The organism is Falsiroseomonas selenitidurans (assembly GCF_012103215.1).
In the GTDB taxonomy this organism is placed as follows: domain Bacteria; phylum Pseudomonadota; class Alphaproteobacteria; order Acetobacterales; family Acetobacteraceae; genus Falsiroseomonas; species Falsiroseomonas selenitidurans.
This window is the reverse complement of sequence record NZ_JAAVNE010000040.1, coordinates 1-49,200: the sequence shown is the minus strand read 5'-3', so window position 1 is coordinate 49,200 and position 49,200 is coordinate 1. Positions and strand designations below refer to the sequence as shown.

The window sequence follows — 49,200 nt, the reverse complement described above, 5'->3', positions numbered from 1 at the left end:
CCACGGGCTTCGCCGCGCGCCTCGCCACGCCCGTCGCGCCGCGGGCCGCGCGGGCCGGGGCCGCGGTCCTGGCGCACCGCGCTGATCCGCGCCGGGGCTGGCGGGCCGAACTGGCCTTCCTCGAGCGGCGTGGAGGGGATCAGCCGGAAGCCCATGGCCTCCAGCGCCATGGACAGCGTGTCGCCCTTGACCCCGAGGCGGGAGGCCAGGCCATCCGGGACCGGGGCGGGGGCGCGGCGCGTCAGGTAGCCCAGTTCGCCGGCGATGCGCTCGGCGACGTCGAGGCGCAGCAGCACGCGGCCGGCCGGCAGCCAGCCGGCCATGATGGCGAAGCCCGGCGGCCAGGCTTCCGGCCCGCGCGGCGCGGCCGTCTCGGCCGGCGCCTCTGCCGCGCCCTCGGCCCGGATGTCCGCGGCGGCGGGCGCCGCGCTCCCCGGGGCGGGGTCCGGCAGGGTGACGGAGACCAGGCCCGGATTCGGCAGCAGCGGCGTCGGCAGGTTGCGGCGCAGCGCCCAGAGCTGGGCGCGCAGCGCCATGGCGCGCGGCTTCAGCACGTCCGGCAGGTACATGGCGTAGCGCCCGGCGCGGATGCCGATGCCCTTCAGCCGGGCCCGCAGCTCGGCCGGAATCTCGCGCTCCGTCGCGCCAGGGGCGAGGCCCATCGCCTCCCGCAGCCGGAAGGCCGGGCCGCGCAGCGTGTTGTCTTCCGCCGCCTTGGCCTCGATCGCCTCCAGCCCGCCCAATTCGCGCTTCACCAGGCTGTCGATCCAGGCGGCCAGGCGCAGGCGCACGCGCTCGCGCTGGGCGTTGTCCAGGAATTCGGTGGCGATCACGTCCACATGCGGCTTCAGCGGTTCCGGCCCCGGCCGCAGCCGCGCCACCTCCGCCTCGTCCCACACCACGCGGTGCTGCGGCGTCAGGCGGAAGGCTTCGTCCTTCGCCGTCTCCAGCGCCGCCAGGCGGCGCGGGATTTCCTCCCGCAATGCGCGGCGGGCGGCGCGCAGCACCAGGCGCTTGTCTTCCTCCTTCGTCGCATCCGGGTCCGGATGGAAGTGGAAGCCGCTGACCTTGCCGACCGTGTGGCCCTCCACCACCACCTCGCCCTGCCGCGTCACGGCGGAGAGCAGCGTCTCCTCCGTGTCGTCCAGCCGGCGGATCAGGTGGGCGGCGCGGCGGTCGACGAAGCGGGCGATCAGGCGTTCATGCAGCGCGTCGGACACCGAGTCCTCCGCCTTGCGGGCTTCCGCCTGCTGCGTCTCCGCGTCGCTGAGCCAATCGGCGCGGGCGGCGATGTAGGACCAGATGCGGATATTCGCCAGCCGCGCCATCAGCGTGTCGAGGTCGCCCTCGACATTGCCGAGCGCCGCGATGTTGCCGGCGACCCAATCCGTCGGCAGCCTTCCGTCGGTCGCCAGATGACCGAAGATCTTGGCGCAGAGCCGGGTATGGCTGTCATCGGCGATCTTGCGGAAATCCGGCACCTGGCAGGCTTCCCACAGCAGGCGCACGCGGGCGCGGCCCTGCGCCAGGCCGCGCACCTCCGCCTCCCGCGCCAGGGCGTTCAGCGTGATGTGGTCGACCGCGTCATTGCCCTTGGACAGGCCAGGCGTCGGCGGGGCGGTGGCCAGGCTGTCCAGCAGCCCGTCGATGCTGGTGAAGTCGAGGTCCGAATTGCGCCAGGCGATCTGGCCCAGCGGCTCGAAGACATGGCCTTCGATCTGGCGGGCCAGTTCCTCGGGCAGGGGCGGGCAGTCCGCCGTGGTGCCGAAGGTGCCGTCGCGCATGCCGCGGCCGGCGCGGCCGGCAATCTGCGCCGCCTCCTGGGCGTTCAGCGTGCGGATCTGGTGCCCGTCGAATTTCTGCAGGTCGGCGAAGGCGATATGGTCCACATCCATGTTCAGCCCCATGCCGATGGCATCGGTGGCGACCAGGAAATCGACCTCGCGGTTCTGGTAAAGCGCCACCTGGGCGTTGCGGGTGCGCGGGCTCAGCCGGCCCATCACCACGGCGCAGCCACCGCGGCGGCGGCGGATGGCTTCGGCGATGGCGTAGACCTCCGCCGCGCTGAAGGCCACCACGGCGCTGCGCGGCGGCAGCTTCGTCAGCTTGGCCGGCCCGGCGTGGCTCAGCTGCGACAGGCGCGGGCGCGTCTCGATCTCGGCCTGCGGCACCAGGCGCTGCAGCAGGGGACGGATGGTCTCCGCGCCCAGGAACATCGTCTCCACCATGCCGCGCGCATGCAGCAGCCGGTCGGTGAAGATGTGCCCGCGATCGGCATCGGCGCAGAGCTGGATCTCGTCCACCGCGACGAATTCGGCGCGACGGTCCAGCGGCATGGCTTCCACCGTGCAGGCGAACCAGCGCGCCTCGGGGGGGATGATCTTTTCCTCACCGGTGATCAGCGCGACATGCTTTTCCCCCTTCGCGGCGACCATGCGGTCGTAGTTCTCGCGCGCCAGGAGGCGCAGCGGGAAGCCGATGATGCCGGAGGCATGCGCCAGCAGCCGCGTGATCGCGAGGTGGGTCTTGCCGGTATTGGTCGGCCCGAGCACGGCGCGGACCCGCGGCGCGAACATCTGGCCATGTGGCTTCTGGAAATCGGACATTTGGGTATTCGACATGGTCCGTGGGGGCGGTGGGTTGCGTGGCACGGCGCCGCGCCCTTGGCAACAGCGGCAGGCCCGCGGAGGCGATGTTCGGCCCGCGGGCAACGAACCATCAACCTCCCTCCGGCAGCCTGTGGTGGTGGCCCACCCCCCGGGTCGACACAAGGGCAGGAGGCCCGGATGTGCCCAACCTTCCGCCATGGGCTGGACCGGTTCCAGAGGCGCGCCGACCTGGGCGGGGCCGCCCCCGCCGCGCCGGCCGATGCCGGGTCGGGCCGGCTGGCCTGGTGCGCCGGGCTGGGCGCGCTGGGCGCGCTGTGCCTCGCCGCCGCCCTGCTGCTGCCGCCGATGCCGGCGCCGGAGCGGGATTCGGTGTCCCCGAAGGAGGCCCTGTCGCGGCTGGCACCGCCGCCGCCGGCAGAACCGGCGACGCTGGCCGGCATGGACCGCGCCCTGCGCGCGCTGGAAGGCGACCCTGGCCGCTGGCAGCTCCTGATGGCGCCGGACGGGCCGGCCCATCCGGTCGCGCCGCCGCAGCGGGCGGGGCGGTTCGCCCTGGGCCAGGCGGCCGAGTCCCCCCGGCCCGAGCCCCGCGCCGAGCCGCTGGGCGATCCCGGCCAGGTGGCGCTGATTGCCCTGGCGCTGACGCTGGCCGCCGCCACCCTGCTGGCCGGCATCGCCGCGCTGCTGCTGGAACGCCTGTTGCTGGCCCCCTACCGGGCGCTGCGCCAGGTCGCCCTGGCGATGGCCGAGGGCGACCTCCACATCGCAGTGCCCGGCACCGCCCGCCACGACGAGGCCGGTGCCCTGGCCAGGGCGCTGGAACGGCTGCGGCAGGCCAGCCTGGCGGAGGGGGACCCGGCGCGGCTTGACACCGTGACGCCGGAACAGGCCGCCGCGCGCATCCTCGCCGCCGCCGACAGTATCGAGCGCGTCGCCGCCGCGGCTGTCCTGCGCGGGCTGGAAGCCGGCATGGCGGCAGGTCCGGGCACGCCGGACCAGGTGGCCCTGGCGCAGGGCGCACGCCGGCTGGCCGAACAGGTGGTGACGATCCGTGGCGCGGCGGAGACCGCCGGCCTGGTGCTGGCGCGCATGGACCAGGGCGCGGCGAGCTCGGGAACCGGCACGGCCGGCCCGGTGCGGGCGATGGAACCGGCGGGCTGACCGGCCCCGTCGGCGCCGCGCCCCGGCGCCCGCCGATTGTCTGCCGCCGGCCCCTTGGCGGCGGCCGCCGCAGCGGCCAGCCTGCGCCCGTGAACGCCGCGACCCGCTTCGTCCTGCTCTACAGCGCGCAATTCGTGGTGGTGGGCATCACCTTGCCGTTCCTGCCCTCGATCCTGGCCGCGCGCGGCCTCTCGCCGGCCGAGGTCGGGGTGCTGTTGGCGGTTGCCGCCGGCGTGCGGCTGCTGGCGGGGCCGGCGGGCGGGCGGCTGGCGGATGCGTTGGGCGATGCGCGGGCGCTGCTGGTGTCCGGCGCCGCGCTCGCGGCGCTGGCCGCCTGCGGCTTCCTGCTGCCGGCAGGCTTCTTCCTGTTGCTGCTGGTGATGGCGCTGCACAGCGCCGCCTTCGCCCCGGTGGTGCCGCTGACCGATGCGCTGGCGCTGGCTGCCGCCCGCGCGCCGGGCGGCTTCGACTATGCCCGGGTGCGCGCGGCCGGCAGCATCGCCTTCATGCTGGCGGCCATCGCCACCGGCCAGGCGGTGGCCTGGGCCGGCATCGAGGCGGCCGCCTGGCTGCTGGTGGCGGGTCTGGCGGCGACGGCCCTGGCCGCGCTCGCCCTGCCGGGCCGGGCGCCGCGCGCCAGCCGGGCGGCCGCCGGCGGCTGGGCCGGCTTCCTGGCGCCACTGCGGATTGCCGCGGTGCGGCGGCTGATGCTGGTCTCGGCGCTGATCCAGGGCAGCCATGCGCTGTATTATGGCTTCGGCACGCTGCACTGGCAGGCGGCCGGGCTCGGCGCCGGGCTGATCGGCGGGCTCTGGGCGGTGGGGGTGCTGGCGGAGGTGGCGCTGTTCCTGTGGGGGCGGGGGCTGGTCGGGCGGCTGGGCCCGGTCGGACTTTCCCTGGTGGCGGCCGCGGCGGGGGTGCTGCGCTGGGGGGTCACGGCGCTGACGGTCGATCCCTGGCTGCTGGTTCCGGCGCAGGCGCTGCACGCGGCGACCTTCGGCATGCAGCACCTGGCGACGATGGCGGTGCTGGCCCGGGTGGTGCCGCCGGCCGAAGCCGGCACGGCGCAGACCCTGCACGCGGCCTTCGGCGTCGGGTTGTGGATGGGGCTGCTGGCCCTGGCCTGCGGGCCGCTCTATGCCGCCGCCGGCGGGGCCGGCTTCTGGGCCATGGCGGTGCTCTGCGCCCTGGCGCTGCCGGCCAGCCTGGCGCTGGGCCGGGCGCTGCGGCCATGAAAGACCGCGCCTTCCGGCGGTGACCTATTTCGCCGGGGCCAGGTCTTCCCAGCCCGTGCCATGCCAGACCCGCGGCGTGACGCGCGCGCGGCCCTCCTCCACCACAATGCGGTTGTAGGCATTGGGCGTGCCGCGCAGCCGGATGGAGGTGGCGCTGCCCGCCTGGGCCACCACCAGCCCGCCCTCCCGCACCGGGCGGACGTCACCCAGATGCAGGTGGCCGGTCAGTACCAGCCGCACATCGTGCCGCGCGAAGGCGGCCAGCGCCGGTTCGGCATTGCCGACCAGCCTGGCGCCCGGCTTCAGCTCCGGCGCCAGGAAGGGGTGATGCGCCACGACGATGCGGAACAGGCCGGGCGGCAGCGCCGCCAGCCTACCTTCCGCCGCCGCCAGCCGGGTGCCGGAGACGCGGCCGCGCGCCCAGTTCAGGTACAGCCCGGCACGGCGGGCGGTGTTCATGCCGACCACGGCGATCTCCGCATCCGCGAAGACCGGCTCCGTCGCCGCATGGACATGGCGGCGCCAGCGGCGATAGGGGTCGGTGAAGCGCTCCATCAGGTTGTAGGGCGATATGTCGTGGTTGCCGGGCACGATCAGCCGCGGTGCCGGCAGCCCGTCGAGGAACGCCATGGCGGCAATGAATTCCTCATGCCGCGCGCCCTGGGTCAGGTCGCCGGAGACGGCGATGAGGTCGGGCGGCCAATCCGCCAGCTCCTGCGCGAAGCTGGCCACCACCCTGGGGTCCTCGGCGCCGAAATGCAGATCCGAGAGATGGGCGACACGGCGCGTCATGCGACCGGCGGCGCGGAAGCGCGGGGCAGGGGATCGGTCCCGGCGGGCGGGTCCTCCGCGGGTGGGCCGGGCACGATGACGCGCAGCGCGCCGGGGTGGATCCGGTAGACCAGCGGCGGCGGGATCAGCAGCGCCTCTCCGTCATTCATCACGCGGATCGCGGTGCGCGCGGAGCCGATGGTCACCTGCTGCGCCGTGCGTTCCTGCACGAGGCGGGAGCCGCGCCAGGTGCCGAGGAACATGCCCGCGATCATCTTCACCCACCACCATGTCCCGTAGCGACGCGCGACATAGAGGGCAAGTTCCCCCGCATCCAGCCGCGGCCGGGTCATCATCAGGCCGAAACCCTCCGCATAGCGGTTGTTGGCCACCGCCAGCGCCCGGGTCCACAGCCGCACGGTGCGGCCTTCGCCCAGCCGCACGCTGAGCCGCATCGGCCGGTGCCGCCATTCGGAGCGCAGCGCGGCGAGGATGAAGACCAGCCGCGGCCGCAGGCCCCGCTTGCCGCGCCCGCGTTCCCGGTGCCGGCCGAGCCAGGAGGGGCTGCCGAGCACGGAGGAACACAGGAAGACATGCTCGTTCACATCCGCCACGTCGATGGCGCGGATGGTGCCCTGCGCCAGCGCCGCGGCCGCCGCCTCCAGCGGCAGCGGGATGCCGAGATCCTTGGCCAGCAGGTTCATGGTGCCGAGCGGCAGGATGCCGAGCGCCGCCTCCCCGCCCATCAGCCGCGCCGCGGCGGCGGCGATGGACCCATCGCCACCGCCGACCACCACGGCCTGCGCACCCATCGCCACCGCTTCGTCCAGCCGCGCCAGCAGCCCTTCGGCATGGTCCGGCACCAGCACCGCCTCCACCCCGGCAGCTGCCAGGTGGCGCATGACCTCGGCCTCGATGGTGTCGCGGCCGAGGGCGGTGCCGGAGGCGGCATTGATGACGACGGCGACCCGATGGGGGCTGGGACCGGCAGGGGGCGAGGGCGTCAGGATCGGCCTCCTTGGCGTGTGGCGCGATGAAAGCGGCGGCCGCGGGCGAAGGTTCCGCGACCGCGATGTTGCCGCGCCGCGCAGCAAAAAGGGCGCGGCCCCTGCGGACCGCGCCCCGTCTCCCGCCGGCCCGGCCGGATCCGGTTCAGGCCGCCTTGGCCATGCCGCGCAGCACGTAGTTCAGGATGCCGCCATTCTTGTAGTATTCCACCTCATCCGCCGTATCGACGCGGCAGGTCAGCGTCGTGCGGTGGGTGGTGCCGTCCGGGCGATGGATCACCAGGCCCACATCCATGCGCGGGCTCAGCGTCTCCAGCCCTTCCAGGTCGATGATCTCGGCGCCGGTGATGCCCAGCGACTGGCGGGTCTCGCCATTCTGGAACACCAGCGGCAGCACGCCCATGCCGACCAGGTTCGAGCGGTGGATGCGCTCGAAGCTCTCGGTGATGACGGCCTTCACGCCGAGCAGGAAGGTGCCCTTGGCCGCCCAGTCGCGGGAGGAGCCGGTGCCGTATTCCTTGCCGCCGAAGATCACCAGCGGCACGCCCTCGGCCTTGTACTTCATGGCCGCGTCATAGATCGGCAGCACCTCGCCCGAGGGGTGGTGCTTGGTCATGCCGCCTTCGATCCCCGGCACCAGCTCGTTGCGGATGCGGGTATTCGCGAAGGTGCCGCGCATCATGACTTCGTGGTTGCCGCGGCGGGCGCCGTAGCTGTTGAAGTCATGCTGGCGCACCTGGTGTTCCAGCAGGTAGTCGCCGGCCGGGGATGCCTTCTTGATGGCACCGGCCGGGGAGATGTGGTCGGTGGTGATGCTGTCGCCCAGCTCGGCCAGGATGCGCGCCCCGGCGATCGGCGGGATCGCCGGGATCTCCATCGTCATGCCGGTGAAGTAGGGCGGGTTCTGCACGTAGGTGGAGCCGCCATTCCAGCGATAGGTATCGCTGTCCGTGTCGACGCGGATCGCCTGCCACTGCGCCGGGCCCTTGAACACGTCGCCGTAGCGCTGCATGAACATCTCGCGCGACACGGCGGCGTGAACCGTGTCGTTCACTTCCTTCTGGCTCGGCCAGATGTCCTTCAGGAACACCGGCTGGCCGTTGCTGCCCGTGCCGATCGGGTCGGTGGTGATGTTCAGCTTCACCGTGCCGGCCAGCGCATAGGCGACCACCAGCGGCGGCGACGCCAGGTAGTTGGCGCGGACATTGGCGTGGACGCGGCCCTCGAAGTTGCGGTTGCCCGACAGCACGGAGGAGACGACCAGCTTGTTGTCCTCGATCGCCTCCAGGATCGGGTCTTCCAGCGGGCCGGAATTGCCGATGCAGGTGGTGCAGCCATAGCCGACGGTCTGGAAGCCGAGCGCATCCAGATCCGCCGTCAGCCCGGCCTTGTCGAGGTATTCGGTGACCACCTGGGACCCGGGGGCCAGCGATGTCTTCACCCAGGCCTTCGGCGTCAGCCCCAGCGCCCGCGCCTTGCGCGCCACCAGGCCGGCCGCGACCATGACATAGGGGTTGGAGGTGTTGGTGCACGACGTGATCGCCGCGATCACCACGTCGCCATGCCCGAGGTCGTAGTTCTTGCCGGAAACCGGCACCCGCAGATCGGCCTTGTCGCCCGGCACGCCCATGGTGCCGGCGGCCAGGTCCTTGCCGAAGCTGGTGGAGACCTGGGTCAGCGGCACGCGGTCCTGCGGCCGCTTCGGCCCGGCCATGGAGGGCTCGACCGTCGACAGGTCAAGCTCCATCGTGTCCGTGAACACCGGGTCCGGCGTGGAGGCATCGCGCCACAGGCCCTGCGCCTTGGCATAGGCCTCGGTCAGCTTGATGCGGTGCTCGTCGCGGCCGGACAGGCGCAGGTAGTCGATGGTGGTCTGGTCCACCGGGAAGAAGCCGCAGGTCGCGCCGTATTCCGGGGCCATGTTGCCGATGGTGGCACGGTCGGCGAGCGCCATGTCCTCCAGGCCCGGGCCGTAGAATTCGACGAACTTGCCGACCACGCCCTTCTTGCGGAGCATCTGCGTGACCGTCAGCACCATGTCGGTGGCCGTCACGCCCTCGCGCACCTTGCCGACCAGGCGGAAGCCGATGACGTCCGGGATCAGCATGGCGATGGGCTGGCCGAGCATCGCGGCCTCGGCCTCGATCCCGCCGACGCCCCAGCCGAGCACGCCCAGGCCGTTCACCATGGTGGTGTGGCTGTCCGTGCCGTAGCAGCTGTCCGGGAACACGTAGGTGTCCGGCCCGTCCTGCGCGGTCCAGGCGACCTGCGCCAGGTATTCCAGGTTCACTTGGTGGCAGATGCCGGTGCCCGGCGGCACGACGCGGAAATTGGCGAAGGCGGACTGGCCCCAGCGCAGGAATTCATAGCGCTCGCCATTGCGCTCGAACTCCACATCGACGTTCTTCTGCAGCGCATTCGCGGTGCCGGAGAAGTCCACCATCACGGAGTGGTCGATCACGAGATCGACCGGCACCAGCGGGTTCACCTTCTTCGGATCGCCGCCGAGGTTGGACAGCGCATCGCGCATCGCGGCGAGGTCCACCACGGCGGGCACGCCCGTGAAGTCCTGCAGCAGGATGCGGGCGGGGCGGAACGGCACTTCCTTGGTGGAGGAGCCCTTCTCGAGCCAGCCGGTCACGGCCTTGGCGTCGTCCACCGTGTAGCTGCGGCCATCCTCGAAGCGCAGCACGTTCTCCAGCAGCACCTTCAGGCTGACCGGCAGGCGCGCCGGGTCGCCGATGGCCGCCGCAGCCTCGGGCAGGCTGAAATAATGATAGTCCTTGCCGTCCACCGTGAGGGTTCGGCGGGTCTTCAGGCTGTCCTGCCCGATCATCCGCATGGTCCGGGGTCCCCGTTCGCGTGGCGCCGGGTTGGGTGCCACCCCGGAAGCGGGGCGCCTTCCGCCAAGCCTGGCGCGGTTCAAGCCGTGCCGCTTTCGCGACCGCAGCTTGCGGCTTAAACCACAGGGTTCCGGCACGGTCCATCCGGCTGGCGGGGATATGCGGGGGACGAATGCTGGAAGCGCAGGATCTGGCCTGCTGGCGGGGCGACCGCGCGATCTTCGCCGGGCTGTCCTTCCACCTGCCGGCGGGCGGCGCACTGCTGCTGACCGGCCCGAACGGCGCCGGCAAATCCAGCCTGCTGCGCCTGCTGGCCGGGTTGATCCCGGCGGCGGAGGGCCTGCTGCTGTGGGACGGCGCGGATGCGCTGGCGGATCTGGCGGGCCATGCCCGCCGCACCCGCTACCTCAGCCACCAGGACGCGCTGAAGCCGAGCCTGACGGCGGCGGAGAACCTGGCCTTCTACGCGCGGCTGTGGGGTGGGCAGGTGGCGCCGGCGCTGGTGGCGCTGGGGCTGGCAGAGTTGGCCGACCTGCCGGCGCGGATGCTCTCGGCGGGGCAGAAGCGGCGCCTGGCGCTGGCGCGGCTGGCCCTGGCGCCGGCGCCGCTTTGGCTGCTGGACGAGCCGACGGTGGGGCTGGACACCGCCTCCGTCGCGCGGCTGGGGGCGCTCCTGGCGGCGCACCGGGCGGGCGGCGGCGCCGTGGTCGCGGCCACCCACCTGCCGCTGCCGCTGCCGGATGCGAAGGAACTGGCCCTGTGAGACGTGGCGCACGAAGGCCCGACCGGCGGCCCGAAGGGCCGAGCGCGCGAATGCGCGCCGCGGCCAGTGCCGCAAAGCCGAGGGCCGCGGACGCGGCCCGCCCGGCGTTCGAGGGGCACGAAGGTGAAACCTTCGTGCGCCGGGTATGAGGGGCTTTGCCGCGGTGCTGGGGCGGGAGGTGCGGCTGGCGCTGCGCCACCCCGGGGACAGCCTGGCCGCCATGCTGTTCTTCGTGCTGGTCTGCGCGCTGTTTCCCTTCGGCATTGGCCCGGCGCCGGAGATCCTGGCGCGAATCGCCCCTGGCGCCCTGCTGGCCGCCGCCCTGCTGGCGGCGCTGCTGCCGCTGGACCGGCTGTTCGGCGCCGAGGCGGAGGACGGCTCCCTGGACCAGCTGCTGCTGTCCGGCCTGGCGCCCGCGGCGCTGGCCGCGGCCAAGGCGCTCGGCCATTGGATCGTCACCGGCCTGCCGCTGCTGGCGGCCAGCCCCGTGGCCTGCGCCATGCTGAACCTGCCGGTGGAAGCCTGGGGGGTGGCGGCGCTGGCGCTGGGGCTGGCCACCGCGGTGCTGTCCCTGTTCGGCACGGCGGGGGCGGCGCTGACGCTGGGGGCGCGGCGTGGCGGGGTGCTGCTGCCGCTGCTGGTGCTGCCGCTGTCCATCCCCGCGGTGATCTTCGGCGCCGCCGCCATCGAGGCCGCGGCCGCCGGGCTGGGGGCGCGCCCCTATCTGCTGCTGCTGGCCGCGCTGCTGGCCCTGGCCGCACCGCTGGCGCCACTGGCCGCCGGCGCCGCGCTGCGCGGCGATTGACGCCGCTCGCGCATGCTCACGTCAGGCGGGATCGCCTGACGGCTCGGAACAGGCGCGGGAATGAACAGGGGGCGCGCTTCCGGTGAAGCGGCTTCAGCGCCGCGGCAAGCCGAAGAAGGGCCGCAGGCGGATGCCGATCCAGCTTCCCGGCAGCACCGCCAGCAGCCAGACGAAGCCGTGCAGGCTGCCGGAGGCGGTGCCGCCGATGAAGGCGCCGATGTTGCAGCCGAAGGACAGCCGGGCGCCGAAGCCCAGCAGCAGCCCGCCCAGCACCGCCCCGGCCGTACCCCTGGCGCCCAGTTTCACGGCATGGCGCAGCTGCCCGCTGGCCGCCGCCGCCACCAGGGCCCCCAGCAGCAGCCCGAAATCCGAGAGCGAGGTGTGGTTCGCCAGCAGCGGCCCGGCCAGCGCCGCCCGCGCCCAGCCTTCCGACCAGAAGGGCAGGCCGGCCATGTCGAGACCAAGGGCCTGCATCACCTGCGCCGCCCACAGCGTCAGCCCGGTGGTGATGCCCCAGGGCAGGCCGGAGGCGAGGAACAGCAGCCCGGCCAGCAGGCCGACCACCGCGGCGGCGCGAATCTGGCGGCGCTCCGGCCGCCGGCCGCGCAGCAGCAGGGCCGCGCCCAGGCCGAGCAGCGCCAGCGTGGCCGGCAAGGCGCCCCAGGGGCCGAGCCAGGCGACCAGATCGGCATGGCCCAGATCTGGCAGCGCCAGGCCCATCGGCAGCGCCAGGCTGCCCAGCACCCCGCCCAGGCAGAAGCAGGGCAGCGCCACCCACATGCGGCGCGAGCCCTGCCCGGCCGCCACCAGCACGCCGGAGCCGCAGCCATTGGCGATCTGCATGCCGATGCCGAACAGCAGCGCGCCGAGCAGCAGGGGGGCGCCGATCGGCGCGACGAATCGGCCATAACCCTCCGCCAGGCTGCCCAGCGGCAGGATCACCAGGGCGGCAATGGCGGGGATCAGGAAGCTGGCGGCCATGGCGCGGCCATCGCCCTCCAGTTGCAGCGCGCGGAAGCCGCCGGCGAAGCCGAAATCGAACAGCACGAAGGCCGCGCCAAGCAGCAGGGCCACGAGGAAGACCGGCCCCAGCGCCGGGTCCGGCAGCAGCAGCACCCCGGCCAGCACCAGCGTGATGCCGGCAAACCCCAGCGCCAGCCCGAGGACATGCGGCCGGACCGGCGGCTGGGTGGGCAGGTCCGGTGTGGGTCGGCCGGCATGGGGTGGTGCAGGGGCGAGCATCATCGGCGACCTCCTGCGGCGGCTTCGCCGCCCGGGCACGCCGGGTTACACGCCCAAAAAAAAGGCCGCCAACCCGTGAGGGCAGCGGCCTAAGTCAAACAGGGAGGCTTCACGTCTGGGAGACGAAGGGGTTCAGAGAAACTCTGAATGACCCTGATCCAACGTCACCGTCGGAACACCGCCAAGATAGTGTGCGCTGCGGCATTGCCGCTGGGTGAATTGGCGGTAGCGGACATGCGCTGGCTGCATGGATCGCCGATACAACCTCGTTAATCACGTAGCTCAAGCGACCGATCGAAAAACGCGATCGCGCCGCTTCTCAGCCGGTCGCCTGCAGCCGCGAGGGCATGGCCAACTCCGCCACCAGGAAGTCGCGGAACACGGCGACGCGCTTGGAATGCCGCAGCTCCTCCGGATAGACGAAATAGGCCTCGATCCGCGGCGACTTCAGCTCCGGCAGCAGGTGCACCAGGCCTTCCAGCTCCTCCCCCATGTAGTCCGGCAGGGCGGCCAGGCCGAGCCCGCTGCGCACGGCGGCCAGAATCCCGGGAAGGCTGTTCATTTCAAGCACCGCGCGGCGCGTGGAGCCCGGGCGACGCCCGGCTTCCTGCAGCCAGTTCACGCTCTCAACCGGTGGGCGATAATCGCCGTAGACGATCATCCGGTGGGCATCGAGATCCTCGGCCCGCATCGGCATGCCATTGGCCTTCAGGTAGTCCGGCGCGCCGCAGACCTTCCAGCCGAAGGTGCCCAGGTTGCGCTGGATCAGGTCCGGCTGGCGGGGCGGGTGCAGGCGGATGGCGACATCCGCCTCGCGCATCGCCAGGTCGAGATCGGCATCATCCAGCAGGATGGTCAATGTGACGTCCGGATGCATCTGCATGAAGCGCCGCAACCGGGGCGCGAGCCAGATGCTGCCGAAACCCGTTGTGGTGGTGACCTTCAGCCGGCCGGTCGGTCGTTCCCGGCTTTCGGTCAGCAGCGCCTCGGTCATCGCCAGCTTGGCGAAGACCTCCCGCACCGCGCGGTTCAGCGTCTCCCCCTGCTCGGTCAGGATCAGGCCGCGCGCATGGCGGTGGAACAGCGGAACCTGCAGCGCCTCCTCCAGCGCCTGGATCTGGCGCGAGACGGCGGATTGCGAGAGATTCAGCGTCTCCCCGGCATGGGTGAAGGACCCTGCCTCGGCGACCGCGTGGAAAACCCGGAGCTTGTCCCAATCCAGCGGCATGCCCGCGGCGATTCCCTGTTTGATTCCCCGGCAAGCTGCCATGCGCGGGAAGGGTTTGAGTAGCATGACAGCCCCGCGACGGGCGCTTTTTTACCGCATGCGCGGGGGATGCCCAGGAAAATCGCGGAAACCGCCGCCGGGCGATCCCCGCCGGCCCGCGCTCAGGCGGCGAGATCGACCGCCGGCAGATGCGCCAGGAACTTCTCCGCCTCCAGCGCCGCCATGCAGCCGGTGCCGGCGGCCGTCACCGCCTGGCGGTAGACCTTGTCCTGCACGTCGCCGGCGGCGAAGACGCCCGGCACGCTGGTCTGGGTGGTGCCGGGGGTGGTGCGGATGTAGCCCTCCTCGTCCATGCCGAGCTGGCCCTTGAACAGGGCGGTGGCCGGGTCGTGGCCGATGGCGACGAACAGGCCGTGCACCGGCAGCTCCGTGCGCAGCCCGGTCTTCAGGTTGCGCAGGCCCAGCGCGCGCGCCACCGGCACGCGCCCGCTGCCATCCGCCAGCACCTCCTCCACCGCCGTGTCCCAGACCACGGTGACATTGGGGCGTTCGAACAGCCGCGCCTGCAGGATCTTCTCCGACCGCAGGCTGTCGCGGCGGTGGATCAGGGTGACGTGGCGCGCCAGGTTGGACAGGTAGAGCGCCTCCTCCGTCGCGGAATTGCCGCCGCCGACGACGGCCACGTCCTTGCCGCGGTAGAAGAAGCCATCGCAGGTGGCGCAGGCGGAAACGCCGAAGCCGGACAGCTCCTTCTCCCCCGGGATGCCGAGCCAGCGGGCCTGCGCGCCGGTGGCGATGACCAGGGCCTCCGCCTCATACACCTCGCCCGAATCGCCGGTTGCGCGGAACGGCCGGCGGCCGAGATCCACCGCGGTGATCACGTCCTGCACGATCACCGCGCCGACATGCGCCGCCTGGGCCTGCATCTGGTCCATCAGCCAGGGGCCCTGGATGGGCTCGGCGAAGCCGGGGAAGTTCTCCACTTCCGTGGTGATGGTCAGCTGCCCGCCCGGCTGCAGCCCGGCCACCACCATCGGCTTCAGTCCGGCGCGCGCGGCATAGATGGCGGCGGTGTAGCCGGCAGGGCCGGCGCCGAGGATGAGAAGGCGGGTCTGGTGCGTCACGGGCGGGGTCTGGGACACGGGATGGATCCGAATGCTGAATTCCTTGGCAGCGGATATCGGCGGTGCCGGCCGAATGCTCAAGCCATGGCGTGCGCGCACCGTGCAGGGCCGGTTAAATCAACGATCCGCGTCTTGTAGATCATGCGCGCCGAAAGGATATTGCGTCCAAACCGCCAGCCGGGACACGCAAGCCTACCATGACCGACCAACCGGATCCGGACATCGACGACGTAGATCGCCAGATCCTGGCCGAATTGCAGGCCGATGGCCGGATGACCAATGTGGAACTGGCCCGCCGCGTCGGCCTTTCCGCGCCCCCCTGCCTGCGCCGCGTGCGCCGGCTGGAGGAACAGGGCGTGATCCGCGGCTACCATGCCGACCTCGACCCCCAGGTGCTGGGGTGGGAAATCACCTTCTTCGCCCTGGTCGGGCTGGAGACGCAGAAGCAGGCCGTGCTGCAGGCCTTCGAGGCCATGGTCTGCGACTGGCCGGAGGTGCGCGAGTGCCACATGATCCGCGGCGGCGGCGACTTCATGCTGCGCCTGGTGGCGCGCGACACGGCGCATGAGAATGCCCTGACCTCCCGCCTCACTGGCGCGGCCAATGTGCTGCGGGTGCAGACCCTGCAGACCATCCGCACGGCGAAGGATGACAGCGGCGTGCCGGTGGAGGGTACGGCCGCGTGAATCCGGGGCGCTGGCTGGCGGCGGCGCTGCTGCTGCTGGGCGGCGCCTTGGCGGAGGCGGCCGAAGCGCCGCGGCCGGCCCGCTGCCCGACGGGGGCGCCCACCGGCCTCGTCTGCCTGCGCGGGCAGGATGCAAATGGCGCCCATATCCTGCTGGCCCGCCCGGCCAACTGGCATGGCGGGCTGGTGACGCAGGTGTTCGGCGGCCCGCGCCTGGCGCCGATCCGCGCCGACACCACGGATGAGGATCTGCTGCGCTTCGCCGAATACGTGGCCGAGGGCTGGGCCTGGACCTCCACCAGCCGCCGCCGCCCCGGCTTCGGCATCCGCGCGGCGGGGGAGGATGCTCTGAACGCCCGGCGCATCGCCGAGGCCAGCTTCGGCACGCCGCGCCTCGCCGTCATCCACGGCCAGTCCTGGGGCGGCGGCATCGCCGCGCGGGCGATCGAGACGCTGAACGCACCGGATGCGACCGGCCGGCGCCCCTGGCAGGCGGCGCTGCTGACCTCCGGCGTGCTGGCCGGGCCGACCCGCGCCTATGACATGCGGGTGGACCTGCGCGCCGCCTTCCAGGCCATCTGCGGCACGCATCCGCGGCCGGAGGAGCCGCAATACACCCTGACCCTCGGCCTGCCGCGTGGCGTGCGGATGGGCTGGACGGAGATGATGGCGCGCTACACCGCCTGCACCGGGTCCGACCTTGCCCAGGCCACGCGCAGCACGGCGCAGCGGCGGGCGCTGGCGGATCTGGTGGCGGCCAGCCGGATCCCGGCATGGTCGATCCCGACGCACCTCGCCTGGTCCACCAACGTCTTCGCCGACATCGCCTGGGGGTTGATGGACGGGCGCAGCGCCTTCGGGAATGCGCATGTCCGCTACCAGGGCACCAGCGACGATGCCGCCTTCAACGCCCGCGTGCCGCGCATCGCCGCCGACCCGGACGCGGTCGCAAGGCTGGCGGAGGATGGCGACCCGACCGGGGCCATCGCCATCCCGGTGCTGACCCTTCACGGGATCGAGGATGCAACGGTGTTCGTGGAACACGCGGCGGCCTACCGCGCCACGCTGGAAGCCGCCGGCACCGCCCATCTGCTGCAGCAGGTCTTCGTGGATGAGGAGGCGCACAACAAGATGTCGCCGCCGCTCTACCCCGCCGCCCTGGCGGCGCTGGCCGATTGGGCGCAGGGCGGGCCGCGCCCCTCGGCGGAGGCGGTGCGCCAGCGCTGCGAGGCGGCCCGCGCCCGCCACCCGGGCACCTGCCGCATCCGCCCCGGCTACGTGCCGCAGGCCTGGACGGCGCGCGTCAACCCGCGCTGAAGCCTGGAACCCGGCGTCACGCCGGGCGCTGTTCCCGGCAGACCGGGAAGAGAGGGCGAAGGATGTTCAGGCTTCTGCGAAACGTGGCGATCCTGCGCGGACTCTGGGGCCTGATCCGCCGCAGCCGGCGGCGCTGAGCCTCAGCCGCGGCGCACCACGTAGTCCGCCGCCTGCAGCGCGGCGATGATGGCATTGCCCTGGGCGCCGTCGCGCACCTCCACCATCAGGTACAGCTCCGTGCTCTGCACCGTGGGCGCGCCGAATAGCTGCTGGTGGTTCACCTCGATGACGTTGCCGCCGAGGGCGGAGATGCGGCCGGCGATGTCCGCCAGCATGCCGGGGCGATCCGGGATGTCGAAATGCAGGCGCAGGATGCGGCCGTCGCGCAGCAATTGCCGCAGCAGCACATTGGACAGCGCCCGCGCATCGATGTTGCCGCCGCAGATCGGGATGCCGACATTGCGGCCGGCGAAGCGTTCCGGAAAGGCGAGCAGCGCCGCCAGCCCCGCGGCGCCGGCGCCTTCCGCCACCAGCTTGGCCCCTTCCGCGAGCAGCGCGATGGCCTGTTCCACGCTGCGTTCCGGCGCCAGCACCACCTCGATGCCGGCGCGCTGCAGCCAGGCGAAGGGCACCTCGCCCACATCGCGCACCGCAATGCCTTCCGCCACCGTCGGCCCGCCGACGGCAACGGGCAGGCCGGCCAGGCGCTGCTGCATGGCGGGATAGCCTTCCACCTCCACCCCGATCACCGCGATTCCGGGCTTCATCTCCAGCGCCGCCGCGGCGCAGCCGGTCAACAGCCCGCCGCCGCCGACCGGGACCAGCAGCGTGTCGATCTCCGGGAAATCCTCCAGCATCTCCAGCGCCGCGGTGCCCTGGCCGGCGATCACGGCGGCGTCGTCATAGGGGTGGACGAAGGTCAGCCCGTGCTTCAGCGCCAGTTCATGCGCATGCGCCGCGGCCTCCGCCAGGGTTTCCCCGTGCAGCACCACCTTGGCGCCCCAGCCTTCGGTCCGCGTCACCTTGGTGGCGGGGGTGAAGCGCGGCATGACGATGGTGGCGCCGATGCCGGCCAGGCTGGCATGGCGCGCCACGGCCTGGGCGTGGTTGCCGGCGGACATGGCGATGACGCCGGCATCCCGTTCGCGCGCGGTCAGCAGGGCGATGCGGTTGGCGGCGCCGCGTTCCTTGAAGGCGCCGGTGGCCTGCAGGTTGTCCAGCTTCAGATGTACGCGCGCGCCGGTTGCGCGGGAGAGCGAGTCGCTGAACAGGGTGGGGGTGCGCAGCACCGCGCCCCGGATGCGCGCGGCGGCTGCGCGGACATCGGCCAGGGTAATGGTGGGCGCCGTCACCGGCGCCAGGTTGGTCAGCGGGGACATGGCGCGCTGCAGGTCAGGCGAAGCGGACGCCCGCGATTTCGTACACCTTGGCACCGCCCGGCGCCGGCACTTCCACGCTGTCGCCGACCTTCTTGCCGATCAGGGCCTTGGCCAGCGGCGAGGAGATGGAGATCGAGCCGTTCTTCATGTCGGCCTCATAGGCGCCGACGATGCGGTAGGTCTTCTCGTCCTCGGTTTCCTCATCCACCACGGTGACATGCGCACCGAAGCGCACCTGGGTGCCGGACAGCTTGCTGGTGTCGATCACCTCCACCGAGGGGATGATGGATTCGAGCTCGGCGATGCGGCCCTCGATGAAGGATTGCCGTTCCCGCGCCGCGTGGTACTCGGCGTTTTCGGAAAGGTCGCCATGCGCCCGTGCTTCCGCGATGGCGCGGATCACGGCGGGGCGTTCCTCGACCTTGAGCTGACGCAGCTCCTCCGTCAGCCGTGCCAAACCTTCCGCGGTCATGGGGAACTTCTGCACGTCGCGTCCTTCCTCCGGGCATCCACGCCCGCCCTTGCGCCTGGTTCCCCGTTGTCCCGGATTTCTCCGGGCTGGGCGGGAACCATGCAAGCAGATCGCGGGCTGCGCTGAAACAGGCGAGGCGGGGGCGTGGATGATTTTCCCCGCCCCCGCCCGCTCAGAATGAATGCGCAAAATAGGCCTGCAGCGGCGCTACATCAAGGGTTCCGCCCTTCAAGGCCGCGATGGCGTGCACCGCCGCCCGGGCGCCCGCCAGCGTCGTGTAATGCGGGACGCCGTGCGTCAGGGCGCTGCGGCGGATATCGAAGCTGTCCGCCACGCTCTGCCCGCCGCTGGCGGTGTTGATCACCAGCTGGATGGCATCGGACTTGATCGCATCCACGCAATGCGGCCGGCCTTCCGCCACCTTGTTGACCACGGCGCAATCCAGCCCCACCTCGCGCAGCCGGGCGGCGGTGCCGCGGGTGGCCAGGATGCGGAAGCCCATCTCGATCAGCCGCCGCGCCAGGGTCACCGCGCCGGCCTTGTCGCCATCCTTGACGGACAGGAAGACGGTGCCGGCTTCCGGCAGCTTCACCCCGGCGCCCATCTGGGACTTCAGGAAGGCCCGCTCGAAGGACAGGTCGAGGCCCATCACCTCCCCCGTCGACTTCATCTCCGGCCCCAGGATCACGTCCACATTGGGGAAGCGGTTGAAGGGGAAGACGGCTTCCTTCACCGCGACGTGGCGGGAGACGGCGGTGTCGTCCAGCCCGAACTTCCTCAGATGGGCGCCGGCCATGACCAGCGCACCGATCTTGGCGACGGCGACGCCCGTGGCCTTGGCGACGAAGGGGACGGTGCGGGACGCGCGCGGATTCACCTCGAGGACAAAGATCTCGCCGTCCTTCACCGCATACTGCACGTTCATCAGGCCCTTGACCTTCAGCGCCTTGGCCATCGCCTCGGTCTCCGCCTTCAGCTCCGTGATGATGGCGGGCGGCAGGGAATAGGGGGGCAGGGAGCAGGCGCTGTCGCCGGAATGGATGCCGGCTTCCTCGATATGCTCCATGACGCCGGCGACATAGACATCGCCCGTCTCATCCGCGATGCAGTCCACATCGACCTCGATGGCGTCCGCCAGGTACTGGTCGATCAGGATCGGATTCTCGCCCGATACCTTCACCGCTTCCGCGCCGAAGCGGCGGAGCTGTTCCCTGGTGTAGGCGATCTCCATCGCGCGGCCGCCGAGGACGTAGGACGGGCGCACCACCACCGGGTAGCCGATCCGCTCGGCCTCGACGAGGGCTTCTTCCAGGTCGCGGGCAATGCCGTTCTGCGGCTGCTTCAGGCCCAGCGATTTCAGCAGCAGTTGGAAACGCTCGCGATCCTCGGCGATGTCGATGGCTTCCGCCGAAGTGCCGAGGATGGGGATGCCGGCCTTGTGCAGGGCCTGGGACAGCTTCAGCGGGGTCTGGCCGCCATACTGCACGATGCAGCCCAGCAGCTCGCCGGATTCCTGTTCCTTGCGGCAGATCGCCAGCACGTCCTCCGCCGTCAACGGCTCGAAATACAGGCGGTCGGAGGTGTCGTAGTCGGTGGAGACCGTCTCCGGATTGCAGTTGACCATGATGGTCTCGTAGCCGGCGTCACGCAGCGCGTAGCAGGCATGGACGCAGCAATAGTCGAACTCGATGCCCTGGCCGATCCGGTTCGGCCCGCCGCCGAGGATGATGATCTTCTGCCGGCTCGTCGGGCGGGATTCGCAGGCGGGCGCGCCGAAGCCGCCTTCGTAGGTGGAATACATGTAGGGCGTGTCGGAGGCGAATTCGGCCGCGCAGGTGTCGATGCGCTTGAACACGGCATGCACGCCGAGCGCATCGCGCGCGGCAAAGACCTGCGCTTCCGTCCTGCCCGTCAGCGTCGCCAGGCGCTTGTCGGCAAAGCCGAGCGCCTTCAGCGCGCGAAAACCATCGGCGGTCTTCGGCAGGCCCTCCGCCTTCACCGTCTGCTCGGCCTGGACGATCTTCTCGATCTCCCGGATGAACCAGGGGTCGAAGCGGCAGGCCTCGTGGATCTCCGCCACCGACATGCCGGCGCGCAGCGCCTGCGCCACCACCAGCGAGCGGTCCGGCTTCGGCGTGGCGAGCGAGGTGCGGATCGCGGCATGGCTGCCATCGCCCGGCACCTCGATCTCGTCCAGGCCGGAAAGCCCGGTCTCCAGCCCGCGCAGGCCCTTCTGCAGGGCTTCGGCAAAGCTGCGGCCGATGGCCATGGTCTCGCCCACCGACTTCATCGAGGTGGTCAGCGTCGCCGGCGTGCCCGGGAATTTCTCGAAGGTGAAGCGGGGAATCTTCACCACGACATAGTCGATCGTCGGCTCGAAGCTGGCCGGCGTCACCATGGTGATGTCGTTCTTCAGCTCATCCAGCGTGTAGCCCACCGCGAGCTTCGCGGCGATCTTGGCGATCGGGAAGCCGGTGGCCTTGGAGGCCAGCGCGGAGGAGCGGGAGACGCGCGGATTCATCTCGATGACCACCATGCGGCCATCGACGGGGTTGATGCCGAACTGCACGTTGGAGCCACCGGTATCGACACCGATCTCCCGCAGGCAGGCGATGGAAGCATCGCGCATCCGCTGGTATTCCTTGTCCGTCAGCGTCAGCGCCGGGGCGATGGTCACGCTGTCGCCGGTATGCACGCCCATCGGGTCCAGGTTCTCGATGGAGCAGATGATGATGCAGTTGTCGGCGCTGTCGCGCACGACCTCCATCTCATACTCCTTCCAGCCCAGCACCGATTCCTCGACCAGCACTTCCGTGGTCATCGAGGCGGCGAGGCCGGCGGCGACGATCTGCTCGAATTCCTCGCGGTTGTAGGCGATGCCGCCGCCGGTCCCGCCCAGGGTGAAGGAGGGGCGGATGACGCAGGGCAGGCCGACCTCCTCGAGGCCCCTGCGGGCTTCCTCCATGGAATGGGCGATGGCGGATTTCGGGCTCTCGATGCCGATCTTCGACATGGCATCGCGGAATTTCAGCCGGTCCTCGGCCTTGTCGATGACGTCGGCCTTGGCGCCGATCAGCTCACAGCCATACTTCTTCAGGATGCCCGCGGCATCGAGCTTCAGCGCCGTGTTCAAGGCGGTCTGGCCGCCCATGGTGGGCAGCAGCGCGTCCGGGCGTTCCTTGGCGATGATCTTCTCGACCATCTCCACCGTGATCGGCTCGATGTAGGTGGCATCCGCCAGGCCGGGATCGGTCATGATCGTGGCCGGGTTGCTGTTCACCAGGATCACCCGGAAGCCTTCGGATCGCAGCGCCTTGCAGGCCTGGGCGCCGGAATAGTCGAACTCGCAGGCCTGGCCGATGACGATCGGGCCGGCGCCGATGATCAGGATGGACTTGATGTCGGTGCGCTTGGGCATGTCAGGCTCCGGTCGATCGGGATTGGCGCCGCGCGCTCAACAGCAGCAGCGGCAGGATCAGCAGGTGGGGGATGCCCCAGAAATACAGCGCCAGCGGCGCTTCCTCCGCCAGCATCAGCGTGGTCGCGCCATGCACCAGAACGGAGAGCGCCAGGGCGCCGAGGGCGGCACGCATCGGTGACATCAGCCGGCGCAGCGAAGCGGCGACGGTGAACAGCACCAGGCCGGAATAGGCCAGGGCGAAGAGCGCGAAGGCGAGGGGGATCATGGCGCGGGCTCCCCCGGTCCGCTGCGCTTCGCGCGCGGCTTTGTCACCGCGTGGAAGGCATAGATCAGGTAGATGGGGTGCAGCCCGATCCAGAGCGGCGTGGCATTGCGGCGCACGGCCCCGTACCACTCCACCCAGAACCAGTAATGGCCCGCGAGCGACAGGGCGCAGGCCAACAGCATCGCGGCGAACAGCGGCACGGACAGGCCACGCAGCACCCCGGTCAGGATCATGCAGGCGGCGATGCTGGTCAGGGCGCCGATGCCCCAGATCGCGTCGTCCATCAGCCGGCCCGGCTTTCCGTCGCCAGCTTCACCGCCAGCAGGGCCAGCGCGCCGCCCAGCACCCAACGCTGCACCGCCATCCAGGTGGGGTTCGCACCCAGGAAGCGGGCCGCGCCGGCCGCCCCCCAGACCAGAACGGCGTCCCAGGCGGTGCAGATGGCGATCTGCACGAAGCCGAGGATGGCGGCCTGGACGAACAGATTTCCCCGAGCTGGATCCAGGAAGGGCGGCAGCACCGCCATGTAGAACAGCGCCACCTTCGGGTTCAGCGCCGCGGTGGCGAACCCCACCCAGAACAGCCGCGCGCGCGGCTCCCGCGGCATCGGCCTTGCGGCGAAGATCGGCTGCCCGCCCGGCCGCACGCTTTGCCAGGCGAGGTAAAGCAGGTAGGCCGCGCCGCCGAGCCGCAGCACATCCCAGGCATAGGGCACCGCCAGCAGCGCCGCGGTGATGCCGGCGGCGGCGCAGACCATGATGGTGAAGGAGCCGAACTGGCAGCCGACCAGCGAGACCATGCCCGCCCCGGTGCCCTGCGCGAGGGAGCGCGAGATCAGGTAGAGCATGTTCGGCCCGGGCGTGACCGCGAGGCCGAGCGAGAGGGCTGCGAAGACGAGGAGGGTTTCGGCGGAGGGCATCACTCCCGACCTCGCGGCTGCCAGATCGGCATGATGCGCTTCAGGAAATCATCGAACAGCGGCACGGTGAAAGCCGTGTCGCCATGCGCTGGGCTGTAGTTCATTCCCTCTCTGATGAGTCCGCCGCGATGGGGGCCCGCTGCCTGGACCCGGATGCCGAGCAGGTCAGCGATGTCGCCCGACCGATGGGCCTCCGGGCCAAGCTCCGCCATGGCCCGCAGATAGTCCTTTTCCCGCGGTGTCAGCCGGTCGAAGCGCACGCGAAAGAAGGATTTGTCGAGCTTGGCGATCGCCTGCGCGGTGGCAGCACGCACATCCTCCGCCGCGATCGGCGAATGATCTGCGATGTTCCAGGCGGCGTAGCCCCATTCCTGGAGGAAGAAGGGATAGCCCTGCGTGATGTCCAGAATGGCATCCAGCGCCGCCGGTTCGAAGGTCACGGATTCGCTGCGTGCCGGCTCCACCAATGCCCGCCGTGCGTCGGCGGGCGACAGGGGGCCGACTTCGGGAAAATCGAACAGCCGCTCGGCATAGGATTTGGACCGGCCGGTCAGCCCCACCACCTGCGGCAGGCCCGCTGCGATGAGCACCATCGGCAGGCCTTCCTGTGCCACGCGGTGCAGCGCCATGATGAGCGCGCTCATCTCACCTTCCGCAAGATACTGGATCTCGTCGATGATGAGCGCGACAGCCGTCTGGCGGGATGCCGCCGCGCGGCCGATGGCCAGGAACAACTCCGGCAGATCGGCTTCCAGATCGCCGCTATCGGCCGAGCCGCGTTCCGGATCGATGTCGAGCACCAATTCGACGTCGCCATGCTTCAGCTTGAGTCCCGACACAAAGCTGCGGAAGACCCGCAACCCCCGCTTCACCTGCTCACTGAGCGCGCCCAGGCGATCCAGGTCGAGCAAGAGGCGGCGCAGGTGCGGCAGCAGCAGCGCCGGCAGGACCGTCTGGTCGCGCGCCTCGATGAGGCAGGCGCGATAGCCGCGCTCCTCCGCCAGGTCTCGGACACGGACGAGCAGAACCGTCTTGCCCACGCCACGCAGGCCTACGCCGATGAAGCTCTTGGCGGAGCGTCCCAGACGAACGCGATCCAGCGTCAGCCGTGCCTGGTCGAGCAGCGCGTCACGGCCCGCCAGTTCCGGAGGCGGCGAGCCGGCGCCGGGTGCGTAGGGGTTGCGAACGGGATCCATATTGAAGGAAGTTATCCGTTTATGCGGTCTTGGCCGTATAACTCCGAAAAGATCGTCAATTCGCCTTCGCTGCTTCGATCATCCCAACGAAGCGCCGGAACAGATGGTGGCTGTCGGTCGGCCCCGGGCTCGCTTCCGGGTGGTACTGCACGGAGAAGGCCGGCTTCGTGCTGCTGGCGATGCCCTCGTTGGACCCGTCGAACAGGCTGCGATGCGTCACCGTCACGCCGTCCGGCAGGCTGGCATCGTCCACCGCGAAGCCGTGGTTCTGGCTGGTGATCTCCACCTTGCCCGTGGCGAGCTCCTTCACCGGCTGGTTGGCGCCGCGATGGCCGCGGTCCAGCTTGTAGGTCTTCGCCCCCAGCGCCAGGGCCAGCAGCTGGTGGCCGAGGCAGATGCCAAAGACCGGCAGGCCCGTCTCCAGCACGCCCTGGATCGCCGGAACGGCATAGGCGCCCGTCGCCGCAGGGTCGCCCGGGCCGTTGGAGAGAAACACGCCATCCGGCTTGTGCGAAAGAATATCCTCGGCGGTGGCGGTGGCCGGCACCACGGTCACGGCGCAGCCGGCGGCGGCCAGGCAGCGCAGGATGTTGCGCTTGGCGCCGTAGTCGACGGCGACCACCTTGCATTGCGGCGCCGTCTGCTTGCCGAACCCCTCGCCCCAGGCCCATTCGGCCTCGTCCCAGCTATAGGACTGCCGGGTCGAGACCTCCTTCGCCAGGTCCATCCCCTCCAGCCCCGGCCAGGCCTTGGCCTGGGCCAGCAGGGCCGGGATGTCGAAGCGCCCGTCGGCGGGATGCGCCAGCACGCCGTTCGGCGCGCCGCCGTCGCGGATGCGCACGGTCAGGGCACGGGTGTCGAGGCCGGCGATGCCGGGCACGCCATGCGACTTCAGCCAGTCATCCAGGTGCCGGGTGGCGCGGTAGTTGGAAGGCTCGGTCAGGTCCTGCTTCACGATCAGGCCGCGCGCGGCGGGGGTGATCGCCTCGATATCCTCGGCATTGGCGCCGACATTGCCGATATGCGGGAAGGTGAAGCAGATGGTCTGCCCGGCATAGGAGGGATCGGTCAGCACCTCCTGATACCCGGTCATGGCGGTGTTGAAGCAGATCTCCGCCACGGTGGTGGCCTGCGCGCCGAAGCCGCGGCCCCAGAAGACGCTGCCATCGGCCAGCACCAGGGCGGCGGTCGCGCCGGGGGGCGGGGCATCTGGGGTCTGCGTCACGGGGGCGTTCTCCTGTTGCGGCGCGGCGTGGGGCTTGGGCGTGTCGGGCCGCGGGGCATCCGTGCCCTGCGGCAGGTCGGGCAGATCGAGGCCGGTGGCGGCCAGGATGGCAGGCCAGTGCTTGGCGGGCACGGCGCGCGCCTGGCGCCACTTCCGCACGGCCTCGGTGCCGATGCCCAGGCGCCGCGCCGTAGCCTCCGCGCCACCCATCAGGGCGATGATCTGTTCGACGGTTCGCATGGGACGAACATGTGGGAGAAATCTTCCCATCTCAAGGCCCATCTGCGGGTCGGGAAGATTTTTCCCAGACGCCCCGCCGTGCTACAGCGGAAGGACAAGGAGACACCCCATGGCCGACGACCTTCGCACACGTTTCACCGCCGCGCTCAAGCAGGCGATGCTGGCCAAGGATGCCGCCCGCACCTCAACCCTGCGGATGATCACGGCGAAGCTGAAGGATGTGGATATCGCCGCGCGCCCGTCCGGCGTGGACAAGGTGCCGGAGGATCAGATCATCGCCATGCTGCGCGGCATGGCCAAGTCCCGCGCCGAATCCGCCACCCTGTACCGCGAGGGCGGCCGGGCGGAGCTGGCCGAGAAGGAGGAGGCGGAGATCGCCGTCATCGAATCCTTCCTGCCGCAGCAGATGGATGAGGCCGCGATGCAGGCGGCGGTGGCCGAGGCGGTGGCGGAGACCGGTGCCGCCGGGATGAAGGACATGGGCAAGGTGATGGCGGCGCTGCGCGCGAAGCACGCGGCCAGCCTGGACATGGCCAAGGCCGGCCCGCTGGTGAAGGCGGCGCTGGGCTGACCTTCCAGCGGGGCTGACGGCGGCGTCAGCCCCCCGGGCGCCCCGGCAGGATCAGCCCCGCCGCCCCCACCAGCAGGGCGCCCGCCAGATCGGCCTCCCGCAGGTCGGCCATGGTCAGGGTGGCGTCCGTCAGCTCTGCTTCCCGCAGCCGGGCTTCGCGCAGGTCGGCCTGGGTCAGGTCGCAATCCACCAGCCGGGCCTGCGTCAGGTCGGCCGCCACCGCCCGCACCCGCGCCATGCGGGCATTGCCCAGGTTGGTGGGCCAGGTCTGGCCGCTGCGCAGCGTCATCGGCCCGGCCAGCAGCCGGCTGAGGTCGGCCTCGTTCAGCGTGGCGCGCAGCAGCCTGGCGCCGCGCAGATCGGCCCCGGCCATGCGCGCACCGCGGAGGTCCGCCATGGACAGGTCGGCCATGGCCAGGATGCTGCCGGTCAGGTCCGCATCGCGCAGCACCACGTATTTCAGCACCGCTGCTGCCAGGTTCACGCCCGCCAGGCTGATGCCGGTGAGGTCGCAGGCCGAGAGATCGGCGCGCTGGCCGCTGCGGCCATTGCTGCGGATCCAGTCATGGTGCAGCCGCAGTGCCGTGCCGACGGTGCCTTCCATGCTGTCCAGCCGGCGCGCCATCTCGGCCCCGTCCAGCCGGGTGGTGAACAGGTCCACCTCGTCCAGCAGCGCGCCCAGCAGGTTGGCCTGGGACAGGTTGGCCGAACGCAGCACGGCGCGGGTCAGGATGCGCCTTCCAGCCGCGCCCCGGTCAGGTTGGCCTCCGACAGGTCGGCGCCTTCCAGGTTGCAGCCGGACAGGTCGGCGCAGCTGAGGTCGGCGCGGACGAAGACGGCGTTGCGCAGGTTCGAGTCGCGCAGGTCGGTCTGCACGATGAAGGCGTTGGACAGCTTGGCGCGCGTCAGGTTGGCGTTGACCGCGCTGGCCTCCGACAGCTCGCCATGGCCGCCGGCCGGGGCGGTGGGCACCAGCTCCCCGTCCTTGCTGCGCACCAGGTGGCCGTCGCGCAGGTCGGCGCCGGTCAGGTTGGCGCGCGCCATCTGCGCCCCGCGCAGCGAGGCGCCGCGCAGGTCCACCCCCTGCATCTGCGCCCGGATCAGTTCCGCCTTGCGCAGATTGGCGCCGAACAGGCAGGTGTCACGCAGGTCGGCCTCCGCCAGGATGGTGCCTTCCAGCCGCGCACCGGTCAGGTCCGCGCCCGCCAGTACGGCACCCCGCAGGTCGAGATGCGACAGATCGGCGAATTTGAAGGCGGCGCGCCGGCCGCCTTTTTCGCCGCGCAGGTGGCGCTGGTGCGCGGCCAGTGCTTCCGCCAGTTCCGCCGCGGCCACGGGGCGGAATTCGATCGGCAGCTCGTCGGCCCGGGCGCGCGCCGGCGCCGGACCGGGCGGTGGGGGGGCGGGAGGGGGTGCAGGAATCACGATGGGCCTGCATGCCCCGGCGGCGGTGAAGACTTCGCTACCCCCGCGCACGCCGTCGCGCCGCGCGCGATCGGTGCTAAGAGCCCCTGGCGATGGCCCTCCCTCCGAATTTCCTCGATGAGCTGCGGCACCGGACGCCGCTGGCACCCCTGGTGCAGCGCAAGACGCGGCTGGCGAAATCCGGCCGCAACTGGAAGGGCTGCTGCCCCTTCCATGGCGAGAAGACGCCGTCCTTCTATGTGTATGACGACCACTACCACTGCTTTGGCTGCGGCGCGCATGGCGATGCCATCAGCTTCGTCATGCAGGCCGAGGGGCTGCCCTTCCCCGAGGCGGTGGAGCGCCTGGCCGGGGAGGCCGGGCTGCAGGTGCCGAAGGCCACTCCCGAAGCCGCGGCGCGGGAACGCCGGGCGCGCGACCTGCACGACGTGCTGGAGGCCGCCCAGGGTGCCTTCGCCCGCCGGCTGCACCTGGCGGAAGGGGCGGAGGCGCTGGCCTATCTGCGGCGACGCGGGCTGACGGAGGATACGATCGCCCGCTTCGGCCTGGGCTGGTCCGGCGGCGGCCGCGGCGTGCTGGCGGCGGCGCTGAAGGCGGAGGGCATCACGCCGCAGCAACTCGCCGAGGCCGGGCTGGTGCGGGAGCGGGAGGATGGCTCCGGCTTCAACGACCTCTATTTCAACCGCGTGATCTTTCCCATCCGCGATCGCCGCGGCCGGGTGATCTCCTTCGGCGGGCGCATCCTGGGGGATGGCCAGCCGAAATACGTGAACGGGCCGGAGACCGCGCTGTTTTCCAAGCGGCGCAGCCTGTACGGCCTGGATCTGGCGCGGGAAGGCGCCTTCCGCGGCGCGCCGGTGGTGGTGGTGGAAGGCTACATGGACGTCATCGCCCTGCACCAGGCAGGGTTCGGCGCCGCCGTCGCACCGCTCGGCACCGCGCTGACGGCCGAGCAGATGGAGGAACTGTGGCGCCTGACGCCGGAGCCGATCCTGTGCTTCGACGGCGATGCCGCCGGCGGCCGCGCGGCGGCCCGGGCGGCCGAGGCGGCGCTGCCGCTGCTGAGCACGGAGCGCAGCCTGAAGCTGGCAACCCTGCCGCCGGGCGAGGACCCGGACACGCTGGTGACGCGCCGCGGGCCCGCCGCCTTCACCGCCGTGCTGGAGGGCGCGCGCAGCCTGTCGGCGGCGCTGTACGGCCTGCTCGCGGAAGGCCGGCCGGTGGCCACGCCGGAACAGCGCGCGGCGCTGCGCCACCGGCTGGCGGAGGTGGCGGCCACCATCCCGGACAAGACCCTGGCCGCGGAATACCGCAGCGCCCTGCTGGACCGCTTCTTCGCCACCACGCGCCCGCCGCGCGGCGGGGCCGGGGGGTTCGGCGCACGGGCCGGCGGCGCGGGCGGCCCCGGTCGGCGCCCGGTGGCGGCCCCGCACCCGCGCCCGGCGATCAGCCAGGCGCGCACCCGCGGCTTCCAGGCGCGCGCCCTGCTGGCCATCACGCTGCACCACCCCTGGTTGCTGCCGGAGGTGGAGGAAAGCCTGGCGAGCCTCGATCTGGGCGAACCGGCCCTGGCCCGCTTGCGCGATGCGGTGCTGGCCTGGCTGGCAGAGGGCCACGAACTTGACTCGCGCCGCCTGATGGACCAACTCGCCGGCACAGGCATGGCAGACCTGTCGACGGGCTTGCTGCGGGACCCCGGCCTGCCGGTGGCCGCGGGAAAAGCCGCGCAGCCGCGCGATGCGCTGGAGGCGTGGTGGCATTTCTTCGGCCTGCTGCGTGGCGAGGCGGAGCTTGAGGAGGACCAGGCCGGAGCCCAGCGGGCATGGGAGGAAGCGGCCGATCCGGTCGCCCAGGCCCGGGCCCAGCAAAGGCTCATCCGGTTGAAGCTGACCCTGGCCGCGCTGCGCCGGGGCGAGTGGGCGGAGACTGGCGGCGAGGACGGCATGGCCGCAATCACCGACGGCCACGGCCACGGATGATGCGCGGTGGCGCATCATGGGGCGAATTCGCGCAGGCCCGGTCCGGGGGGCATCCCCACCGGGCCGGGGCGCCGTTGACGGAGCGGAAAAAAGCATGGCGAGCAAGGCCGCGAATGGCGCCGATACGGCAGAAGGACGCGACGAGGCGGTGGAAGGCGTGCTGCTGGATACCCTGACCGCCGCCGTCAAGAAGCTGATCGCCCGCGGCAAGGAACGCGGCTACGTCACCTATGACGAGCTCAACGCCGCCCTGCCCTCCGAACAGGTGTCCTCCGAACTGATCGAGGACACGATGGCGACGCTGAACGAGCTCGGCATCAACGTGGTCGAGAGCGAGGAGTCGGAGGACGGGGAGGCCGGCGCCGACAAGCCGGCGGCCAAGGCCGACGAGGACGAGAAGGACGAGGAGGAAAGCGGCGGCAACGTCGACGAGGCCAATCTCGGCCGCACCGACGACCCGGTGCGCATGTATCTGCGCGAGATGGGCAGCGTGGAGCTGCTCTCCCGCGAGGGCGAGATCGCCATCGCCAAGCGCATCGAGGCCGGGCGCGACATGATGATCGGCGGGCTCTGCGAGAGCCCGCTGACCTTCAAGGCGATCGTCGCCTGGCATGACGCGGTCAAGGAAGGCCGCATGCTGCTCCGCGACGTCATCGACCTGGAGGCGACCGCCGGCGCCAATACGCCCGAAGGCACGCCGCCGCCGGAGGAGGAGTATGAGGAGGGCGACGAGGCCGCCGAAGGCGTCGGCCTTTCGCTCTCGGCGCTCGAGGAAAAGCTGAAGCCGGAGGCGCTGGCCGCCTTCGAGGCGATCGAGGGCCTGTTCGGCAAGCTGCAGAAGCTCTCCAACAAGCGGATGGACGCCTATACCTCGGGCGGCGAAACCTCGCTGCGGTCCGAGAAGACCTATGAGAAGCAGCGCCAGGAGCTGGTGGCGCTGGTGGAGAAGGTGCAACTCCACAACAACCGGATCGAGGAGCTGGTCGACCAGCTCAAGGGCCTGAACCGCCGCCAGACCACGCTGGAAGGCCAGGTGCTGCGGCTGGCCGAGGCGCAGAAGGTCAAGCGCGAGGAGTTCCTGGAACACTGGCGCGGCAGCGAGCTGGACCCGGGCTGGTTCGAGCGCATCAGCAAGCTGCAGAGCCGCGGCTGGAAGACCTTCGTCCAGCGCTCGCGCGAGGAGGCGGAGGCGATCCGCGGCGAGATCGCCAAGGTGGCGGCCGAGACCGGCCTGCCGGTGCCGGATTTCCGCCGCGTCTACCAGACCGTCTCGCGCGGCGAGCGCGACATGACCCAGGCGAAGAAGGAGATGATCGAGGCCAATCTGCGCCTCGTGATCTCCATCGCCAAGAAATACACCAATCGCGGCCTGCAGTTCCTGGACCTGATCCAGGAGGGCAACATCGGCCTGATGAAGGCGGTGGACAAGTTCGAATACCGCCGTGGCTACAAGTTCAGCACCTATGCCACCTGGTGGATCCGGCAGGCCATTACCCGCAGCATCGCCGACCAGGCGCGGACCATCCGCATCCCGGTCCACATGATCGAGACGATCAACAAGCTGGTGCGGACCAGCCGGCAGATGCTGCACGAGATCGGCCGCGAGCCGACGCCGGAGGAGCTGGCGGAAAAGCTCGGCATGCCGCTGGAAAAGGTGCGGAAGGTGCTGAAGATCGCGAAGGAGCCGATCTCCCTCGAAACGCCGATCGGCGACGAGGAAGACAGCCATCTCGGCGACTTCATCGAGGACAAGAACGCCATCATCCCGCTGGATGCCGCCATCCAGTCCAATCTGCGGGAAGCCACCACGCGGGTGCTGTCCAGCCTGACGCCGCGCGAGGAACGGGTGCTGCGGATGCGCTTCGGCATCGGCATGAACACCGACCACACGCTGGAGGAGGTGGGCCAGCAGTTCAACGTGACGCGGGAGCGCATCCGTCAGATCGAGGCGAAGGCGCTGCGCAAGCTCAAACACCCCAGCCGCAGCCGCAAGCTGCGCAGCTTCCTGGACAACTGAGCCATGGCCACGGCGACGCGCCCGACCGGCATCCGCGAACCGGTGCAGCGCATCGAGGTGGATGTCACCTTCCTGCGCATGGATGCGGCGCCGGAAGGCGCGAAGCCGGACTTCCCCAAGGGGGTCGGGGTGGTGCGCGTGCCGGGCTGTTCTGTGCCCTTCTACCGCTACCTGTACGACACGGTGGGCCGCGACTACCTGTGGTGGCTGCGCCGCACGGTGCCGGACGCCGAGATCGCGGCGCTGCTGGCGCGGCCGGAGATCTGCATCCATGTGCTGTATCAGGGCGGCGAACCGGCAGGCTTCTACGAGTTGGAGCGGCGCGGGGCCGAGTATGGGACGAACCTCGCCTATTTCGGCCTGATGCCGCATGCCATCGGCCGCGGCGTGGGCCGGGCGCTGCTGCGCCACGCGGTGGAGACCGCATGGGCGGAAAAGCCACGCCTGCTGACCGTGAACACCTGCACCGCCGACCATCCCCGGGCCCTGCCGAACTACGTGGCGGCGGGGTTCCGGGTGCTGCGCACGGTGCGGGAATTGTGGCCGGTGCCGCTGCGGCTTGGCCTGCCGATCCCGGACCGGCTCCGTGTCGGCTGACCCTGCCCTGATGCCCGCCGCGCTGGCGGATGACGCGCTGGCGGCGGCCGAGGCGCTGGAGGCGAAAGCCGAGGAGGCGGCGCGCCTGCTGTCGGCGCTGGCCAATGCCAAGCGCCTGATGGCGATGTGCCACCTGCTCGAAGGCGAGAAATCCGTGAACCAGCTGGCCGGGCTGGTCGGCCTGGCGCCCACCGCGCTGTCGCAGCATCTGGGCCGGATGCGCGACCTGCGCCTGGTGGAGACGCGGCGCGAGGGGCAGACCATCTTCTACCGCCTGGCGAGCGCGGAGGTGCAGGCCATCCTCGCCACCCTCTACACGCTGTACTGCGCGCCGAAGCCCACGCCGGCCTGATGCATCCCGCGCCCCTGCCGGCCGTTGCCAGGGGGGCAGCGGACGGGGGCGAGGATGACACAGGACGGACGGGTGGTGCTGGTGACAGGGGCGGCGCGCGGCATCGGCCGGGCGGTGGCCACGCGGCTGGCCGGCGAGGGCTGGCGGGTGGTGGCGGTGGACCGGCAGGCGCCGGCGGCGGGTCTGCCGGGCCGCTTCGTGCAGACCGATGTGGCGGCGGAGGCGGAGGTTGCCGCGCTGCTGGCGGGCGTGCGGGCGCGCGAAGGGCGGCTGGATGCCCTGGTCTCCAATGCCGGGATCATGTTGCGCAAGCCGTTGGCGGACCTGAGCCTGGCGGCGTGGTCCCAGGTGCTCGCCACCAACCTGACCGCGACCTTCCTGCTGGTGCGCGCGGCAGAGGCGCTGCTGCGCGAAGCCCGCGGTGCGGTGGTGACCATCGCCTCCACCCGCGCCCGGCAGTCGGAGGCGGATACCGAGAGCTATGCGGCCTCCAAGGGCGGGCTGGTGGCGCTGAGCCATGCGCTGGCCGTCAGCCTGGGGCCGGCGGTACGGGTGAACGCGGTGAGCCCCGGCTGGATCGACACGGGGGAGGAAACGCTGCGCGCGGAAGACCATGCGCAGCATCCCGCCGGCCGGGTCGGCCGGCCCGCGGATGTGGCTGCCCTGGTGGCCTGGCTGGTCGGCCCGGAGAGCGGCTTCGTCACCGGCGCCGAATTCACCACCGATGGCGGCATGACGCGGAAGATGATCTACGCCGGGTAGGCGGGCAGGGGGGGGGGGCGGCGCCGCCCCCCCCCCGCCGCGCTGGAGCCGTTTCACCGCAAGCGAAGATGGTAAGACGGCTCCAGCTTATTGTTTCAACGCATGTTCCGAGTCGCCTTGCGAAGCCGCAAGGCTTGAAAACGCGCTAAGTGACCTTCTTGTAGATGGTCAGGCCCAGCACGAAGAAGATGATCGCGATGATCACGGCCAGCCAGAACAGGATCTTGGCGATTTCGAAGAAGGCGCCGGCGAGTCCGCCGAAGCCGAGCACGCCGAGCACGAGGGCTACGACGGCGAATATGATGGCCCATTTGATCATCGGCGGCTCCTCGGGTGAGTACAGAGCCGAGAGAACACGCGGTGGCGGCGCGGGTTCGATGGCGATTCGACGAAAGCACCACGCGGCGCCCGGCCGCGGTCCGCAGCCGACCCGCGCCGATCGACGCCCTTAGGCTCGCCGGCCGCGGGCAGCGCGCCGCTCCGGCCGGTTGGGCGCGGCCATCAGGCCGCCTGCGCCGCGCCCGTCAACCGACCGACCAGCCCCATCACGGCGCCCTGCAACGCCTCGCCCTGCCGTGCCACTTGGCCGGCGGTGGCGGTAAGCCCCTCCAGCGCCTCCCGCGTCCCGCGGGCGCTTTCGCCGACGCCGGCGACGCTGTGCGAGACGGTGTCCGTGGCCTGCGCCGCGGCGGCGGCCCCGCGGGCGATCTCCCGCGTCGCGGCGCCCTGCTGCGCCACCGCCGCGGCGATCGCGCCGGCGATGCCGCTGCTGCGCTCCACGGTCGTGCCGATGCCGCGGATCGCCTGCACCGCCTGGTCCGTCGCCGCCTGCATGTCGGCGATCAGCCGCGCGATATCCTCCGTCGCCCTGGCGGTCTGCGCGGCCAGTGCCTTCACCTCGCTCGCCACCACGGCGAAGCCCTTGCCGGCCTCCCCGGCGCGCGCCGCCTCGATGGTGGCGTTCAGCGCCAGCAGATTGGTCTGGCCGGCAATGTCGCCGATCAGCCGCACCACCTCGCCGATCCGCCCGGCGCCATCGGCCAGGCGACGCACCGTGTCGTCCGTGGCGCGGGTCTCGGCCACCGCGGCCTGCGCCGCCTCGGCGGCGGCGGCGACCTGGCGGGTGATCTCCGAAACGCTGGTCGACATCTGCTCCGCCGCGGCCGCGACGGTCCCGACATTGCTGGAGGAATCCTGCGCCCCGGCCGCCGCCGCCGCCGCCTGGGCCGCCGCTGCCGCCGCGCTGCCGGCCAGCAGCCTTGCGGTGGTGTCGAGGGCTTCGCTGGAGCGGCCCAGCGCCGCCGCCACCTCGCCCAGCGCCTGCTCCACCTCCCGCGCCAGCGCCAGGCGCGCGGCCTCGCGCTCGGCCGCCGCGGCCGCACGGTTGGCCGCGGCCGCGGCCTCTGCCTCCCGCCCCGCCAGCAGGCTGGCGCGCAGCGCCTCCAGCGCCCGGGCGATGGGGCCGAGGCCATCGCCGCGGCGGGTGCCGGGCACCGCCATCGTCGCATCGCCCAGCGCCAGAAGGTCGGCGGAATGGGCGATGCGGCCGAGCGGCCGCGTCACCCCGAAGCGCAGCAGGGCCGCGCCGAGGAGGGAGGCCAGCAGCGCGCCGATGCCGATGCTGTTGAGCAGCGAGGCCTGGATCCCCTCGATCCGGCCATCCAGGGCGCTGGTCACCGCCGCAATGTCGCCGGCAGCGCGTTCCAGCGCCTCCGCCGTCAGTTGCAGGGCGCCCTTGGCCGTCGGCTCCAGCGCCACGGCGGCTTCGGCCAGGCGCAGGGCGTCGCCGCGGTCGGCGGCGGGCAGCATGGCCTCGATCTGCCGGCGCAGATCGGCCAGGGCCCGCCGCAGCTCGGTGACGAGGTCCGCCAGGTCGGGCATGGCGGCCAGGCCCTCGGCGGCGCCGGCGGCCTGTTCCAGCCGGCGGTCGGCTTCGAACAGCATGGGTGTCACCTGCTCGCCGCGGCCGGCGGCGGCGGCGACGGCGCGTTGCAATTCCGTCTGTGCTTCCAGCAGCCCGCGCTGCACGGCGGCGGCGGCGAGCGAGGCGGGCAGCCGCCGCTCCGCCAGATCGCCGGCGACGTGACCGATGGCCGCCATCTCGCCCCGCACGCTGAGCGCGGCGGCCATGGCGACGAAGGCCACGAGCAGGATGGCGGCGAGGCCTTTGACGAGGATGGGCAACCGGTCGAGCAGGGGCATCGCGGATCTCCTGATCCGCGGCTTACCCCGCAATGCCTGCAAACTCTTAACCGGTCCGGATGACTTCACGCAGGTGTCGCATCTCGCCGGGGCCTGGATTCATGGTCCGTGACGGGCAACGCGCGCGGCAGGAAGGGCGGCGCGGCGGATGGAGCGGGCGGGGGGAATCGAACCCCCGACATTCAGCTTGGGAAGCTGACGTTCTACCTCTGAACTACGCCCGCGCAGCCTTCTCTATACCCGGGCGCCCCCACACGCCGCAAGCCGTGCACCGCCCTGGCCACGCCGTTCTTGACCGGCGTGGGGCCGGCCCCTAAGCCAGGGGAGGCACGTCCGTGCCCCTCGCGATTTGTCCGGCCTGATTGCGGCGAGGTCCCGGTGTCTCCGGGCGGTGGGCGTCACAGCCCCTCCGAAAACAAGCGCGCTAAAGGGTCGCGGGGTGCGCCATGCGTGGCCCCGACGCCCCTCTGGGGGGCCGGGCGCCGTGTCGTCGCAGCCGCGTGCTGCAACATGAGGTGTCCCTGATGGCCAGAACCCTGCCCGACCGTCCGCTCCGCCCCGCCACCCTTCTGGTCCGCGGCGGGCAGATGCGCTCGAACCATGACGAGACGTCGGAGGCGCTCTATCTCACCTCCGGCTTCGTCTATGAAAGCGCCGGCCAGGCGGAGGACACCTTCCTCGGCACCACGCAGCACTACCAGTATTCCCGCTTTGGCAACCCCACCGTCACCATGCTGGAAGACCGCCTGGCGGCGCTGGAGGGGGCGGAGGCCTGCCGGCTGACCGCAACGGGCATGGCCGCGGTGCATGCCGCCATGCTGTCGCACCTCAAGGCCGGGGATCGCGTCGTCGCCTCCCGCGCCCTGTTCGGCTCCTGCCACTGGATCGTCTCCACCCTGCTGCCGCGCTACGGCATCACCTCGGTCTTCGTGGATGGTGGCGACCTGGCGCAGTGGAAGGCCGCGCTGGCACAGCCCACCGCGCTGGTGCTGCTGGAGACGCCGTCGAACCCCATGCTGGACGTGCTGGACCTGGCCGCGGTCTGCGACCTGGCGCATGCGGCCGGGGCGCTGGTGGTGGCGGACAACGTCTTCGCCACGCCGCTGCTGCAGAAGCCGATGGAATTCGGCGCCGACGTCGTCGTCTATTCCTGCACCAAGCACATGGACGGCCAGGGCCGGGTGCTGGGCGGGGCCGTGCTGGGGCGGAAGAAGTGGGTGGACGAGGTGCTGCAGCCCTTCATCCGCAACACCGGCCCCTCGATCAGCCCGTTCAATGCCTGGGTCATCCTGAAGGGGTTGGAGACGCTGCACCTGCGCCTGCCCGCCATGTGCCGCGCCGCCGCCGCCATCGCCGATTTCCTGGCCGAGCGGGTGGAGATCGACCGCGTGCTGTACCCCTTCCGCGTCGACCATCCGCAGCAGGCACTCGCCAAGGCGCAGATGGCCGCCGGCGGCAGCCTGGTGACCTTCGACGTGAAGGGCGGGAAGGAGGCGGCGTTCCGTTTCCTCGATGCGCTGCAGTTGATCGACGTCTCCAACAATCTTGGCGACGCCAAGTCGCTGGTGACCCACCCGGCCACCACCACGCATATGCGCGTGGGCGCGGAGGAGCGTGCGCGGCTCGGCATCACCGACGGCACCATCCGCCTGTCCGTCGGGCTGGAGGATGTGGCGGACCTGATCGCCGACCTGTCGGAGGCGCTGGATGCCATCGCCCCGGCGCAGCCCCCGGTGAAGCGCGCCAAGGTGGTGATCGAGGAGCCGGCCGCCGCCGAGCCCGAAGCGCCGGCGATCGCGCCGAAGCCGCGCAAGGCGGCCCGGGCGAAGGCGGCCGCGCAGCCCGCCGATGCGACGCTGTTCGAACTGGCGGTGGACCTGCCGGAAGCGCCGCGTCGCAAGGACTGAGCCATGGACCTGCACCTGTGGCTCGCCTTCTGCGCCGCCGCCATCGCCATGCTGCTGATCCCGGGGCCGACCATCCTGATGGTCGTCGGGCAGAGCCTGGGCGGCGGCACGCGGCAGGCGCTGCCGCTGGTGGCGGGGGTGGCGCTGGGCGACCTCACGGCGATGACGCTGTCGCTGGCCGGGCTTGGTGCCATCCTGGCGACCTCCGCGACGCTGTTCGCGGCGCTGAAATACGCCGGCGCCGCCTATCTGGTCTGGCTCGGCATCCGGATGTGGCGGGCGCCGTCGCAGCCCGATGCGGCGCCGCCGCTGAGCGCCGGCCGGGCGCTGCGCGAGGCCTGGCTGGTCACCGCGCTGAACCCGAAGGGCATCGTGTTCTTCGTGGCCTTCGTGCCGCAATTCCTGGACCCGGCGCGGCCCTTCCTGCCGCAGGCGGCGATCCTGGTGGCCAGCTTCGTCACCCTGGCAAGCCTGAATGCCACCGCCTATGCGTTGCTGGCGGCGCGGCTTTCCACCGCCCTGCGCCGGCCCGGCCTGCGCCGGGCGCTGAACCGTGGTGGCGGGGCGGTGCTGGTGGGCGCCGGGCTCGCCGTCGCGCTGCGGCGCTGAGCCACCCTGGACAGCATCGGCCGAGGGACGCAGAGTCCCGCCATGGGAACAACCTGCCATGGCTGAGGATTACAGCGCGACCACCCGCGGCATCCGGGTGACCGCGCGCAGCTTCTACCTGGAGGACCAGTCGGAGCCGGAGCGCGGGCACTTCGTCTGGGCCTACCGCATCGCCATCCAGAACCAGGGGGAGGAGACGGTGCAGTTGCTCAAGCGCAGCTGGCGAATCACCGATTCGCGTGGTCGCAGCCAGACCGTGCAGGGCGAGGGTGTGGTGGGCGAACAGCCGGTCCTCGCGCCGGGGGAGCGCTTCGAATACACCTCCGGCACCCCGCTCACCACGCCATCCGGCTTCATGGCCGGCGCCTACCACATGGTGGTCACCGGCACCGGCGAGGCCTTCGACGTCGCCGTGCCGGCCTTCAGCCTGGACAGCCCGCACCAGCCCACCAGCCGCGTGCACTGAGGAGCGGCACCGGATGGAGACGCCGCAGGGCCTGCTGGCGCGCCTGGCCGCGCTGGGGATCGAGGCGCCCACCGTCACCCACCCGCCGGTCTTCACCGTGGCCGAGAGCAAGGCGCTGCGGCCATCCCTGCCCGGCGGCCATGTGAAGAACCTGTTCCTGCGCCCGGAAAAGGCCGCCGGCCCCTTCCTGCTGGCGGTGCTGGAGGAGGACCGGCAGGTGAAGGTCAACGCCCTGGTCCGCGCCCTGGGCGCGCCGCGCGCCGTCTTCGCGGAGGCCGAGGCGCTGCGCGCGCAGCTGGGCGTGGAGCCTGGCTCCGTCACCCCGCTCGGCCTGGTGAACGCCGCCCCCGGCGCGGTGCGGCCGGTGCTGGACCGGCGGCTGGTGGAGGGGTTCGCCTGGATCCATGTCCACCCGCTGACCAACACCATGACCACGGCCATCCGCCCGGCGGATCTGCTGCGCTTCCTGCGCCATCTGGGGCATGCGCCGGAAGTGGTGGACCCGCCGGAGGCCGGCTGATCCCCAAGCGGCGCTGCCCTGGTATAAGCCGCGGCCGTAAACCCCCACGCCCGCTTGCTTCGCGCCGCGCGTGGCGCATCTATGCAGCCAAGCGAGAGGAATGCCCGACATGGACCTGATCTTCGACCCGACGCGCCAGGCAGCCCCCGGTGGCCTGCCGGCCGGCACGCCGGACCCGGTGAAGGATGGCGACCAGCGCACCTTCATGGCCGATGTGGTGGAAGCCAGCCGCGAGACGCCCGTGCTGGTGGATTTCTGGGCCACCTGGTGCGGCCCCTGCAAGACGCTGACGCCGACGCTGGAGAAGGTGGTGCGTGCCGCCGGCGGCCGCGTGAAGCTGGTGAAGATCGACATCGACAAGAACCGCCAGCTGGTCCAGCAGCTGGCGCAGATGGGCCTGCCGCTGCAATCCGTGCCCACCGTGGTCGGCTTCGTGCAGGGCCAGATCGCCGACCTGTTCCAGGGCGCCCTGCCGGAAGGGGAGGTGAAGAGGTTCATCGAGGCCCTGCTGAAGATGGGCGGCGGCCAGATGCCCGCGGCCGATCTGCTGGCCGAGGCCAAGGCGCTGGTCGAGGCCGGCGACCAGCCCGGTGCGGCGGAGCTGTTCGGCCAGCTGGTGGAAGCCGAGCCGGAGAATGCCGAGGCGCTGGCCGGCCTGGCCCGCTGCCTGATGGCGCTGGGCGAGGAGGAGCAGGCGCAGGAGGTGCTGGACCAGGTGCCGGAGAAGATCGCCGGCCATGCCGAGATCGCCTCCGTCCGGTCCCAGCTGCAACTCGCCCGCGAGGGGCGCGAGGCGCGGGAGAAGCTGGGCGAGTTCGAGCGGCGCCTGGAAGCCGACCCGGACGACCACGCCGCCCGAATCGAGCTGGCGGTGGCCCTGAACGCCATGGACAAGCGGGCGGAAGCGGTGGACGCGCTGATGGTCGCCATCAAGCGCGATCGCGCCTGGAACGACGAGGCGGCGCGCAAGCAGCTGCTGAAGTTCTTCGAGGCATGGGGATTCGCCGACCCCGCGACCCTTGCGGGACGGCGGAAGCTCTCCACCCTTCTGTTCAGATGATCTGACCCGGCGGGGGCACGAACCGCGCGGGGGAGACGGGCCGCCGCGCGCCCTTGCGCAGGTGGCTGAAACGGAGCCGATGCCCGCCTTTCACCCAGAGTTCGACGCCCTGCCGTCGGAGATTCCCATCTTCCCCCTGTCCGGCGCGCTGCTGCTGCCGGGCGGGCGGCTGCCGCTGAACATCTTCGAACCGCGCTACCTGGCGATGGTCGAGGATGCGCTGTCGGAAGGCCGGACGCTCGGCATGGTGCAGCCCGACCCCGGGCTGCCGCGCACCGAGCTCGGCAGCCAGACCTACCGGATCGGCTGCCTCGGCCGGATTTCCTCCTTCGCGGAGACGGAGGATGGGCGGCTGCTCATCACGCTGAACGGCGTCATCCGCTACCGCATCCTGGAGGAGGCGGGGCTGCGCCGCGGCTACCGGCGGGCGCGGGTGGATTTTGCCGGGTTCCGCCCCGATTTGGTGCTGGACGGCCCGAAGCCGCAGATCGACCGCGCGGCGCTGCTGGCGGCGCTGCGGCCCTATTTCACCGCGCATGGGATCGAGGCGAACTGGGAAGCGGTGGAGAATACCGGCGATGCCATGCTGGTGACCACGCTGTGCATGCTGTGCCCCTTCGAGGTGCGGGAGAAGCAGGCGCTGCTGGAAGCGCCCACGCCCCAGGCGCGGGCGGAGATGCTGGTGGCGCTGATGCAGATGGGCAGCCATGGCATGGCGCCGGAAGGCCGGCCAAGCTAGAAGCTGGCCGCATCCCCGGCCCTGGTCCCGGCCGGGAGCCGCGAACAGGAGAGCGAGAATGACGGCGTCCGAGCCGAGCGCGGTGGACCCGCGCCTGCTGGAAATCCTGGTCTGCCCGGTCACCAAGGGCCCGCTGCGCTATGATCGGGAGGCCGGCGAGCTGGTCAGCGAAAAGGCCGGCCTAGCCTATCCGGTGCGCGACGGCATTCCGATCATGTTGCCGGACGAGGCCCGCAAGCTGCCGGCCTGATGCCGAAGCTGACCGAAATCCGCCTGAACCGGGCGGAGCAGGTGCTGCACCTGGCCTGGGACGATGGCGTGCGCTTCGCCCTGCCGGCGGAGTATCTGCGGGTTGAAAGCCCCTCGGCGGAGGTGCAGGGCCATGGGCCGGGGCAGCGGGTGACGGTGCCTGGCCGCCGCCATGTCGGCATCATGAAGATCGAGCCGGTGGGCCACTACGCCGTGCGCCTGGTGTTCGACGACCTGCACGACACCGGCATCTACAGCTGGGATTTCTTCCGCCTGCTGGGCGAGCAGTATGACGAACGCTGGGCGGCCTATGAGGCGGCGCTGGCCGCCAAGGGGCTGAGCCGGGACCCGCCGAAGCGGCGGTAGCGCCGAGGCCCGGATCGAGCATTCTCAAGCCTTGCGGCTTCGCAAGGCGACCCGGAAATTGCGTCGAAACAATAAGCTGGAGCCGTTTCCCGTCTTCGCTCGCGGTGAGACGGCTCCAGCCCGCGCTGCCGCCTGCCGTTCGGCGCCTCGCCCCGACGCGGCGCGTGACCGGCCGCCGGCGCGCTGCAGGCGGCCCGCCCGTCCCAGCCGGCTTCAGTCGAGCTGGGCGCCGGAACGCCGGACGGCTTCGCCCCAGCGGGTGTTCTCGGCCTCGAGGAAGCGCACGAAGGTCGGCGCGTCGCTGCCGATCGGCGCAACGCCCAGGGTCTGCAGCCGCGCCTGCAACTCGGGCGCCTGCATCGCCTTGTGCATCTCGGCCGCCAGCTGCGTCACGATGGCGGGATCGACGCCGGCCGGGAAGAGGGCGCCCTGCCACACCTTCACATCGAAGCCGGGCAGCCCGGCCTCCGCCACCGTCGGCACATCCGGCAGGGCCGGCGCACGGCGATCGCCACTGACGGCCAGCGCCCGCAACCGGCCCGCGGCGATGCCGGGCGCGGAGGACAGGACATTGTCGAAGGCCACCGCGATCCGCCCGCCCATCAGGTCCGTCAGCACGGCGGGGCTGCCACGATACGGCACATGCACCATGTCGATCCCGGCGGCCGCCCTGATCAGTTCCATCGCGAGGTGCCCGGCGGTGCCATTGCCGGCGGAGCCGTAGGACAGCGCCCCGGGGCGCGACCGCGCCATGGCCAGCAGGTCGCCGAGGTTGCGCAGCGGCAGGGCGGGATCCGCCACCAGCACGTAGGGGGCCGAGGTCAGCAGCGAGATCGGCGTGAACCCCTTGAGCGGATCGAAGGGCAGCCGCCGGAACAGATGCGCGTTGATGATGTGGCTCGGCCCGGTGACGAGCAGCGTGTAGCCATCCGCAGGGGCCTGGGCGACCACTTCCGTGCCGATATTGGCCGCGCCGCCCGGCCGGTTGTCGACGACGAACTGCCGGCCCGTCTGCTCGGACAGCCGCTGCGACAGGGCGCGCGCCACGAGGTCCGCGCCGCCGCCGGCCGCGAAGGGCACCACCACGCGCACGGCGCGCGCCGGATAGGCGTCCTGCGCCGCCACAGGCGGCGCCAGGGCCAGCGGCAGGACCGCCAGAAGCCCCGCCACGCGCCTTACCCAAGCCTTCGGTCCCGACATGCCGTCCTCCGCTTCCTTGCGCCCGCAGCCCAGCATTTTCCGGGCCAGTCCGGCGGCTTCGGGATGCCGGGGCTCAGCCCGGCGGTGCCATCAGCCCCTGGCCGCCCAGCAGCCCGCCGAGCCCCGGGCCCATGCCCATGGCGCGTTCCGCGAAGGCGCGCTTCAGCCGCGGCATCCGGTCCACCGCGGCGATGCCGAGCCGGCGGGCCAGGCGGATGGGGCCGAAATCATTCCCAAAAAGCTTCTCCAGCGCATGGGTGGCGCCCAGCATCAGCGCCGCGTCGGGCCGGGCGCGGTTCTCATAGCGGCGCAGCACGGCCTGGCTGCCGGGGTCCTCGCCCGACGCCACGGCCTCGATCACCGCTTCGGCCAGCGCGGCGACGTCCCGGAAGCCGAGGTTCAGCCCCTGGCCGGCGATGGGGTGGATGCCATGCGCCGCATCCCCCACCAGGGCCAGCCGCGTATCCGTCTGCCGCTGCGCCCACAGCGCGGTCAGCGGGTAGGACCAGCGCCGGCCGATCGGCCTGATCTTCCCGAGATGGTCGCCCAGGCGCCGGGCCAGCTCGCGGCCAAAGGCATCGTCATCCATGGCCAGGAAGCGCGCCGCCAGGTCCCGCCGGTCGGACCAGACGAAGGCGGAGGCGTGCGGCAGGTCGGCACTGCCGAAGCCGCCCGGGCCAGCCAGGGGCAGTTGCGCGAAGGGGCCATTGGGCAAGAACATCTCCAGCGCCGTGCCGTTGTGCGGCCGGGCATGGGCGAAGGCGCCCACCATGCCGGTCTGGCCGTAATCATGGCGGGAGACGGCGATGCCGGCCTGGCGGCGCAGCCCGCTCTCCCGCCCTTCCGCCGCCACCACCAACCGGGCGCGGATCACGGTGCCGGCCTCCGCGCCGCTGGTCAGGCGCAGCGTGGCGCCTTCCGGCGTCCGGACCACGCTGGCCTCGGCCGGGGCGAAGACGCGCAGATTGGGCAGGTGCGGCAGCCGGGCGTTCAGCGCCACGCGCAGGGCGCGGGCCTCCACCATCCAGCCGAAGGGATTCTCGCCGATCTCGGCGCTGTCGAAATCCAGCGTGAGGGGGGAGGGCGGGTGGCCCGGGCGGCCATCGGCGACGCGGATGCGGCGGATTGCCTGCGGCAGGTCGGGCAGCCGGTCCCAGATGCCGGCGGCCGCCAGCAGGCGCTGGCTGGTCAGCGCGATGGCATAGGCGCGGCCATCGAAATCCGGCAGTTCCATCGGCGGCAGGGGCGCGCGGTCCAGTACCACGGTGGGGATGCCGGCGGCGCCCAGCGTGGCGGCGAGGGTGGCGCCGACGGGGCCGGCGCCGACGATGCAGGCGGTGGTTTCGATCTCGGTCATGGGCGGAGAGTCGGGGTGAAACGCCACTTCGGCAAGAGCGAGGCAATTGCCCAGAAAACAGGCAGCATTTTTGCGGCGCACCGTCGGAATGGTCTACGATCCGCATCGAATCCCCCGTCCGCTCCTGCGTCGGCCGGCGTTGGGCGCGGCTGGCACGATCCTTGGATTGCCGTGCAGCGATATCGCCTTGGGAAGGGGAACTGCGGCGCGATGAAGCTGGTCATGGCCATCATCAAGCCCTTCAAGCTGGACGAGGTGCGCGATGCGCTCACCCCGCTCGGCGTGCAGGGGCTTACGGTTACGGAGGTGAAGGGTTTCGGTCGGCAGAAGGGCCAGACCGAGATCTACCGCGGGGCCGAATACCACGTGAGCTTCCTGCCGAAGCTCAAGATCGAAGTCGCCGTTGCCGCCGACATGGTGGATGCGGTGGTCGAGGCGATCGCAGGTGCCGCGCGCACCGGCAAGATCGGCGATGGCAAGATCTTCGTCCTGGATGTCGAGCGCGCGCTGCGCATCCGCACCGGCGAAGCCGACGACCAGGCGCTGTAGGCCCATGGCACGCAGCATGAACACAACAGCTGAGACGAGGAACGGGGGAATGACGAAGCTTGCGCGCGCCGCTGCCATGGCGCTGCCGGCGCTGCTCGTGGCCGGCGCGGCCTTCGCGCAGGACGCCGCGACGCCTGCGATCGATACGGGCGACACCGCCTGGATGCTCACCAGCTCCGCCATCGTGCTGATGATGACGGTGCCGGGCCTGGCGCTGTTCTATGCGGGCATGGTCCGCAAGAAGAACGTGCTGGCCACCATGATGCAGTCCTTCGCGATCTGCGGCCTGGTCGGCGTGCTGTGGATGGTGCTGGGCTACAGCCTGGCCTTCGGCGAGGGCAACGCCTATATCGGCGACGTCTCGAAGCTGTTCCTCTCCGGCATGGGCACGGGCTGGGACGCGCCCTTCACCCTGGGCTCGGGCGATGCCGCGGTGGCAACGACCATCCCGGAAAGCGTCTTCGTGATGTTCCAGATGACCTTCGCGATCATCACCGCCGCGCTGATCACCGGCGCGGTGGCGGACCGCATGAAGTTCTCCGCGCTGATGGTCTTCGTCACGCTGTGGACGCTGCTGGTCTACTCCCCGGTCGCGCACTGGGTCTGGCACCCGAATGGCTGGATCTTCGCGCTGGGCGCGCTGGACTTCGCCGGAGGCACGGTGGTGCACATCAATGCCGGCGTGGCCGGGCTGGTGGCGGCGGTGGTGCTGGGCAAGCGCGTCGGCTACGGCACGGACAACATGTCCCCCTACAACCTCGCCTTCGCCGTGATCGGCGCGGCCATGCTGTGGGTGGGCTGGTTCGGCTTCAATGCGGGTTCCGCAGTGGGCGCCGGCGCGCGCGCCGGCATGGCGATGCTGGTGACGCAGGTGGCCGCGGCCGGCGCGGTGCTGGCCTGGCTGGTCGCGGAATGGGCGGTGAAGGGCAAGCCCTCCGTGCTCGGCGCGATTTCCGGCGCCGTCGCGGGGCTGGTTGCCATCACCCCGGCGGCGGGCTTCGTGCTGCCGGGCTCCGCGCTGATCATCGGCGTGGTGGCGGGCCTGGCCGGCTTCTGGGGTGCGACCGCCCTGAAGCACTGGTGCGGCTATGACGACAGCCTGGACGCCTTCGGCGTGCACGGCATCTGCGGCATCGCCGGCGCGCTGCTGACCGGCGTCTTCGCCTATGGCCCGCTCTCCGGCACGCCGGCCTCGCCGGATGGCATCAGCGGGTCCTTCGACCAGTTCATGCTGCAGGTCTATGCGGTGGCCGCGGTGTTCGTCTTCACCGGGGTGGCCACCTTCATCCTGCTCAAGATCGTGGATGCCATCGTCGGCCTCCGCGTCACCGAGGAGGAGGAGCGCGAGGGCCTGGACGTGGTGCTGCACGGCGAACGCCTGGGCTGAACCACCGGCCCCGCAGGGCAGAAGGGGAGGGCGCCGGGGCAACCCGGCGCCCTTTCCGTTTGCGCCGCTCTGCGGCGTTTCCGTTTGCGCCGCCCTGCGGCGTTTCCATTTGCGCCGCCCTGCGGCAACGGGCATGAGGCGCCGCATGGCCCGCATCCCCACCATCCCCGACGGCGCGCTGGAGGAACGCTTCGTGCGTTCCTCCGGCCCCGGCGGGCAGAACGTCAACAAGGTGGAGACGGCGGTGGAACTGCGGCTCGACCTCAACCGGCTGGAGATGGGCGAGTACATGGCGCGGCGGCTGGCCACGCTGGCCGGGCGGCGGATCACGCAGGATGGCGTGCTGGTGATCCAGGCGCAGCGCTTCCGCACCCAGGACCGCAACCGCACCGATGCGCGGGAAAGGCTGGACGCGCTGCTGGCCGAGGCCGCCACCCCGCCGCCGCCGACGCGCCGCGCCACCAAGCCCAGCTATGGCGCCCAGCTGAGGCGGCTGGAGGGCAAGAAGCTGCGCGGCGGGGTGAAGAAGCTGCGCGGGGAGAAGCCGCCGGCCGACTGAGCGGTTTACTGACGCGCAACCGCGACGCGCCAGGATGCCGCACCCCGTGCGGAACCTTCCCCCCATGCCCGATCCTCGGCCCGGTCCCCTGCGCAACCTGCCGGTCGCTGCCAAGATCCTGCTGCCCGCCCTGCTGACCGCCTTCGTCGCCCTGGCCGCGGCGGTGGCTGGCGGCTGGCACCTCGCCGGGCTGCAGCGCGGCTACGACGCCCTGCTGTTCCGCGATGCCAAGGCGGCCATCTTCTCCGCCCGCATGGCCACCGCCAGCGCCGATCTCGGCCGGCTGATCCAGGCCACGGCGGAGGAGGTGGCGCTGCCCGGGCTGCGCGCGCTGGGCCCCGCCATGCAGGAACACACGGCGCAGGTCACCGATGCGCTGCGCGGCACGCCGGGCGAGGCCGAGGCCGGGCGGATCGGGCTGGAATTCGCCCGCCTGCTCGGCTTGGCGCTGGACCCCGCTGCCCGGGCGTCGCTGGGTGCCCCGGCGGCGGCGCTGCGCGATGCCGCCAACCGCCTGACCGATGCGGCGGTGGAACGCGGCGTCGCCCGCGCCGCCGCGCTGACCGAGCAGAGCCATGCCTCGGTCCGCGTGCTGGGGATCACGGTGGCGATCGGCCTGCCGCTGACCATCGCGCTGGCCGTCTGGGTGGCGCTGGGCGGGGTGGTGCGGCCCCTGGCGGCGCTGCGCGGCGCCATGGGGCGCATCGCCGCCGCCGATCTGGTGGCGCCGATCCCCGACACCGGCCGGCAGGATGAGATCGGCGCCATGTCCCGCGCCCTGGAATCGCTCGCCCTGTCCCTGCGGCAGGCGGAGGCGGCGCGGGCGGCGCAGGATGCGGCGGAGCAGGAAGTGGCCGCGGCGAAGCGGGAGGGCGCGCTGGCCCTGGCCGATGGGCTGGAACGCGGCATCGGCGGGGTGGCGGGCAATCTCGCCGCGGCGGCGGAGCGGATGCGCGGCGCCGCCGGCGCGCTGGTCGGCGTGGCGCAGGCAACCACCCGGCGTGCCGGCGCGGTGCGCGACGCCGCCGGCGCCGCGCGGGGGGAGGTGGCGGGCGTGGCCGAGGCGACCGAGGCGCTGGCGGCCTCCATCGCCGGGATCAGCGCGCAGGTTGATACCGGCCGGCGCATCGCGGCGGAGGCGGTGACCCAGGCGGCGGACAGCAATGCCCGGATCGGCGGGCTGACCGAGGCGGCGCAGCATATCGGCCAGGTGGTGCGCCTGATCACGGAAATCGCCAGCCAGACCAACCTGCTGGCGCTGAACGCGACGATCGAGGCGGCCCGCGCCGGGGAGGCCGGGAAGGGCTTCGCCGTGGTGGCAGGGGAGGTGAAGGCGCTGGCAGCACAGACCGCCAAGGCGACGCAGGAGATCGGCGCGCAGATCCAGTCCGTGCAGGACGCCACCGCCGCCGCGGCGGCGCAGATCGACGCCATCGGCGGCACGGTCGGCCGCATGGGCGCGATCACCGCCGAGGTGGCGGCGGCGATGCAGGCGCAGGGCCAGGCGACCGGTGAGATCGCCCGCAGCGTGCAGCGCCTGGCCGGCGGCGCGGCGGGCATTGCCGATGCGGCCGAGGATCTGGCCCGCGCCGCCTCCGAGACCAGCCAGGCGGCGCAGCAGGTGGACCACACCGCGGCGGCGCTGGACGGCGATGCGGACCGGCTGGGCGGCGAGGTCGGCGCCTACCTGGCGCAGTTGCGCGCCTAGCGGCTTCCCGGGTTCTGCTTCAATCCGAGCCACTTCCGGTGTAGGCTTGCCAGCAGGACTCAGGAACTTCGCACCATGCCGCCCACCGCCAGCCCTCCGGCCGTGAGCGACCGGCTTGCTGCCGCCGGGCGCCGCTTCGCCTCCCCCGCCGTCAAGGCCGCGCTGCGGCGCCGGCTGGCGGAGCTTCTGGCGCTGCTGCTGGTGCTGGCCGGGCTGGTCCTGGGGGTGGCGCTGGCCACCTACGACCCGGGCGATCCCTCCTTCTCCACCGCGACGGCGCAGCTGACCACCAACCTGGCGGGGCCGATCGGCGCGCATGGCGCCGACCTGCTGCTGCAGGGCTTCGGCCATGCCGCCTGGCTGATCGTCGCCTGCCTGATGACCTGGGCCTGGCGGCTTGCCACCCAGAAGGGCCTTGCGCCCTTTCCGCTGCGCCTGGCCTGCCTGCTGGCGACGCTGCCGCTGCTGGCCGGCACGCTGATGCTGCTGCCGCTGCCGGCCGGTGCGCCCGCCGCCGCCGGGCCGGGCGGGGCCGCCGGGCCGGCGGTGGCGGAGGCGACGACGCATCTGCTGCGCGACTGGTTCGGCCCGGTCGGCGCCGGGGTCGCGCATCTGGTGTTGGCGGCGCTGACGGCGTTGCTGGGCTTCGTGGCGCTCGGCCTCAGCCTCGGCGAATGGCGCCGCGCCGGGGCGGTGGCGGGCAGTGCCGCCG

At 71.7% G+C, this 49,200-nt stretch carries 46 protein-coding genes and 1 tRNA gene; 25 read left to right on the top strand and 22 right to left on the bottom strand.

From position 1 onward, the window contains the following. A partial coding sequence (locus HEQ75_RS20440; protein ID WP_235962002.1) for a helicase-related protein occupies nucleotides 1-2,606 on the bottom strand: 2,606 nt, incomplete at its 3' end. A 180-nt stretch (nucleotides 2,607-2,786) separates the two neighbouring features. Between HEQ75_RS20440 and HEQ75_RS28855 the strand changes: the two genes are divergently transcribed. Continuing rightward, a complete protein-coding gene (locus tag HEQ75_RS28855) occupies nucleotides 2,787-3,770 on the top strand; it encodes a HAMP domain-containing protein (RefSeq protein WP_168033972.1) in 984 nt (327 codons plus the stop codon). Nucleotides 3,771-3,859: 89 nt separating this feature from the next. Continuing rightward, nucleotides 3,860-5,005 carry an MFS transporter gene (locus HEQ75_RS20430; RefSeq protein ID WP_168033971.1) on the top strand — a complete coding sequence of 382 codons (1,146 nt, stop codon included), beginning with the start codon at nucleotides 3,860-3,862 and terminating at the stop codon, nucleotides 5,003-5,005. A 24-nt stretch (nucleotides 5,006-5,029) separates the two neighbouring features. On the opposite strand, the gene HEQ75_RS20425 is transcribed toward HEQ75_RS20430, so the two are convergent. The 3 genes from HEQ75_RS20425 to acnA all read right to left on the bottom strand — a co-directional run bounded on the left by HEQ75_RS20425 (nucleotide 5,030) and on the right by acnA (nucleotide 9,625). Then, on the bottom strand, nucleotides 5,030-5,797 hold the full coding sequence (locus HEQ75_RS20425) for a metallophosphoesterase family protein (protein ID WP_168033970.1): 768 nt from the start codon (nucleotides 5,795-5,797) through the stop codon (nucleotides 5,030-5,032). Next, entirely contained in the window at nucleotides 5,794-6,783 is a 990-nt protein-coding gene (locus HEQ75_RS20420; protein ID WP_407925902.1) for a diacylglycerol/lipid kinase family protein, read from the bottom strand. The genes HEQ75_RS20425 and HEQ75_RS20420 overlap by 4 nt, the downstream gene beginning before the upstream one ends. A 145-nt stretch (nucleotides 6,784-6,928) precedes the next feature. Then, complete coding sequence (gene acnA, locus HEQ75_RS20415; protein WP_168033968.1) at nucleotides 6,929-9,625, bottom strand: aconitate hydratase AcnA; 2,697 nt, start codon at nucleotides 9,623-9,625, stop codon at nucleotides 6,929-6,931. A gap of 173 nt (nucleotides 9,626-9,798) precedes the next feature. Between acnA and ccmA the strand changes: the two genes are divergently transcribed. Next, nucleotides 9,799-10,389: a heme ABC exporter ATP-binding protein CcmA gene (ccmA, locus tag HEQ75_RS20410; protein ID WP_168033967.1), complete on the top strand. Its 591-nt coding sequence runs from the start codon at nucleotides 9,799-9,801 to the stop codon at nucleotides 10,387-10,389. A 145-nt stretch (nucleotides 10,390-10,534) separates the two neighbouring features. Further along, nucleotides 10,535-11,194 (top strand): heme exporter protein CcmB, encoded by a 660-nt coding sequence (gene ccmB / locus HEQ75_RS20405; RefSeq protein ID WP_168033966.1) that lies wholly within the window; start codon nucleotides 10,535-10,537, stop codon nucleotides 11,192-11,194. 93 nt (nucleotides 11,195-11,287) lie between these two features. Here the strand turns inward: ccmB and HEQ75_RS20400 are convergent, their stop codons facing one another. From HEQ75_RS20400 to trxB, 3 genes are all read right to left on the bottom strand, one after another. Next, on the bottom strand, nucleotides 11,288-12,439 hold the full coding sequence (locus tag HEQ75_RS20400) for a YeeE/YedE thiosulfate transporter family protein (RefSeq protein ID WP_168033965.1): 1,152 nt from the start codon (nucleotides 12,437-12,439) through the stop codon (nucleotides 11,288-11,290). A 316-nt stretch (nucleotides 12,440-12,755) separates the two neighbouring features. After that, nucleotides 12,756-13,664, bottom strand: coding sequence for a LysR family transcriptional regulator (locus HEQ75_RS20395; protein ID WP_209318677.1), 909 nt, complete (start codon nucleotides 13,662-13,664; stop codon nucleotides 12,756-12,758). Between the two features lie 161 nt (nucleotides 13,665-13,825). Further along, nucleotides 13,826-14,806, bottom strand: a complete 981-nt coding sequence (trxB, locus tag HEQ75_RS20390; protein ID WP_328734514.1) for a thioredoxin-disulfide reductase — start codon at nucleotides 14,804-14,806, stop codon at nucleotides 13,826-13,828. A gap of 179 nt (nucleotides 14,807-14,985) precedes the next feature. On the opposite strand from trxB, the gene HEQ75_RS20385 reads away from it, so the two are divergent. Both HEQ75_RS20385 and HEQ75_RS20380 read left to right on the top strand, forming a co-directional pair. Beyond that, on the top strand, nucleotides 14,986-15,474 hold the full coding sequence (locus HEQ75_RS20385; RefSeq protein WP_168033964.1) for an Lrp/AsnC family transcriptional regulator: 489 nt from the start codon (nucleotides 14,986-14,988) through the stop codon (nucleotides 15,472-15,474). Continuing rightward, nucleotides 15,471-16,790, top strand: coding sequence for a hypothetical protein (locus HEQ75_RS20380; protein WP_168033963.1), 1,320 nt, complete (start codon nucleotides 15,471-15,473; stop codon nucleotides 16,788-16,790). The genes HEQ75_RS20385 and HEQ75_RS20380 overlap by 4 nt, the downstream gene beginning before the upstream one ends. Nucleotides 16,791-16,930: 140 nt before the next feature. On the opposite strand, the gene HEQ75_RS20375 is transcribed toward HEQ75_RS20380, so the two are convergent. The 8 genes from HEQ75_RS20375 to carA all read right to left on the bottom strand — a co-directional run bounded on the left by HEQ75_RS20375 (nucleotide 16,931) and on the right by carA (nucleotide 25,907). Next, nucleotides 16,931-18,169: a threonine ammonia-lyase gene (locus tag HEQ75_RS20375; protein ID WP_168033962.1), complete on the bottom strand. Its 1,239-nt coding sequence runs from the start codon at nucleotides 18,167-18,169 to the stop codon at nucleotides 16,931-16,933. Between the two features lie 13 nt (nucleotides 18,170-18,182). Then, nucleotides 18,183-18,656, bottom strand: coding sequence for a transcription elongation factor GreA (gene greA, locus HEQ75_RS20370; protein ID WP_168033961.1), 474 nt, complete (start codon nucleotides 18,654-18,656; stop codon nucleotides 18,183-18,185). Nucleotides 18,657-18,813: 157 nt separating this feature from the next. Continuing rightward, nucleotides 18,814-22,059: a carbamoyl-phosphate synthase large subunit gene (gene carB, locus HEQ75_RS20365; RefSeq protein WP_168033960.1), complete on the bottom strand. Its 3,246-nt coding sequence runs from the start codon at nucleotides 22,057-22,059 to the stop codon at nucleotides 18,814-18,816. A gap of 1 nt (nucleotide 22,060) precedes the next feature. Beyond that, nucleotides 22,061-22,327 (bottom strand): hypothetical protein, encoded by a 267-nt coding sequence (locus tag HEQ75_RS20360; protein ID WP_168033959.1) that lies wholly within the window; start codon nucleotides 22,325-22,327, stop codon nucleotides 22,061-22,063. Next, nucleotides 22,324-22,611, bottom strand: coding sequence for a hypothetical protein (locus HEQ75_RS20355; RefSeq protein WP_168033958.1), 288 nt, complete (start codon nucleotides 22,609-22,611; stop codon nucleotides 22,324-22,326). Before HEQ75_RS20355 ends, HEQ75_RS20360 begins: the two co-directional genes overlap by 4 nt. Then, complete coding sequence (locus HEQ75_RS20350) at nucleotides 22,611-23,246, bottom strand: LysE family translocator (protein WP_168033957.1); 636 nt, start codon at nucleotides 23,244-23,246, stop codon at nucleotides 22,611-22,613. The genes HEQ75_RS20355 and HEQ75_RS20350 overlap by 1 nt, the downstream gene beginning before the upstream one ends. Continuing rightward, on the bottom strand, nucleotides 23,246-24,442 hold the full coding sequence (locus HEQ75_RS20345) for an ATP-binding protein (protein ID WP_168033956.1): 1,197 nt from the start codon (nucleotides 24,440-24,442) through the stop codon (nucleotides 23,246-23,248). Before HEQ75_RS20345 ends, HEQ75_RS20350 begins: the two co-directional genes overlap by 1 nt. Before the next feature lie 55 nt (nucleotides 24,443-24,497). Beyond that, a complete protein-coding gene (carA, locus tag HEQ75_RS20340; protein ID WP_168033955.1) occupies nucleotides 24,498-25,907 on the bottom strand; it encodes a glutamine-hydrolyzing carbamoyl-phosphate synthase small subunit in 1,410 nt (469 codons plus the stop codon). A 109-nt stretch (nucleotides 25,908-26,016) separates the two neighbouring features. On the opposite strand from carA, the gene HEQ75_RS20335 reads away from it, so the two are divergent. Then, nucleotides 26,017-26,478: a GatB/YqeY domain-containing protein gene (locus HEQ75_RS20335; RefSeq protein ID WP_168033954.1), complete on the top strand. Its 462-nt coding sequence runs from the start codon at nucleotides 26,017-26,019 to the stop codon at nucleotides 26,476-26,478. Between the two features lie 25 nt (nucleotides 26,479-26,503). Here HEQ75_RS20335 and HEQ75_RS20330 read toward each other — a convergent pair whose 3' ends face one another. Beyond that, complete coding sequence (locus HEQ75_RS20330) at nucleotides 26,504-27,196, bottom strand: pentapeptide repeat-containing protein (RefSeq protein ID WP_168033953.1); 693 nt, start codon at nucleotides 27,194-27,196, stop codon at nucleotides 26,504-26,506. 8 nt (nucleotides 27,197-27,204) lie between these two features. Beyond that, entirely contained in the window at nucleotides 27,205-27,903 is a 699-nt protein-coding gene (locus tag HEQ75_RS20325; protein WP_168033952.1) for a pentapeptide repeat-containing protein, read from the bottom strand. A 92-nt stretch (nucleotides 27,904-27,995) separates the two neighbouring features. Between HEQ75_RS20325 and dnaG the strand changes: the two genes are divergently transcribed. The 5 genes from dnaG (at nucleotide 27,996) to HEQ75_RS20300 (ending at nucleotide 33,610) form a co-directional block, all read left to right on the top strand. Continuing rightward, nucleotides 27,996-29,882, top strand: a complete 1,887-nt coding sequence (gene dnaG / locus HEQ75_RS20320) for a DNA primase (protein ID WP_168033951.1) — start codon at nucleotides 27,996-27,998, stop codon at nucleotides 29,880-29,882. 94 nt (nucleotides 29,883-29,976) lie between these two features. After that, on the top strand, nucleotides 29,977-31,899 hold the full coding sequence (rpoD, locus tag HEQ75_RS20315; RefSeq protein WP_168033950.1) for an RNA polymerase sigma factor RpoD: 1,923 nt from the start codon (nucleotides 29,977-29,979) through the stop codon (nucleotides 31,897-31,899). A gap of 3 nt (nucleotides 31,900-31,902) precedes the next feature. Beyond that, a complete protein-coding gene (locus HEQ75_RS20310; protein WP_168033949.1) occupies nucleotides 31,903-32,496 on the top strand; it encodes a GNAT family N-acetyltransferase in 594 nt (197 codons plus the stop codon). Further along, nucleotides 32,486-32,848, top strand: a complete 363-nt coding sequence (locus HEQ75_RS20305) for an ArsR/SmtB family transcription factor (RefSeq protein ID WP_328734511.1) — start codon at nucleotides 32,486-32,488, stop codon at nucleotides 32,846-32,848. Before HEQ75_RS20310 ends, HEQ75_RS20305 begins: the two co-directional genes overlap by 11 nt. A gap of 54 nt (nucleotides 32,849-32,902) precedes the next feature. After that, complete coding sequence (locus HEQ75_RS20300; RefSeq protein WP_168033947.1) at nucleotides 32,903-33,610, top strand: SDR family oxidoreductase; 708 nt, start codon at nucleotides 32,903-32,905, stop codon at nucleotides 33,608-33,610. 145 nt (nucleotides 33,611-33,755) lie between these two features. Here HEQ75_RS20300 and HEQ75_RS20295 read toward each other — a convergent pair whose 3' ends face one another. From HEQ75_RS20295 to HEQ75_RS20285, 3 genes are all read right to left on the bottom strand, one after another. Further along, nucleotides 33,756-33,929, bottom strand: coding sequence for a DUF1328 domain-containing protein (locus tag HEQ75_RS20295; RefSeq protein WP_168033946.1), 174 nt, complete (start codon nucleotides 33,927-33,929; stop codon nucleotides 33,756-33,758). 182 nt (nucleotides 33,930-34,111) lie between these two features. Further along, nucleotides 34,112-35,812 (bottom strand): methyl-accepting chemotaxis protein, encoded by a 1,701-nt coding sequence (locus HEQ75_RS28850; RefSeq protein ID WP_168033945.1) that lies wholly within the window; start codon nucleotides 35,810-35,812, stop codon nucleotides 34,112-34,114. A gap of 149 nt (nucleotides 35,813-35,961) precedes the next feature. Continuing rightward, nucleotides 35,962-36,036 (bottom strand) — tRNA-Gly (locus tag HEQ75_RS20285). Between the two features lie 300 nt (nucleotides 36,037-36,336). On the opposite strand from HEQ75_RS20285, the gene metZ reads away from it, so the two are divergent. The 8 genes from metZ to HEQ75_RS20245 all read left to right on the top strand — a co-directional run bounded on the left by metZ (nucleotide 36,337) and on the right by HEQ75_RS20245 (nucleotide 41,728). Then, complete coding sequence (gene metZ / locus HEQ75_RS20280) at nucleotides 36,337-37,719, top strand: O-succinylhomoserine sulfhydrylase (RefSeq protein ID WP_168033944.1); 1,383 nt, start codon at nucleotides 36,337-36,339, stop codon at nucleotides 37,717-37,719. 3 nt (nucleotides 37,720-37,722) lie between these two features. Further along, nucleotides 37,723-38,328 (top strand): LysE family translocator, encoded by a 606-nt coding sequence (locus HEQ75_RS20275; protein ID WP_168033943.1) that lies wholly within the window; start codon nucleotides 37,723-37,725, stop codon nucleotides 38,326-38,328. Between the two features lie 58 nt (nucleotides 38,329-38,386). Continuing rightward, nucleotides 38,387-38,794, top strand: coding sequence for a Co2+/Mg2+ efflux protein ApaG (gene apaG / locus HEQ75_RS20270; protein WP_168033942.1), 408 nt, complete (start codon nucleotides 38,387-38,389; stop codon nucleotides 38,792-38,794). A gap of 13 nt (nucleotides 38,795-38,807) precedes the next feature. Next, nucleotides 38,808-39,314: a prolyl-tRNA synthetase associated domain-containing protein gene (locus HEQ75_RS20265; RefSeq protein ID WP_168033941.1), complete on the top strand. Its 507-nt coding sequence runs from the start codon at nucleotides 38,808-38,810 to the stop codon at nucleotides 39,312-39,314. A 109-nt stretch (nucleotides 39,315-39,423) separates the two neighbouring features. Further along, complete coding sequence (locus tag HEQ75_RS20260) at nucleotides 39,424-40,374, top strand: thioredoxin family protein (RefSeq protein WP_168033940.1); 951 nt, start codon at nucleotides 39,424-39,426, stop codon at nucleotides 40,372-40,374. A gap of 79 nt (nucleotides 40,375-40,453) precedes the next feature. Continuing rightward, nucleotides 40,454-41,113: an LON peptidase substrate-binding domain-containing protein gene (locus tag HEQ75_RS20255; RefSeq protein WP_168033939.1), complete on the top strand. Its 660-nt coding sequence runs from the start codon at nucleotides 40,454-40,456 to the stop codon at nucleotides 41,111-41,113. 58 nt (nucleotides 41,114-41,171) lie between these two features. Next, nucleotides 41,172-41,363: a Trm112 family protein gene (locus HEQ75_RS20250; RefSeq protein ID WP_168033938.1), complete on the top strand. Its 192-nt coding sequence runs from the start codon at nucleotides 41,172-41,174 to the stop codon at nucleotides 41,361-41,363. Continuing rightward, entirely contained in the window at nucleotides 41,363-41,728 is a 366-nt protein-coding gene (locus HEQ75_RS20245) for a gamma-butyrobetaine hydroxylase-like domain-containing protein (RefSeq protein ID WP_168033937.1), read from the top strand. Before HEQ75_RS20250 ends, HEQ75_RS20245 begins: the two co-directional genes overlap by 1 nt. A 213-nt stretch (nucleotides 41,729-41,941) precedes the next feature. Here the strand turns inward: HEQ75_RS20245 and HEQ75_RS20240 are convergent, their stop codons facing one another. Together HEQ75_RS20240 and HEQ75_RS20235 are read right to left on the bottom strand one after the other, a co-directional pair. Further along, complete coding sequence (locus tag HEQ75_RS20240; protein WP_168033936.1) at nucleotides 41,942-42,928, bottom strand: tripartite tricarboxylate transporter substrate binding protein; 987 nt, start codon at nucleotides 42,926-42,928, stop codon at nucleotides 41,942-41,944. A gap of 73 nt (nucleotides 42,929-43,001) precedes the next feature. After that, nucleotides 43,002-44,285, bottom strand: coding sequence for a UbiH/UbiF/VisC/COQ6 family ubiquinone biosynthesis hydroxylase (locus HEQ75_RS20235; RefSeq protein WP_168033935.1), 1,284 nt, complete (start codon nucleotides 44,283-44,285; stop codon nucleotides 43,002-43,004). Between the two features lie 210 nt (nucleotides 44,286-44,495). On the opposite strand from HEQ75_RS20235, the gene HEQ75_RS20230 reads away from it, so the two are divergent. The 5 genes from HEQ75_RS20230 to HEQ75_RS20210 form a co-directional block, all read left to right on the top strand. Then, nucleotides 44,496-44,834, top strand: a complete 339-nt coding sequence (locus HEQ75_RS20230) for a P-II family nitrogen regulator (protein WP_168033934.1) — start codon at nucleotides 44,496-44,498, stop codon at nucleotides 44,832-44,834. 49 nt (nucleotides 44,835-44,883) lie between these two features. Then, on the top strand, nucleotides 44,884-46,221 hold the full coding sequence (locus HEQ75_RS20225) for an ammonium transporter (protein ID WP_209318675.1): 1,338 nt from the start codon (nucleotides 44,884-44,886) through the stop codon (nucleotides 46,219-46,221). Between the two features lie 145 nt (nucleotides 46,222-46,366). Continuing rightward, the gene (arfB, locus tag HEQ75_RS20220; protein ID WP_209318674.1) at nucleotides 46,367-46,780 is read left to right on the top strand and encodes an alternative ribosome rescue aminoacyl-tRNA hydrolase ArfB; all 414 of its coding nucleotides are present in this window, start codon (nucleotides 46,367-46,369) and stop codon (nucleotides 46,778-46,780) included. A 64-nt stretch (nucleotides 46,781-46,844) separates the two neighbouring features. Further along, a complete protein-coding gene (locus HEQ75_RS20215; RefSeq protein WP_168033931.1) occupies nucleotides 46,845-48,488 on the top strand; it encodes a methyl-accepting chemotaxis protein in 1,644 nt (547 codons plus the stop codon). A 102-nt stretch (nucleotides 48,489-48,590) separates the two neighbouring features. Further along, nucleotides 48,591-49,200: DNA translocase FtsK 4TM domain-containing protein (locus HEQ75_RS20210; protein WP_209318673.1), on the top strand; the 610-nt coding region annotated here is incomplete at its 3' end.

Bases quoted from the DNA above. Each gene is read 5' to 3' on its own strand.
- HEQ75_RS20345 (WP_168033956.1), bottom strand. From the start codon at position 24,442: ATGGATCCCGTTCGCAACCCCTACGCACCCGGCGCCGGCTCGCCGCCT.
- HEQ75_RS20355 (WP_168033958.1), bottom strand. From the start codon at position 22,611: ATGGACGACGCGATCTGGGGCATCGGCGCCCTGACCAGCATCGCCGCC.
- apaG (WP_168033942.1), top strand. From the start codon at position 38,387: ATGGCTGAGGATTACAGCGCGACCACCCGCGGCATCCGGGTGACCGCG.
- HEQ75_RS20310 (WP_168033949.1), top strand. From the start codon at position 31,903: ATGGCCACGGCGACGCGCCCGACCGGCATCCGCGAACCGGTGCAGCGC.
- carA (WP_168033955.1), bottom strand. From the start codon at position 25,907: ATGCGAACCGTCGAACAGATCATCGCCCTGATGGGTGGCGCGGAGGCT.
- HEQ75_RS20335 (WP_168033954.1), top strand. From the start codon at position 26,017: ATGGCCGACGACCTTCGCACACGTTTCACCGCCGCGCTCAAGCAGGCG.
- HEQ75_RS20350 (WP_168033957.1), bottom strand. From the start codon at position 23,246: ATGCCCTCCGCCGAAACCCTCCTCGTCTTCGCAGCCCTCTCGCTCGGC.
- HEQ75_RS20385 (WP_168033964.1), top strand. From the start codon at position 14,986: ATGACCGACCAACCGGATCCGGACATCGACGACGTAGATCGCCAGATC.
- ccmB (WP_168033966.1), top strand. From the start codon at position 10,535: ATGAGGGGCTTTGCCGCGGTGCTGGGGCGGGAGGTGCGGCTGGCGCTG.
- HEQ75_RS20360 (WP_168033959.1), bottom strand. From the start codon at position 22,327: ATGATCCCCCTCGCCTTCGCGCTCTTCGCCCTGGCCTATTCCGGCCTG.
- dnaG (WP_168033951.1), top strand. From the start codon at position 27,996: ATGGCCCTCCCTCCGAATTTCCTCGATGAGCTGCGGCACCGGACGCCG.
- metZ (WP_168033944.1), top strand. From the start codon at position 36,337: ATGGCCAGAACCCTGCCCGACCGTCCGCTCCGCCCCGCCACCCTTCTG.
- ccmA (WP_168033967.1), top strand. From the start codon at position 9,799: ATGCTGGAAGCGCAGGATCTGGCCTGCTGGCGGGGCGACCGCGCGATC.
- HEQ75_RS20395 (WP_209318677.1), bottom strand. From the start codon at position 13,664: ATGCCGCTGGATTGGGACAAGCTCCGGGTTTTCCACGCGGTCGCCGAG.
- acnA (WP_168033968.1), bottom strand. From the start codon at position 9,625: ATGCGGATGATCGGGCAGGACAGCCTGAAGACCCGCCGAACCCTCACG.
- HEQ75_RS20265 (WP_168033941.1), top strand. From the start codon at position 38,808: ATGGAGACGCCGCAGGGCCTGCTGGCGCGCCTGGCCGCGCTGGGGATC.
- HEQ75_RS20240 (WP_168033936.1), bottom strand. From the start codon at position 42,928: ATGTCGGGACCGAAGGCTTGGGTAAGGCGCGTGGCGGGGCTTCTGGCG.
- HEQ75_RS20215 (WP_168033931.1), top strand. From the start codon at position 46,845: ATGCCCGATCCTCGGCCCGGTCCCCTGCGCAACCTGCCGGTCGCTGCC.
- rpoD (WP_168033950.1), top strand. From the start codon at position 29,977: ATGGCGAGCAAGGCCGCGAATGGCGCCGATACGGCAGAAGGACGCGAC.
- HEQ75_RS20275 (WP_168033943.1), top strand. From the start codon at position 37,723: ATGGACCTGCACCTGTGGCTCGCCTTCTGCGCCGCCGCCATCGCCATG.
- carB (WP_168033960.1), bottom strand. From the start codon at position 22,059: ATGCCCAAGCGCACCGACATCAAGTCCATCCTGATCATCGGCGCCGGC.
- HEQ75_RS20245 (WP_168033937.1), top strand. From the start codon at position 41,363: ATGCCGAAGCTGACCGAAATCCGCCTGAACCGGGCGGAGCAGGTGCTG.
- HEQ75_RS20375 (WP_168033962.1), bottom strand. From the start codon at position 18,169: ATGTCCCCGCTGACCAACCTGGCGCCGGTGACGGCGCCCACCATTACC.
- HEQ75_RS20300 (WP_168033947.1), top strand. From the start codon at position 32,903: ATGACACAGGACGGACGGGTGGTGCTGGTGACAGGGGCGGCGCGCGGC.
- HEQ75_RS28850 (WP_168033945.1), bottom strand. From the start codon at position 35,812: ATGCCCCTGCTCGACCGGTTGCCCATCCTCGTCAAAGGCCTCGCCGCC.
- HEQ75_RS20295 (WP_168033946.1), bottom strand. From the start codon at position 33,929: ATGATCAAATGGGCCATCATATTCGCCGTCGTAGCCCTCGTGCTCGGC.
- HEQ75_RS20425 (WP_168033970.1), bottom strand. From the start codon at position 5,797: ATGACGCGCCGTGTCGCCCATCTCTCGGATCTGCATTTCGGCGCCGAG.
- HEQ75_RS20400 (WP_168033965.1), bottom strand. From the start codon at position 12,439: ATGATGCTCGCCCCTGCACCACCCCATGCCGGCCGACCCACACCGGAC.
- HEQ75_RS20230 (WP_168033934.1), top strand. From the start codon at position 44,496: ATGAAGCTGGTCATGGCCATCATCAAGCCCTTCAAGCTGGACGAGGTG.
- HEQ75_RS20260 (WP_168033940.1), top strand. From the start codon at position 39,424: ATGGACCTGATCTTCGACCCGACGCGCCAGGCAGCCCCCGGTGGCCTG.
- HEQ75_RS20250 (WP_168033938.1), top strand. From the start codon at position 41,172: ATGACGGCGTCCGAGCCGAGCGCGGTGGACCCGCGCCTGCTGGAAATC.
- HEQ75_RS28855 (WP_168033972.1), top strand. From the start codon at position 2,787: ATGTGCCCAACCTTCCGCCATGGGCTGGACCGGTTCCAGAGGCGCGCC.
- arfB (WP_209318674.1), top strand. From the start codon at position 46,367: ATGGCCCGCATCCCCACCATCCCCGACGGCGCGCTGGAGGAACGCTTC.
- HEQ75_RS20255 (WP_168033939.1), top strand. From the start codon at position 40,454: ATGCCCGCCTTTCACCCAGAGTTCGACGCCCTGCCGTCGGAGATTCCC.
- HEQ75_RS20225 (WP_209318675.1), top strand. From the start codon at position 44,884: ATGACGAAGCTTGCGCGCGCCGCTGCCATGGCGCTGCCGGCGCTGCTC.
- HEQ75_RS20235 (WP_168033935.1), bottom strand. From the start codon at position 44,285: ATGACCGAGATCGAAACCACCGCCTGCATCGTCGGCGCCGGCCCCGTC.